This window comes from Nocardia violaceofusca NBRC 14427 (assembly GCF_963869435.1).
Classification (GTDB): Bacteria; Actinomycetota; Actinomycetes; order Mycobacteriales; family Mycobacteriaceae; genus Nocardia; species Nocardia aobensis.
Genome location: NZ_CAWMPM010000002.1, coordinates 1 through 56,379 on the forward strand (window position 1 = coordinate 1; position 56,379 = coordinate 56,379).

Below are 56,379 nucleotides of genomic sequence, written 5' to 3' on the forward strand. Positions count from 1 at the left end.
CGCCGCCGATCAGGCGGCGCAGGACCGCGCCGCCGAACTCGGCGCGGGCAAGCGGCCGCACACCCAGCTGGACAACGCACCGCCGCCGCGCCGGTCGATGTCGACCCCCAGCCGGCCCAGCGGCAGCCGCTCCGAACTGATCGAGACGGTCGTCGACCGCGCGATGTCGCAACTCGGCGTCACCTACGCCTGGGGCGGCGGCGACGAGGACGGGCCCACCAAGGGCATCCACGACGGCGGCGTGGCCGATTCCTACGGCGACTACAACAAGGTGGGCTTCGACTGCTCGGGCCTGATGATCTACGCCTTCGCCGGTGTCGGCATCTCCCTGCCGCACTACAGCGGCTACCAGTACACGATGGGCACCCGGGTCAAGGTCGCCCAGCGCGAGCGTGGCGACATGCTGTTCTGGGGGGCCAACGGCAGCGAGCACGTCGCGCTGTACCTGGGCGACGGCAAGATGATCGAGGCGCCCGAATCCGGTGACGTCGTGAAGATTTCGCCGGTGCGCGAGGGCGGCATCATGCCGTACGCGATTCGCCTGATCACCTGACGCACCTCCGAATGATCTTGGCTACCATGCGAATCGGCACATATCGTGCCGGTCCGTTCGGCACGAGCCGAGAGTTCGGCAGTAGTTGGGGTATTGATGAGGCAGATCCTGTTCTCGGCGGCGATCGCACTCGCGGTCTCGATCACCGTGACGCCGTTGCTGATCAGGTTGTTCGCACGCCGGAATCTCGGCCAGCAGATCCGCGTCGAGGGACCGCAGAGTCACCAGGCCAAACGGGGCACGCCCACCATGGGCGGCATCGCCATCGTGGCGGGGTTGTGGGCCGGTTATCTGGGTTCGCACCTGATCGGCCTGCGCTACGACGCCGACGGGCCGTCGGCGTCCGGGCTGCTGGTGCTCGGCCTGGCCACCGCGCTGGGCTTCGTCGGCTTCCTCGACGACTTCATCAAGATCCGCAAGCATCGCAATCTGGGTCTGACCGCGACGGGCAAGTACATCGGGCAGATCGGCTCGGCCGTGATCTTCGGAATCCTGGCGCTGCGCTTTCCCGGCAGCACCGGGCTGACCCCGGCCAGCCGGCAGGTGTCGTATGTGCGGGACTGGCCCACGGTGGCCTTCCCGCTGGTGGTCTTCCTGCTGGCGGTCTGCTTCGTGGTGGTCGCCTGGTCCAACGCCGTGAACATCACCGACGGGCTGGACGGCCTGGCCGCGGGATCGATGGGTTTCGCGCTGGGCGCCTACGTCATCGTCACCTTCTGGCAGTACACCAATTCCTGTGCCGCCCACGCGCTTCCGGGCTGCTACAGCGTGCGTGACCCGCTCGACCTGGCCGTGGTGTGCGCGGCCGGTGGCGCCGCCTGCATCGGATTCCTGTGGTGGAATGCCAATCCGGCCAAGATCTTCATGGGCGATACCGGGTCGCTGGCCCTGGGCGGGCTGCTGGCCGGAATCTCGATCACCACCCGCACCGAATTGCTGATGGTGGTCGTGGGCGCGTTGTTCTTCGCCGAAATTCTGTCCGTGGCGTTGCAGATCGCGGTTTTCCGCACCACCCGCAACCGGTTGTTCAAGATGGCGCCGTTCCACCACCATTTCGAACTCGGCGGCTGGCCCGAAACCACGGTGATCATCCGATTCTGGCTGCTCGCGGGCATCGCGGCCGCGGTGGGGCTGGCGCTGTTCTACGCCGAATATCTGGCCGCGGTGGGCTGATCCCGCCGCGGCCACCCGCCGCGACACGGCAATTCGGAATCAGCGCATTCCGGACACCGTCGAGTGCCTTCCGATCCGCCCGGAAGGCCTGGCCCGCGACATTGTGCGAGCCCAGTTGCGGCAATCTTGCTCGATACCTGGAATAGTTGGGGCGGCACGCATGGAGACCGAAGCGAAAGCGGGGAGTTTGGTGACTTCGACGGACGATGTGAGCGCTGGGAGTGCGGTGAAGCAGGCGGAGGCCGCCTCGGGCACTTTGGAGCGTGACGTCGCGACCCTGGAGAAGGCGATCTACGAAGTCAAACGGGTCATCGTCGGTCAGGACCGGTTGGTCGAGCGGCTGCTCGTCGGCGTTCTGGCTCGCGGGCACGTGCTGCTCGAGGGTGTGCCCGGTATCGCCAAGACGCTGGCGGTGGAGACCTTCGCGAAGGTGGTCGGCGGCAGCTTCTCGCGCGTGCAGTTCACCCCCGACCTGGTGCCCACCGACCTGATCGGTACCCGCATCTACCGGCAGGGCCGCGAGGAATTCGATACCGAACTCGGCCCGGTCGTCGCCAACTTCGTCCTCGCCGACGAGATCAACCGCGCGCCCGCGAAGGTGCAGTCGGCACTGCTCGAGGTCATGGCCGAGCGGCACGTGTCGATCGGCGGCAAGACCTACCCGATGCCCGATCCGTTCCTGGTCATGGCGACCCAGAACCCGATCGAGAGCGAGGGCGTGTACCCGCTGCCCGAGGCGCAGCGCGACCGCTTCCTGTTCAAGGTCGTCGTCGACTATCCGACGGTCGAGGAGGAGCGCGAGATCATCTACCGGATGGGTGTGACCCCGCCGGAGCCCAAGCGGATCCTCGAGCCGGCCGAACTGATCCGGCTGCAGAAACTGGCCGCCAACACCTTCGTCCACCACGCGCTGGTCGACTACGTCGTGCGCGTCATCGCCGCGACCCGCAAGCCGGCCGAATTCGGGCTGGACGACGTCGCGGGATGGATCGCCTACGGCGCCTCGCCGCGTGCCAGCCTCGGCATCATCGCCGCCGCCCGCGCGGTCGCGCTGATCCGCGGCCGCGATTACGTGGTGCCGCAGGACGTCGTCGAGGTCGTTCCGGATGTGCTGCGCCATCGTCTCGTGCTGTCCTACGACGCCCTCGCCGACGAGGTCAGCCCCGACGACGTGATCCGCCGGGTGCTGCAGACGGTCGGCCTGCCGCAGGTCGCCACCCAGGCCAACGCACCCGCCCAGGGCGGTCCCGCGCCGATGCCGGCTCCGGGTCCGCAGGCTGCCGCGCCGCAGCCCATCGCCCCGCATCCGGCCGGTCAGCCGCAGAACGGTCAGGGCGCCGGGCAGCCGCAGCGCCAGTGAGCGGGGCATCGGATTCGGTTGCGCCAGTGACGAACTCAGCTCACGTCCCCGCTCATCCCGACAGCGCCCCGCCGTCGTTCCGGTCCGGAGATCTGCGCGATCCGCGATTGTCGGCCGCGCTGAAAACTCTGGAGCTGACGGTGCGCCGCCGCCTCGACGGCGTGCTGCACGGCGATCATCTCGGCCTGATCCCCGGCCCCGGGTCCGAACCCGGGGACGCGCGGATGTATCAGCCGGGTGACGATGTGCGCCAGATGGATTGGTCGGTCACCGCCCGCACCACCCATCCGCACGTGCGGCAGATGATCGCCGACCGGGAGCTCGAGACCTGGCTGGTGGTCGACCTGTCGGCCAGTCTGGACTTCGGCACCGCGCTGTGCCAGAAGCGTGATCTGGTGGTCGCGGCGGCTGCCGCGGTGACGCATCTGACCAGCGGCGGCGGCAACCGGGTCGGCGCGGTCGTCGCCAACGGCGAACGGCTGTACCGGATTCCGGCCCGCACCGGCCGGGTGCACGCCCAGTCGCTGCTGCGCAGCATCGCGACCACCCCCCATGCGAGCGACGGCGTGCGCGGCGATCTGCGCGGCGCCATCGAATCGCTGCGCCGGCCGCAACGCAAACGCGGTCTGGCCGTTGTCATTTCGGACTTCCTCGGCGAGATCGACTGGCAGCGTTCGCTGCGCGCGATCTCAGGCCGTCACGATCTGCTCGGTGTGGAGATCCTCGATCCGCTGGATCTGGATCTGCCCGATGTCGGTGACGTGGTGCTCCACGATCCCGAAACCGGCCGCACCCGCGAATTCACCGTCACTCCCACCCTGCGCGCCGATTTCGGCCGTGCTGCCCAGCAGCATCGCGAACAGGTCGAGGCGGCGTTGCGTAGTTGCGGCGCGCCCGTGATGACGCTGCGCACCGATCGTGACTGGATCGCCGACGTGGTCCGTTTCGTGTCCACTCGGCGCCACACCTTCGGCGCCCCGACCGGGCGGGTGCCCCGACAGTGAGTATTTCGCATTTCACGTCCGCGATCTGGCTGGCATTCCTCATCGTCGTCGCCGCGATCGCGCTGCTCTACGTGCTGGTCCAGCGGCGGCGCAAACGCCACATGCTGCGGTTCTCCAATATGGAGACCCTCGAAAGAGTGGCGCCCAAGCGTCCCAGCAACTGGCGGCACGCGCCGGTGGCGCTGATGCTGGTGGGCCTGGCTCTGCTGACGGTCGCCGCGGCGGGTCCGCAGGCGGCCGAGAAGGTGCCGCGCAACCGGGCCACGGTCATGCTGGTGATCGACGTGTCGTTGTCGATGGAGGCCACCGACGTGCCGCCGTCCCGGATCCAGGTCGCGAAGAAGGCCGCGACCGATTTCGTGGACGGTCTCACCCCGGGGATCAATTTGGGCTTGGTGACCTTCGCCGGTACCGCATCGGTGCAGGTCTCACCGACGACCAACCGGGAGGCGATGAAGGCGGCGATCAACAATATGAAGCTCGCCGAACGGACCGCCACCGGTGAGGGCATCTTCAGCGCCCTGCAGGCCATCGACACGCTCGCCTCGGTGCTGGGCGGGGCGCAGACGCCGCCCCCGGCACGCATCGTGCTGATGTCCGACGGCAAGCAGACCGTGCCCGACGACAAGGACGTCGACAACCCCCGCCACGGCTTCGTCGCCGCCCGGGTCGCCAAGCAGAAGAGCATCCCGGTGTCGACCATCTCCTTCGGCACCACCTGGGGTTCGGTCGAGATTCCGGATCAGGACGGCAAAGGGTCGCAGCGCGTCCGGGTTCCGGTCGACGACGACTCCTTGCGCGAGATCGCCAAGATCTCCGGCGGCGACTTCTACACCGCCTCCACGCTGGAAGAACTCAGCGCCGTCTACGACACCCTGGACAAGCAGATCGGCTACGAGATGCAGATGGGTGATGCCAGCCGGCCGTGGCTGCTCCTGGGTCTGCTGCTGACCGCTGCGGGTGTGGTGAGCGGTTTGGTCTATCGTCAACGCCTGCCATAACGGGTACCGCGCAACCCGGCCACGACAGTCGAACTCGAACAGATAGGTTGACATTCATGTCGAACTTCACTTCCCGATCGGTCCTGGTGACCGGTGGCAACCGCGGTATCGGTCTCGCGGTGGCCCAGCGGCTGGCCGCCGACGGGCACAAGGTTGCCGTCACCCATCGCGGATCGGGCGCGCCGGAAGGTCTTCTGGGCGTGAAATGCGATGTGACGGACGCGGATTCGATCGATGCGGCCTTCAGTGAGATCGAGGCCAAGCACGGTCCGGTCGAGGTACTGGTGGCCAACGCCGGCATCGTCGACAACACCCTGCTCATGCGGATGAGCGAGGAGCAGTTCACCCGCGTCATCGACGCCAACCTCACCGGCGCGTGGCGCTGCGCCAAGCGCGCCAACCGGGCGATGCTGCGGGCCCGCTTCGGCCGCATCATCTTCCTCGGCTCGGTTGTGGGGCAGATGGGTGGCCCCGGCCAGGTGAACTACGCGGCGGCCAAGGCCGGTCTGGTCGGCATGGCCCGCGCGATCACCCGCGAGATCGGCTCACGCAACATCACCGCCAACGTGGTGGCGCCCGGCTTCATCGACACCGATATGACCCGGGAAGAGATGACCGCGGACATGCGCGAGATGGCGCTGAAGGTCATTCCCGCGGCCCGCATCGGCCAGCCGGAAGAGGTCGCCGCGGCGATCAGCTTCCTGGCCTCCGACGACGCGTCCTACATCACCGGTGCGATCCTGCCGGTCGACGGCGGCATGGGCATGGGCCACTGAGCAACCGGCTACCGAGCCCCCGCCGACTTCCCATCCGAGTTTCCCGAGGAGAATTCACCACCCATGAGCGGAATCCTGGACGGTAAAACCGTCCTGATCACCGGCATCATCACCGATTCGTCGATCGCCTTCCATGCCGCCAAGGTGGCGCAGGAGCAGGGCGCGAAGGTGATCATCACCGGTATCCCCGAGCGGCTGCGCCTGATCGACCGCATCGCCAAGCGCCTGCCGCAGGAAATCGCACCCGCGATCGGCCTCGACGTCACCAACGAGGACGACCTCGCCGGTCTCGCCGACAAGGTGCGCGAGCTCGCGCCCGAGGGCATCGACGGCGTGCTGCACTCCATCGCCTTCGCCCCGCGCACCCTGATGGGCCCCGACGCGCTGCCGTTCCTCGACGGCCCGGGCGCCGACGCCGCCAAGGCCTTCGAGATCTCCGCGTGGAGCTACGCCTCGCTGGCGCGCGCGGTGCTGCCCGCGATGAACGAGGGCGGCTCGATCGTGGGCATGGACTTCGATCCGCGCACCGCGATGCCCTTCTACAACTGGATGGGTGTGGCCAAGGCCGCCCTGGAGTCGGTGAACCGCTATGTGGCGCGAGAGGTGGGCGAGGCCAAGCGTGTTCGTTCCAACCTGGTCGCCGCGGGCCCGATTAAGACCCTCGCCGCGAAGGCGATCGCGGGCACGGCCACCGACGACGCCAAGCAGCTGAACATGCTCAACACCTACTGGGACGGCGCCTCGCCGATCGGCTGGGACGTCGACGACCCGACCGTGGTCGCCAAGTCGATCGTCACCCTGCTGTCGGACTGGCTGCCCGGCACCACCGGTTCGATCATCTACGTCGACGGCGGCGCCAGCCACAACACCTGGTTCCCCGAGAACTGGTCGGCCAACTGAGAGCCCGGAGGTAATCAGCCGTGACCGGGACCGTCGACGCACTGCTCCTGCTGTCCTTCGGCGGTCCCGAACGCCCCGAGGACGTGATGCCGTTCCTGGAGAACGTCACCCGGGGCCGGGGCGTGCCGCGCGAACGCCTCGACGAGGTGGCCCAGCACTATTTCCACTTCGGTGGCGTCTCGCCGATCAATGCGCTCAACCGCGACCTGATCGCCGCGATCGAGGCCGAATTCGCCGCGCGTGCAGTGGATCTGCCGGTGTACTTCGGTAATCGCAACTGGCATCCGATGATCGAGGAAACGGTCGCCACCATGCGCGCCGACGGCATCGGCCACGCCCTGGTGTTCCCGACCTCGGCGTGGGGCGGATATTCGGGGTGCCGCCAGTACGACGAGGACATCGAGCGTGCCCGCGCCGCGGTCGAGGGTGCGCCGGAACTGACCAAACTGCGGCAGTACTTCGATCATCCGCTGCTGATCGACTCCTTCGCCGACGCGATACGCGCGGCGGTGCGCGAACTTCCGGCCGACTCGCGCGACCGCGCCCGGCTGGTGTTCACCGCCCATTCGATTCCGGTCGCCGCCGACGTCGCGGCCGGACCGCCCGCCGACGGCGGTCACCTCTACAGCCGCCAGGTCGCCGATGCCGCCCGATTGTGTGCCGCGGCAACTGGTTTCGACGATTTCGACGTGGTGTGGCAGTCGCGTTCGGGACCGCCGCAGGTGCCGTGGCTGGATCCCGATATCGTCGACCATCTGGAAGCGTTGTCCGGCAAGGGCGTCGAGGCCGTCGTGGTCTGCCCGGTCGGCTTCGTCTCCGACCACCTCGAGGTCGTCTGGGACCTGGACAACGAGGCCGCCGAGAAGGCCGCCGAACTGGGTATGGCCTTCGCCCGCGCCGCCACTCCCGGCCCGGATCCGCGCTTCGCCCGGATGGTCGCCGAACTGGTCGGCGAGCATCTCGACGGGGACGAACCCCGGCGCTCGGGCACGGTTCCCGGATACGGCTGCACCCGCAACGGGGCGATCTGCGCACCCGGATGCTGTGAACCGGTGCGCCGCCGAAAGTAACCGCCGCCGAGCGGGTATGCCCCCGGGTATGAACGGTAGGGTGTGCGCGGGCCGGAGTCCCGCGGTGTCGTGCTCGGTGGCGAGGACCCCTGTGCGAAAGGTGACGGTGGGGCGATGACGCGATTCTTCCTCTTCGGTCTGCTCACGGTGGCGGTGGTCGTCCTGGGCGTCATCGCGGCGATCGGTTCGTGGGCCTGGTGGATCCTCGCCGTCGGCGCGGGATTGCTCGTTCTCGTCGGCGCCTACGATCTGGTGCAGCGCCGGCATTCGATCCTGCGCAACTATCCGTTGCTGGGGCATATGCGCTATCTGCTGGAAAGTATCCGGCCCGAACTGCAGCAGTATTTCATCGAGCGGAATTTCGACGGCCGCCCCTTCGACCGCGACGTGCGGACGATGATCTACGAGCGCGCCAAGGGAATTCACGGCGAACTGTCCTACGGAACCGAGCGCGATATCGAAGCCGTCGGCTACGAATTCCTCGTCCATTCGGTGGCCGCGCTCCCGGAACCCGAGCGGCCGCCGCGCGTGCTGGTCGGCGGCCCGGACTGCCGGCAGCCCTATGCCATGTCGCTGCTGAACGTCTCGGCGATGAGTTTCGGCGCGCTGTCGGGGAATGCGCTGCGCGCGTTGAACATCGGCGCCGCCCGCGGCGGTTTCGCGCACGACACCGGGGAGGGCGGGCTGACGCCGTTCCATCTGGAGGGCGGCGCGGATCTGGTGTGGGAGATCGGTTCGGCCTACTTCGGCACCCGCACCCGCGACGGTCGTTTCGATCCGGAACAGTTCGCCGAGAAGGCCGGCTACGACCAGGTGAAGGCGATCTCGGTGAAGTTGAGTCAGGGCGCGAAACCCGGACTCGGCGGAGTTCTGCCGGCCGCGAAGGTGAGCGAGGAGATCGCCCGCTATCGCGGGGTGCCCGCACACGAGAAATGCGTCAGCCCGCCGTCGCATTCGGAATTCCACACCCCGCGCGAATTGATCCGCTTTCTCGTCCGGCTGCGCGAGTTGTCCGGCGGCAAGCCCGTCGGGTTCAAATTGTGCGTCGGGTCCCGCACGGACGTCCTGGCGATCTGCAAGGCGATGATCGCCGAGGGGACCGCACCCGATTTCATCGTCGTCGACGGTGCCGAGGGCGGTACGGCGGCCGCACCGCTGGAATACGAGGACCACGTGGGCCTCCCGCTGACCGACGGGCTGATGACGGTGCACAACGCACTCGTCGGAACGGGCCTGCGGGATCGGATCCGATTGGGAGCCAGCGGAAAGGTGGCCACCGGCACCGATATCGTCAAGCGCATGGTGCAGGGCGCGGACTTCACCAATGCCGCCCGGGCGATGATGATGGCGGTCGGATGCATCCAGTCCCAGCGCTGTCACACCAATCAGTGCCCGGTCGGCGTCGCGACGCAGGATCCGCGGCGTGCCCGCGCCCTCGACGTCGCCGACAAGGCCGAGCGGGTGCAGCGGTATCAGGAGGCCACGGTGCGCCAGGCGATGCAGATGATGGCCTCGATGGGCGTGCACGACCCCGCCGAACTCGATACCCACATGCTGCGGAAGAAGGTGGCGGCCAACGAGATCCGGTCGTACGCCGAACTCTACGAATGGCTCGCGCCCGGGGAGTTGCTCGTTCATCCGCCGGCGAGCTGGCGCGCCGACTGGGAGGCCGCCGATCCGGATTCGTTCCGCCCGGTCGCGCCCGCCCAGCCGGTCCGGGTGCGATGACTCCGAACGCGGTGATCTGATCAGAAGTCGAGTGCGGGCACCCGCGCGTACACACCGGGGAATCCGGGTTCGGCCGCACCCTTACCCCAGGAGGTGATGCCGGCGACCTTGCCGTCCACCAATAGCGGTCCGCCGCTGTCGAATTCAGCGGTGTCGGCGGCGGAGGAGCCCGCGCACACCGCCTCGGCCGGATCGAATTCGGCGGCGTAGGCGACCGCGCAGGCCGCATCGGGCACCAGCGGTACCGTCGCCGCCCGCAGCACGGTGTTGGACTGGTCGTCCTCGGAGGTGGCGCCCCAGCCGACCACCGTCGCCGTATCCCCGTGTGGCGCCCCCACAGCCACGGTCGGCAGGGCGACCGGTGCGCTCAGGACCAGCACGGCGACCGCGTGGTGATAGCTCAGATCGGTGCCGAACAGCGACACCCGGAAATCCGGGTCGATGCGGACGTCGGCGATTCCGATGGTGACGCCGCCGTGCCCGGCGACATCGGTGCGGCCGAAGGTCACCGTCGTTCCCGGCAGTGTGCGGGCCAAGGCCCCGCAATGGGCGGCCGTGAGTACCCGGTCGGGGGCGATCAGTGCGCCGGCGCAGAACTGCCCGCCCGGCCGCGTCGCGTAGACGGGCGAGCCGATGGCCGCCAGCCACGGATAGTCGGCGGCGTCGACCGGGGCACCGCCGACCACGGCGTGCGCCCCGGTCGGCGAAACCAGGGCGCAGGCGAACGCGGCGGCGACGGCGCCCGCCGCCCGGCGCGGAGAAATCTTCATGACGACCTCGATGTTGTATGACGTGCCCGCCGAAAGTTCTACCGTACGACTATGACGAGGTGGAGCGAATTCGCCGGTGCCGCCCCGCGTATCGCCGGGATCTTTGTGCGCCGCCACGTGGCGGCCGGCCATCTGTGCTTGCTGGCGACGACTCGCCGCGACGGTTATCCACGGATCAGCCCGCTGGAACCACGCCTGTTCGAGGGGCAGTTGTGGCTGGTGGGCATGCCGGGCACCCGTAAATTCGCGGATCTGCGCCGGGACCCGCGCTTCTGCCTGCACACCGCCACGGTCGACCCGCAGGTCGGCGACGGGGATGCCAAGCTGTGGGGCGTGGTGCGTGAGGTGGCCGATGCCGAGCTGCAGCGCAGGTGGGCCGAATCGCTGTACGCCGATACGGGTTTCGACCTGCGCGGACAGCGCCTGGATCCGTTCTTCGCCGCTGATATCACCGGCGCTTCGGCGGTCGAGGTGGGCGGCGGGCATATGGATGTGGTGATCTGGAAACCGGCCGAGGGGGAGACGGTGGTGCGCAAGCACTGAGCTCGTCGGGCCGGTCGCCGACGTTTCGCGCGGTAACTGGCTGCGATCAGCTAATTCACCGCTATTGTGCGGAGGTGGACATCGCGCTGGAGTGGGACCAGCATCCGGGAACGGGTTTGCGGCTGGCCGCCGAATTGGCGGGCCGCACCGGGTTGCCCCTGCTCGAAGATATCTCCGTCGCCGACGGCACCGCCGATCTGCTGGGCGTGATCGCGGCCCGCGGCGGCGGTGAGCTGCTGGGCTGGGCGGAGTTGCGCGATGCCGGCCTGGGGGAGGCGTGGGTGCAGGCGGTGTCCGCGCAGCGCCTCGTGCACTCGCTGTATCTGGGCCGTGCCGACGAGTCCGAACCGCAGGCGGACGAAACCGAGATGGTCTGCCGGCTGACCGCCGAGGCCGTGCGCCGGGCCACCGCCGCCGGATACCGGGTGTTGCGCTGGCAGGGCACCGATATCGGGCCGTCCGGCCGGGCCGCGGTCGAACTGGGTGCGCGGCGGGTCGACGAATACGCGCGGCTGTGGGAGCTGGACCTCACCCGGCCTCCCGTCCCGGACACCAGTGCGCCGCTGCGGCGGCTGGTGCACACCCTCGCCGAATCGGCCGACCCGCCGGGGCGGGTGCTGCTCACCACCGTGCTCTCGGCCCGGTCGGCGACGGAACCGATCACCACGATCACGACCTTCGCCGGGGGCGCCGAGGCCTACATCAGCGCCGAGGAGGGTTTCGCCCATCGCGAGGCCGACGCCGATCTGCTGACCGCCGCCTTCGGTGCGGTGGTAGCCGAACTGCGCGCCGTGATGCCCGACATCACCATGCTGCGGGTATTCGAATTCGACGACGAGGCGCTGCGCGCGGCACTGTCCCGGATCGGCATGCGAGTGTGCGGGCGCTACAACGACTACGAACTGAATCTGCCCGAGCCGCCTGCGGGCGAGGCCGCGACCTAGCGCGGACCGGCCGCCGCGTTCACCGCGGACAGGCGGGCGGCGCGCAGGGCGTTCCACAGCGGTCGCAGCAGCGTCTCCTGGGCCTGCACGGCGCTGGCCGAACTGGGGGAGGAGGGGGCCGTCTGCTGGGCCACGGTGAGGATCGCGGCCACATGGTCGGCCGAATCGAGGATGCGGCGGGCCCGCAGCGGCGCCGAGTCCGGATAGATGTGGCGCGAGCAGGCGGCCAGTTCGGCCTCGATCAACTCCCGCGGATCGTCGTCACCGCCGACCGCGGTGGTGTGTAACCGCATCAGCGCCTCCGCGGCCTCGCGTACCGCCTCCCGCATCGCGTACTCGGCCTCGCCGAGCGCCATATCCGGTGCGGGCACCGGAACCGGGGTGTGGAATACGGTCCACTGCAACGATTCCTCGTCGGTCCACTGCGGCACCAGCGCCACACCCTCGCCGCCGGGTACGCCGGCGATCACGCCCTCCTCGGCATCCATTGCCGCCGTGGCGAATTCGGTGCCCACCGGCAATCCGCGCGCATCGCCCGGCACCGGCAGTACCAGCCGCATCTGCGCACCCGGATCGGCCATAGCCTCGCGAATGACCTTGAGCAGGACCATGATTCCGGTGCCGGCCTCCAGCGGCTCGGCCGACGGCCACGGCAGTCCCGTCCGTCCGCCGGTCAGCGGGTCACCGGCGGCGACACTGTGCTGCGGCGACCAGGCGCGCAACGCGTCCAGCACGTCGTCGGGCGCGCTGCGGCCCGCCAGCCACGAGCCCGCCCACACCGTCAGCGTGGCACTGGGAGAACACATGGTTCGAGGATAGTGGTGCCGCGGCGATCCCGTGGGCACTGGTGCAGCTATCGTGCGCGCGGGGGTTGCCACGGCACCACCATCAATCCCGCGAAAAGGCTGCGGCGGCGGCCATTTCAAGGTCGAGATACGGTTTACCACTGACATCCTCGACGACCTGGTGCATGACTCCGCCGGTGAAGGGGAAGGGCGCGTGGTAGCGCGGGGATACCGACTGGCCGCCGTCGCGACCGACCCGGACACCCTCGCCGACGCCGGAGAACACGGTCGGCTGGGTCCGCATATCGTCGAGCGAACCCACCGGATTCTCGTCGATGTAGAGGACCGCCTCCCCGGTCGGGGTGAACTTGTCCGGCCGCGTGCCTTTCCGTTCGTAACGCATGCCCAGGATGTGGTCGCCCAGCGGTACCGGCCGGTCGGAGACCATCACCTGTTCCTCCTCGCCGAGGAAGTTGTAGACGTAGTACAGGTGGCAGTCCTGCAAGAACAGCGTGTGCCCGCCGAGTCGCCCGCCGTGGGCGAACAGCACGCCCTCGGCGTCGGGACTCGTGATCGTCGTCTCGGCGAGCAGCGCGAAGGATCGGCCGCGGATCTCCAAGGCGGCGCCCGGCCCCACCTCGGCGATGCCGGGATAGTAGACGGCGGTGTCGCGGGTCTTGGCATATGTCGGCCGGTCGCGCAGCATCACCGAGACGATGTCGAGGTCGTAGAGCGGCAGGCCGTTGTACTTCTCGGCCTCGGCGAACCACAGCGCCTGCAATTCCTCCAGCTTCTCGGGCCGATCGCCGGCCAGATCGTGCATCTGGCTGCGGTCTTCCTCGATGTGGAACAGCTCCCAGCGGTCGCTGTCGAAATGTCCCCAGCCCGACGGGCACGCCGCGTGCACGGTGTCGGCGAACCATCCCCGGTGCCAGATGCCGCGTGTGCCCAGCATCGAATAGAACTGCGTGTGCTTGCCGGTGTCGGCGTCCGGGTCGTCGAGCAGGGCCCGGAAGCTGACGCCTTCCAGTGGGCGCTGCGCCACGTTCTTCACCGTCTCCGGGGGCGTGATGCCTAGTAATTCGTAGATCGTCGGGGTGACATCGCAGACGTTGAGGTACTGGTGGCGAAGTTCGCCGCGGGCGGCGATCCCGGCCGGCCACGAGAGCAGACAGGCGTCGGCGATGCCGCCCTCGTGCGATGCGTAGCGTTTGTACAGCTTGTACGGGGTGTTGAACGCCATCGCCCACCCGATGCTGTAGTGGTTGTAGGTGGTCGGCGATCCCAGCTCGTCGAGTTTCGCCAGGCTGTCCTCGATCGTGTCGATATAGCCGTTGAAGAATTTCATCTCGTTGGCCGAGCCGTTCGGACCGCCCTCACCGCTGGCGCCGTTGTCGGAGAAGGTGACGATGATCGTATTGTCCAGCTGTCCGCTCTCCTCCAGATAATCGAGGAGCCGCCCGATCTGCGCATCGGTGTAGGACAGGAAACCGGCGAATACCTCCGCCTGGCGTCGGAACAGCCGTTTCTCGTCCTCGGACAGCGAATCCCACGCCCGCACCGTGTCCTGCAGCGGCCAGGGTTCACCGTTGCTTCCCGTGGCGTCCGCGTACGGGTTCATCGGAGACAGTTCGGTGTCCTCCGGGATCAGCCCCATGCGCTTCTGGTTCTCCAGCACGATCTCGCGGTATTTCTCATATCCCATATCGAATCGGCCGCGGTATTTGTCCGCCCATTCGCGCGGGACATGATGCGGCGCGTGACCGCATCCCGGGCACAGGTACATGAACCACGGTTTGTCCGGGGCGATGACCTTCGCGTCGCGGATGAACTCGATCGACTTGTCCGCCAGGTCTTTCGACAGGTGATATCCGTCCTCCGGCGAGTACGGCGGTGTGATCGGGTGGTTGTCGTAGACGAGGTTGGGATACCACTGGTCGGCTTCGCCGCCGAGGAATCCGTAGAACCGTTCGAATCCGCGCCCCAGCGGCCAATGACGTTTCGACGCCGCCAGATTGTTCTCCTCGAGCGGCGTCATATGCCATTTGCCGACGGCGTAGGTGTTCCATCCGCGTTCGGTGAGAACCTCCGAACACAGGGCGGTGTCGTCGGGAATCCGGCCGCTCATACTCGGGAAGCCGTCGGTGAACTCTTCGATGGTCGCCATTCCGACGGACGTCGGATTCCGTCCGGTGAGCAGGGAGGCGCGAGTCGGGGAACACAGCGCGGTCGTGTGGAACTGGGTGAATTGGATTCCGCGGTCGGCGATTCGCTGCATATTCGGCATCTCCACCAGCCCGCCGTAGCAGTCCCAGGTGGCGATTCCGATGTCGTCCCACACCAGATACAGCACATTGGGTGCGCCGCGCGGTGCGGTCGGTTCCGCGAACGGCTTCCAGTCGGCGACGGAATCACGGATATCGAGCGCGATATGTCCTTCGAATTTCTCGGCCACCATCCACCTCCGGACGGAGAGTCATCGGATCGTCGTCGATCCGGTCCGGGGCCGCCCCCGCACATGTCCATTCGTGGTCGTCGGGTGCGGCCTCGATGCCTGCTGAAAACTCTCGAGTTCGCACGAACCGCTGCTGGCACGAACCGCCGAGAGTCGATAGGGACTGCCGTGCGACGGCCACTCGTCCGGTTCGCGAACGGCATCCGGATACTGGCTGGTCACACCCTGTGCGCCCATAAATGGTACCGGGCGGAGGGGTTCGGAGGTGGGTTAGTGGAGAAAGAGGCGGTACACCGTCGGGCGCCCCGGTCAGGCGTGGTGGACGGTCCGGCCGCCGGTGGCCGGTTCCCCCGCCAGGCATCGAACGCGGCTATTGCCGGTAGGTGGACAAGAAGCGGCCGATGCGCTCGATGATGGATTCGAGTTCGTCGGCGTGCGGCAGGGTCGTGATCCGGAAATGGTCGGGTGTGGGCCAGTTGAAACCGGTGCCCTGCACGATATGCAGCTTTTCCTGCAGGAGAAGGTCAAGGACGAATTGCTCGTCGTCGCGAATGGCGTAGACGCGGGGATCGATGCGCGGGAACGCGTACAGGGCGCCCTTGGGTTTCACGCAGGTGATGCCCGGGATCGCGGTGAGCGCCTCCCACGCGCGGTCGCGCTGTTCGCGCAGGCGCCCGCCCGGCAGCGTCAGGTCGTAGATGCTCTGATGCCCGCCCAATGCGGCCTGAATCGCTTGCTGTCCCGGCACATTCGCGCACAGTCGCAGTCCCGCGAGCATGGTGAGACCCTCGAGGTAGCTCTCCGCGTGGCCGGTGGGACCGGAAACGACCAGCCAGCCGGAGCGCAGACCCGCGCACCGATAGGACTTGGACAATCCCGAAAAGGTCAGGCACAGCAGGTCGGGCGCCAGCGCGGCGATCGAGGTGTGGGTGAGTCCGTCGTAGTAGATCTTGTCGTAGATCTCGTCGGCGAAGACGACCAGGTTGTGACGGCGAGCGATGTCGAGGATCGGCCGCAGTACCTCGGGCGGGTAGACGGCGCCGGTGGGGTTGTTCGGGTTGATGAGCACGAGGGCGCGGGTGCGGTCGGTGATCTTGGCGGCGATATCGGCCGGGTCCGGATACCAGTCGGCGCCCTCGTCGCAGATGTAGTGCACCGCCCGGCCGCCGTTGAGGGTTGTCGCCGCCGTCCAGAGCGGGAAATCCGGTGCGGGAACGAGAACTTCGTCACCGGTCTCCAGGAGCGCGGTGAGTGCCATCATGATCAGTTCGGAGACGCCGTTACCGAGAAAGACGTCCTCGACGTCGATGTCGGTGACCCCGAGGGTCTGGTAGTACTGGACCACCGCGCGCCGTGCCGGCAACAGGCCTTTCGAGGATGAGTAGCCGCTCGAGACCGGCAGCGTCCGGACGATGTCCTGCAGGATCTCGGCGGGGGCCTCGAAGCCGAAGGGCAGTGGATTGCCGGTGTTGAGTTTGACGACGTGATGGCCCTCGGCTTCCAGTCGCGCGGCCTGTTCGGCGACCGGACCGCGGATCTCGTACGAGACCCCCATGAGTTTGCTGGACTGGTTGACCTGCATGAACATCCCCTTCCGGCGTGTAGGCCGCCTACTGTACTTGGTTATTCCAAGTTTGTGCTTGGATTTTCCAAGTGCTGGGATAGGGTGGGGATGTGCCACGCCGAACCTATGACCACTACTGTCCGGTCAGCCGCGCGCTCGAAGTCGTCGGCGACCGCTGGAATCTGCTGGTGGTTCGCGAATTGTGCTCGGGGCCACGGCGATACAGCGATCTGTTCGCCGACCTTCCGGGCATCAGCACCGATATACTGGCGGCCCGGCTGAAGGATCTGGAACGCGACGGCATCCTCACGCACCGCAGGGTGGGGTCGCGTTCGGCAGCCGCCGTCTACGAGCTCACACCCACCGGCGCGGCGCTTCGGCCTGTGCTGCAGGCACTCTCGGAATGGGGGGCGCCGCTACTGGGGCAGCGTCGCGCCACCGACGCGGTGCGCGCGCACTGGTTCGCGCTGCCGCTGGGCCGCGCGATCGCCGACGTCGTGCCCACGGGGACGGTGACCGTGCACATCGGCGACACGGCATTGCACTACGTCATCGGCGCGGCGGGAATCAGTCATCACGAGGGCCCCGCGCCTGCCGCCGACCACGAATTCCGGTTGGGGATGGCGGAGGCGACCGAGATCGCCACCGGCGCACGACATCTCGCCGATGTCGTGGGGGAGCCGGGGCGCGGGGGCCGCTCGTAAGGCCGGGTGACTACCTACCGATCGAGTTCGGCGGTGACGAGGACCTGAACGGCCTTCTTGTCGACCTTGCCGAGTCCCGTCAACGGCAGCGCATCGACCACGATGACGTGTTTCGGAGCTTGGACCGAACCCTTGCGGCGCTTGACATCCTGCTGGATGTCATCGATCGCCGCGGCCACCGCGTCGGGATCGGCGGCGGTGGCCGGATCGAAGACGACCGCGGCGGTCACGGCCTCACCCCAGCGCGGATCGGCGACACCGACGACGGCAACGCCCTGGACGCGGGCGTCGGCGGCGATGACATCCTCCACCTCCCGGGGAAAGACGTTGAAGCCGCCGGTGACGATCATGTCCTTGCTGCGCCCGACGATATGCCAGAAGCCGTCGGGATCCTCGCGCGCGAGATCTCCGGTGTGCAGCCAGCCGTCGCGGAAGGTCTCCGCGGTGACCTCCGGCAGGTTCAGGTAACCGCCGGCCAGCAGTGGCCCGGATACGCAGATCTCGCCGACCTCGCCCGGCGCCACCCGCTGTCCGTCCGTGCCGATCAACCCGGTGCGCAGCGCCGCCGACGGCCGGCCGCACGAGGTCAGCCGCGCCTCGTCGTGCTCGTCCTTGCCCAGATAGCTGATCACCATGGGCGCCTCGGACTGGCCGTAGTACTGGGCGAAGATGGGGCCGAACCGGGCGATCGCCTGCGTCAGGCGTTTCGGATCGATCGAGGAGGCGCCGTAGTAGATCGTTTCCAGCGACGACAGATCGCGCGAGTCGATATCGGGATGGTCGAGCAGCGCGTACAGCATCGACGGCACCAGCATGGTCGCGGAGATGCGGTGTTCCTCGATGGCGCGCAGCACCTCACCGGCGTCGAATCGCGGAAGTACCACGCATTGCCCGCCCTGCAGCACCACGGGCAGGAAGAACGCGGCGCCCGCATGCGACAGCGGTGTGCAGATCAGGAATCGCGGGCGCTGCGGCCATTCCCATTCCGAGAGCTGGATCTGGGTCATGGTCGCCATGGTGCCGGCGGTGCCGATGACGCCCTTGGGCTTTCCGGTGGTGCCGCCGGTGTAGCTGATCGAGACGACGAAATCCGGTGGGATATCGACCGCTTCGATCGGTTCCGGAGTGAATTCCGCTGCGGCGGAGATCAAGTCGACGCCGATATCGGCCAGTTCCTCCGGGACCGGGCCGAGGACGAGGATCCGCTTCAGCTCGGGCACCCGGTCGGCGAGTTCGCGCGCCCGCCGCACGAACGCCGGCTGCGGATCGATGACCAGATTCGTGATGCCGGCATCAGTCAGCACGTGCACGTGGTCGTCGAGGCCGCCCATCGGATGCAGTGCGGTGCGCCGATGTCCGGCGATCTGGCCGGCGCCGAGGATGAACAGCACCTCGGGGCGGTTGAGGGCGAGCAGTGCGCTCGGAGTGCCGAGCCCGACCTCGTGGGCGGCGAACGCGGCGATGTAGCGGCTGATGGCGTCGATGACGTCGGCGCCGGTGAGGACGGTGTCGCCGAGGGTCATGACCGGCTCGCGCCGATGACGTCGCAGCCCGGCGAGCAGGGCGTGTCCGTTGTGGGTCGGCAGCCGCAGCAGGGTCGCGGGATCGATTGTGCTGGTTCCTGTTTCGGGCATGTCTGTGCTCCTGGAGGGGAAGTCGTGCGGGGTCAGGAGGTCTTGTGCGGTACCGCGGTCACCAAGCCGCCGTCCACGACGAATTCCGAGCCCGTCGCGTACGAGGATTCGTCGCTCGCCAGGAACAGCACGAAGGTCGCCACCTCTTCGGGCTGGGCCGGACGGCCCAGCGGAATCGTCACGAGATCGTCGGGAATGGTGGCGGTCATGGGCGTGCGGATCAGCCCGGGATGCAGCGAATTCACGCGAATGTTGTGCTGCGCCAACTCCAATGCGGCCGACTTCGCCAGGCCGCGCACGCCCCATTTGGAGGCGACGTAGCCGTGGGCCCACGGCGCGCCCCGCAGTCCCTCGATGGAGGAGACGTTGACGATGGATCCGCCGCCGGCGGCGATCATCGGATCGACCGCGGCCTGCATGCCGAGAAACGTTCCGGTCAGGTTCACGTCGAGGATGCGGCGCCACTGTTCCAGTTCGAACTTGCGCAGCGAATTGCCGTTGACGATGCCCGCGTTGTTGACCAGCACGTCGAGTTTGCCGAATTCGCCGACCGCCGTGGACACCGCCGCCGCCCAGTCCTCGGGGGCGGTCACGTCGAGGTGCACGAAACGCGCGGCGTCACCGAGTTCGCCGGCCAGAGCCTTACCTTCGTCGTCGAGGATGTCACCGATCACGACCTTGGCGCCTTCGGCGACGAGCAGCCGCGCATGGGCCGCACCCATACCTCGCGAGCCCCCGCTGATGAGTGCAATTTTGCCGTCTACACGTCCCATGCCGGTGACGCTACCATGCAAACTGGAACATGTTCTAGACACTGTTCCAGAGCTCCGACCGCTGTTCGCGCGGGTGATCTGTTGTCGGTCGGCGAGAGGTCGTAGTACTGTCCAGACACTTGTCCGACTGCGGCTTGCCGGTCACCCGCCGATACGGCGGCGACGCCGACCGCCTGCGGTGCCGCGGCGACCCGAGGAGAAACGAATGCCCATCCGCGTCGTGCACATCGGCACCGGCAATGTCGGCCGGCTCGCACTGGCCGGTTTGATCGAGGACCCGCGCTTCGAACTGGTCGGCGTGTGCGTCTCGACGAAGGAGAAGGTCGGCAAGGACGCCGGCGAACTGGCCGGCCTGGACGTCAGCACCGGCATCCGCGCGACCGGTGACCTGGCGGAGTTGCTCGCCCTGCGCCCGGACTGCGCGGTCTACTGCGCGATGGGCGATACCCGGCTGCTGGAAGCGCTGGAGGACTGCCGCCGCATCCTGGCCGCCGGCGTCGATCTCGTCGGATCCGCCCCCGGACTCCTGCAATATCCGTGGAAGGTGTTGCCGGACAAGTTCTTCGCCACCATAGAGGCGGCCGCGCGCGAGAGTGATGCGAGCATCTTCATCACCGGCATCGATCCCGGCTTCGCCAACGATCTGATTCCGCTCGCCTTCGCCGGCACCTGCCGCAATATCGAACAGGTGCGGTGTTCGGAGATCGCCGACTACGCCACCTACGACGGTGCGACGGTCATGTTCGACGTGATGGGATTCGGCAAACCCCTCGACGAGGTGCCGATGCTGCTGCAGCCCGGGGTGCTCGGCATGGCCTGGGGCACGACGATCCGGCAACTCGAGGCGGGGCTGGGCATCACCGTCGATGAGATCACCGAAACCTACGAACGGGAACCGGCGCCGGAAAGCTTCGACATCGCGGCCGGGCATGTGCCCGAAGGGTCGGTCGCGGCACTGCGGTTCGAGATTCGCGGGATGGTGAAGGGCCGCCCGGTCATCGTCATCGAACACACCACCCGGTTGCGGGGCGACCTGCGCCCCGATTGGCCGCAGCCGGCCCAGCCGGGCGGGTCCTACCGGGTCGAGATCGTCGGCGAACCCTCCTATACCGTCGACATCTGTCCCACCAGCCGCCACGGCGACCACAATCACGCGGCGATCGTGGCCGCCGCGGGCCGGATCGTCAATGCCATCCCCGCGGTGGTCGGCGCCCCCGCCGGAATCCGCACCGCCCTCGACCTGCCACTGATCGCGGGAAGCGTTGTGGCGGAATGACTTCGGGACCGATACTCGTTACCGGTGCGTTCGGGCTGGTCGGCACCGCGCTGGTGCGCACCCTCGCCGCACGCGGGTCCCGCGTGGTCGCCACCGACCTCGACATCCCGGCCAACCGCCGCGCCGCGCGGGAGTTCACCGGTGCCGGCGTGGAGGTGCGGTGGGCGGATCTGACCGTGCCGCAACAGGTTCGCGAGCTGGTGCGATCGGTGCGCCCGAGCGCGATCGTCCATCTCGCCGCGATCATCCCGCCGGTCTGTTACCAGCGCCGCGGCCTCGCTCGCGCCGTCAACGTGGAGGCCACCGCCACGCTGCTCGACGCCGCGGCCGAGCTCACCGCGCCGCCGCGGTTCGTGCTCGCGTCGAGTATCGCGGTCTACGGCCCCCGCAATCCGCATCGGCCCGGCGGACCGCTCACGCCGGGCACCCCGGTGCGGCCGACGGATCTGTACGGCGCGCACAAGGCGGAGGCCGAACAGCTGGTGCGGGCGTCGCGACTGGAGTGGGTGATCCTGCGGCTCGGCGGCGTACTCACCGTCGAGCCGATGCTCGGCCTGGACGCGGACATGCTCACCTTCGAGGCGGCGCTGCCGGCCGACGGGCGAATCAATACGGTCGACGTGCGCGATGTGGCCGCCGCGTTCACGGCCGCGACCGTCACGCCGTCCGTCCGTGAGGTCTTCCTCATCGGCGGCGACGCGTCACATCGGCTGCGTCAGAACGATATCGGCGCCTCGATCGCCGCCGCCTCCGGATTGCCGGGGGCCATCCCGCGGGGACTGGACGGGGACCCGGACAGCGATGCGGACTGGTTCGCCACCGACTGGATGGATACCGGGCGCGCCCAGGAAGTGCTGCGCTTCCAGCATCACTCCTTCCCGGATATGCTCGCCGAAATCCGTTCCAGGACAGGAAGATGGCGGTTCATCGCCCGCCCGTTCGGTCCGGTGATGCGCTGGTATCTCAGGCGGTTGTCGCCGTACCGCGACGGCTCGCGGACATTCGCCGACCCGTGGGGCGCGATCCGCGCACGATTGGGCGATCCGGAACCGGATCGCTGATCACCGTGGCTGCGGACGCGCAACCTGTCCGGAGCCGGGGCGGACGTCATCGATAGATGATCCGCGTCGCGACATGTTCGACCGAGCAGGTGCCGCTGTGCAGTGAGTAGCCCATGCTCGCGGTCAGCACTGTCCCCAGGTAGACGGCCTCCAGTGCCTTCATGCGCTCCGGGTCGACGTCGGAGCCGGTCGCCGCGCGAATGCGCCGCCGGATTTCCGGTGCGATCAGGGTCCGGGTACTCGCGACGTCGAACGGGCTGTGCGGTGTTGTCGCCATAGCGTGTCGTTTCTTCCCCTCCGGTACGGAGGAAGTGGCTGAGATTCTCGGCGCCACGGAGGTGGACACCTGTCTGGACAATATTACACTTTGACAGGTACCGCAAAGTCCGACCGCCCCGCAGCCATGCGGCGGGGCCCGTCAATTCCGTGAGTGAACGATGACCGACGAAGAACAGGCAATCATCGATTTCGCCGTACTGTGGCTGCCCTACGGCGGGCCACCCGACGAGGAGATCCTCGTGCGTTTCGGCATGAGCGAGCGGCGTTTCCGCGCCCGGCTCGCCGACATCGTCGCCGATCGCGGCACGAGTGTGGATCGTGCGTGGCGACAGCGAGCGGCCGTGCTGCTGCGTACGTATCTCGGCGGCGAACCGCAACTCGACCTCTCCCGCACCCGCCCTCGGCCGTGGGACGGCGCGGACGGCCCGGCCGCCGGCAACCCCGCCGCGCGGAAGTAACTGTGCACGAATCGGTTTCGACCGCACTGGGGCTGCGTGATGGTGTGCGCAGCGGAAACCCGCTCGTCGTGGGGGATCTACGTGTCGTCGTCCAAGAGGGCGCGCAGCGCCGAGTCGGCGACCTGTCGCAACTCGTCGCGGCTGCGCCCGGCCGCGGCCTGGACGGCGATGCCGTCGGAGATGGTGTGGACGAGTGCGGCCAGGGCGGCGGGATTGTGATGGGAGGGCAGGTCACTGGCCTGCTCGAGCCGTCTGCGTAGGGCCGCCTCGCCCGCTTTGCGTACCGTGACGGCGTCCTGGTGTGCGGTGTGCGCGTCGGGCGCGCAGGCTTGAACGGTCTTGACGCACAAGCAACCACGGGGCGTGCTGTCGCCTGCTGTCAGGTCGACGGCTCCGTGGATCAGTCGCTCCACGACCTCGCGGCCGGTAGGCGCGTTGAGCGCGGCGGCCGCGTAGGCGCCGGGGCCGTCGAGGTAGCGTGCGAGGACCTTGCCGAACAGTTCCTCCTTGTTACCGAAGGCGGCATAGAGGCTGGGCTTGTTGATGCCCATCGCCGTGGTCAGGTCGGCCAGTGAGGTGGCTTCGAAGCCGTTGCGCCAGAACGCCTCTACTGCGCGGTCGAGTGCGGTGTCTGTGTCGAACGAGCGTGGGCGTCCGCCGGGCATGCGATCCTCCGGTGTCCTCTCCATATTCTTTACCTATCGGTACATTACCTCTTGCCTGTGGGCGTGGCAGCCTCTACTTTCTTACCGAAAGGTACATAACTAGAGGGTGGAATTCATGATCCGAGTCGGAGTTGTCGGGGCCAGCGGTTGGGCGGGTAACTCGCACCTGCCCGCGCTCACAGCGCTCGAGGAGTTCGAGGTGACCGCGGTCGCGACCACCAACCAGGTCAGCGCGGACCGGGCGGCGGCCGCTCATGGCGTACGGCTCGCCTTCGCCGACGCGGGCGAACTCGTCGCGCACCCCGAGGTCGACGTGGTCGTCGTCTCGGTGAAGGCATCCGCGCACGCTGCCGTGATCAGGGCAGCGCTCGCCGCCGGTAAGCACGTCGTGTCCGAGTGGCCGCTGGGCATCGACGCCGACGAAGCGGGCGAGCTGACCGAGGCCGCCACCGACGCCGGCGTCGTCCACGCGGTCGTCCTGCAGGGCCACCATTCCCCGAGCGCCCGCTTCGTCGCCGACCTGCTGGCCGCCGACCGGATCGGTGCGCTCGAATCGGTCGCCCTGGTGGCGGAGGGCGCGCCCTGGGGCGGCAGTCGAATATGGCCGAGCCTCGTGTTCGGGCTCGACCCTTCGGAGGGCACCGACATCCTCACCATCATGGCCGGTCACTTCCTGGCCACACTCGAATGTGTCGCGGGCCCACTGACCGAAGTCTCCGCACGGCTGCCCCGCACGCACGACCGCGTGCTCATCGCCGGGACGGAGCAGACGGTGCCCAACGCCACGCCCAGCCACGTGCTGCTGCACGGACTGCTGGCCGGCGGCGCCACCGCATCGGTCGCCGTGCACGGCGGCAACGGCCCCGCCCGGTACGGCTTCCGCCTCGAGTTCGTCGGCAGCGACGAAACATTGACCGCCACACCGACCCAGCCCGGGACATTCATCCACTGGGGCGACTGGGACATCCGGATCGGTGACGAGATCCTGCCTGTTCCCGACACCTATCGCACCGTCCCGGCCGGCATCCGGTCCGGCCCGCCGGCCAATGTCGCAGCGTTCTACCAGGAGGTCGCTCGGGCCATCACCGAAGCCAGACAACCACATCCCAGTTTCGAGACCGCCCTGCGGCACCACCGGCTCCTCACTGCCATCGAACAGTCGGCAGCCGATGGAATCGTCCGGCGCATCTCGTAGCCGGCAAGGAGTTTCAGGTGAACCCGTGTGCGGTCGGCCTTGGAACATCAAGCGGCGGTAGTGATCCTCAGCAGCACCACGCCGTGGGCGGGAATGTCGGGCGCGACGATGGGGCCGTCGGTCACCGTCGTCGTCGCGGCCCAGATGTCGTGCACGGTGTACGACCGTGCCTGTGCGAGACCGGCTTCGGGGGCGCTGGTCGCGAGGGTGAGTGGCTGGTCACCGGGGTTCAGCAGCGCCACGGCGACCGAACCGTCGGACAGGGGTTTGGTGAGAATCCGGTGATCGCGGGGGAGCAGCACCGCGGGGGCCACCCGGGGATCCTGGTCGATGGCGATGACACCGGCGTCGGTGAGCAGGGCGCGTGTGGGCTCGCTCATCGTGCGGACATCGTTTCCCGCGATGAGCGGTGCGGACAGCATCGCCCACAGCGACAGATGCGCCTGCTCCTCGGTCGGCGAGAGGGTGCGTGGATTGCGCAGCAGCGCCAGCGTTTCCGGGGAGATCCCCAACCGGCGGGCCAGATAGGCGCTCTCGTCGGCACTCAGTGCCGACCGCCGCACGGCGGTTCCGGGCAGGCCGTCCAGATGAGCGCCGAGGAATTGCGACATCGACTGTCCGACGACCAGCATGTCCGGGTCGGGCCAGTATCCGGGACGGCTGGACCGGGCGCGGAGCGCGGCGTCGGCCTCGTCGGCGACACCGCGGACCGACGTGGTGTCGAATCCGCCGATATCGGGTTCGGGAAAGGTGTTGCGCCACATCGGGATCAGATCGTCGGAGCTGCGGGCCGAATCGGCGACGCCCGACCAGTCGTACTCGACGCCGGCGCAGGCGTCGGCGGAGCTGTTCGGATTGATCATGTAGACGATGCCGCGACCGGTCGATCGCAGCGCGTCACGCATCCGGGCGAAGTCACGAACCTGCTCGTCGTGATTCGCGTCGGTCCGGCACCAGTCGTATTTGAGCAGGTCGACACCCCAGTCGGCGAATCGCCGCGCATCCTGCAGTTCGTGGCCGCGGCTCGCGGTCGCCGGGGTCTGTCCGCAGATCTCGTTGAAGGGACTGGAATACAGACCCAGGTACATGCCGTGTTCGTGGGCGTAGGCGGCCACCGCGGCGATGCCGTGCGGGAACCGGACCGGATCCGCGACGATATCGCCCGACGAATCCCGTTGCGGGGCAGTCCAGCCCGCGTCGAGGTCGACGTAGCGATAGCCGGCATCGCGCATCCCGTCCGACACCATCGCGTCGATCGTCTCGCGTACCGACTGCTCGGTCAGCGCTATTCCGGAATCCCAGGAATTCCACCCCATCGGGGCGGTCGCTCGCACGGCGGCCGGTTCGAACAGCGGCGGACGCACCGTGCTCCCGGTCGCCGCCGCGGCCACCGCGACGCCACCCGCCACGAGCACCGCGAGCCGGATCGCGCCGGCGCGTCTCACCCGAGATACTGCGCGTACCAGTCGGTGACGCGCTGCCAGGCGGCAGCGGCCGCGGTGGGCTGGTAGTTCGGGCCGGTGTCGTTGAAGAACGCGTGATTGGCATCGTCGGCGACGAAGATCTCGTGCGGCACGCCGGCTCGGTTCAACGCCGCCTCGGCCGCGGGGCGGGTGGCGTCGACGCGCTTGTCGAGCGCGCCGTACACGGCCAGGACCGCACTCGCCGTGGTGATCTCACCGCCCTCGGGGTACGGGCCGTAGAACGGCGTGGCCGCGACCAGCTCGCGGGTGCCGTGGGTGAGCAGCAGCCAGGTGAGACCGCCGCCGAAACAGAAACCCGTGGCGCCCAGCTTCTTTCCCGGCACCCGGCGCCCCAGTTCCGCCACACCGGACTGCAGATCGGCGAGGAAACGATCCTGCGGCGCCTTGCCCAGAGCCGCGGTGGCGGCGGCCGGGTCGGTGAAGGTGGCGGTACCGCCCTCCTCGGAGAGCAGATCCACCGCGAGCGCGGAATAGCCGATGCCGGCGAAACGTCCGGTGACGGAACGGATGTGATCGGTGAGACCCTTGTTCTCGTGGATCACCAGGACTCCGCCCCGGGGTTGCGCCGCGGCGGCCCACGCGGCCTGCAGGGTGCGGCCGTCGGGGCCGGGGAAGGTGATCGCGCTCGGCTGGACCGCGGTAGCGGTGCCCGGCGGTGGCGCGGAACTCGCCGGCGCGGTCGGTTTCGTGGTCCCCGCCGAGGTGCCGGACCGCTGCGCGCAGGCGGCCAGCAGGGCCACCGCGGCCGGGGTGCCGAGCCCGAGCAGGCTCAACCGTCGCAGCGCCTCACGGCGGCTGAGCAGGCCCTCGGCATGGTCGGTGCCGATCTCCTCTGCGATATAGCGCTGCAGCGGCGTCATACCGGCCAGCGTAACCACGGCACCTGTGAATCGGCGGACCTACGGCGAACCGGCGTCCTCACTCCGGTTCGGTGACGAAATCGATGAGCTGTTCCACCGCGCCCAGCAGCGGCGCTTCCAGATCGCGGAAGCTGTCGACGGCGTTGTAGACCCGCCGCCAGCCCTCCGACGGGGTGCCCCAGCCGAGACGGCGGCAGACCCCGGTCTTCCAGTCCTCGCCGCGCGGCACCTGCGGCCAGGCCTCGATGCCGACGGCCTGCGGTCGCACCGCCTGCCAGATATCGATGTAGGGATGACCGGTCACCAGGACGTGCGGGCCGAGTCCTGTGGTCAGATTCGTCTCCTTGGAGCCGGTGACCAGGTGGTCGACCAGCACTCCGACCCGGCGGCCGGGTTCCGGGCCGAAGTCGGTCAGGCGCGCGGCCAGATGGTCGAGGCCTTCCAGATGCTCCACGACGACGCCCTCCACACGCAGATCGTGTCCCCAGACGCGTTCCACCAGCGCCGCGTCGTGCACGCCCTCGACCCAGATCCGGCTGGCGCGCGCGACGCGGGCGCGCAGCCCCTCCACGCGGGTGGACCCCGACGCGGACCGGGTGGGTGCGGCCGGCGCGGTCGCCTTCGGCCGCACCAGCGTCACCGGCTGGCCGTCGATCAGGAACGCCGCCTCACGCAAGGCGAACAGTCGGACCCGGCCGCCGCGGTCCTCGAGTTTGACGAAGTCGCCGTCGTAGGTGCGCTCGAAACCGACCACGGCGCCGCAGAATCCGCTGGCGGCGTCCTCGGCGACGAGGTCGCGTTCGGCCACCACCTGCGGTACCGCGCGCTTGCGGGTTCGAGCGTGTCCGGAATAGATGTCACCGTAGTCGCGCGCACTCACCCGGCCGAAACTACCTGTTCCCCTTGCCGTTCGGCGGGAGGCGAGGCCCCGACCGGCGGTGCGGTCCGGCCGACGAAGGCTCGCACTCACCGGATCTGGACCGGTGACCGGCGTGTTTCCGCTCGACTCGTCCCGGTAAAGGCGCGGAAAAAAGGACAGGCACGGTACGGTTGACGCGTGGCCGCAATCGTATGGCTGGTCGCGGGAATTCTGCTCGCCGCAGCCGAGATGCTCACCGGTGACTTCACGCTGCTCATGTTGGGCGGCGCGGCGTTGATCACCGCGGGCGTTGCCGGGATCGCGCAGACGTCGGTGGTGATCGATGCCGTGGTGTTCGCGATCTCCGCCATCGGGCTGCTGTTCGTCGTTCGCCCGATGTTGTTGCGCCGCTTCGCAACTCCACCGCCCACGCCGACCAATGTCGATGCGTTGCCGGGGAAGACGGCGAAGGTGCTGGAGGCGGTGAACGAGAACAGCGGTCAGGTGAAGATCGGTGGCGAAGTGTGGAGCGCACGCCCGTTCGACCCGGCCGATGAATATGCCGAGGGTGAGACCGTCTACGTCATGAAGATCGACGGCGCGCACGCCGTCGTCTGGAAGGGGCCGTAATGGCTGTACTGATCGTCGCGATCGTCATCGTGGTGCTGGTCGCGGTGGTGGTCTTCAAGTCGATCGCGCTGGTACCGCAGGCCGAGGCCGCGGTGATCGAGCGGCTGGGCAGATATTCGCGCACCGTATCGGGCCAGTTGACATTCCTGGTCCCGTTCGCCGACCGGATCCGCGCGAAGGTCGACCTGCGCGAACGGGTCGTGTCGTTCCCGCCGCAGCCGGTGATCACCCAGGACAACCTCACCGTGCAGATCGACTCGGTGGTGTATTTCCAGGTCACCAGCCCGCAGGCCGCGGTGTACGAGATCAGCAACTACATCGCCGCGGTCGAGCAGCTGACCATCACCACCCTGCGCAACGTGGTCGGCGGCATGACCCTGGAGGAGACGCTGACCTCCCGCGACCAGATCAACTCGCAGCTGCGCGGCGTCCTCGACGAGGCGACCGGCCGCTGGGGACTGCGGGTGGCACGAGTGGAATTGAAGGCCATCGATCCGCCGCCGTCGATCCAGGAATCGATGGAGAAGCAGATGAAGGCCGACCGTGAGAAGCGCGCGATGATCCTCACCGCGGAAGGTAATCGCGAGGCGCAGATCAAGACGGCCGAGGGTGCCAAGCAGTCCCAGATCCTCGCGGCCGAGGGTTCCAAGCAGTCGGCCATCCTGTCCGCCGAAGGTGAGCGGCAGAGCCGGATCCTGCGCGCCCAGGGTGAACGCGCCGCCGCCTACCTGCAGGCTCAGGGCCAGGCGAAGGCGATCGAAAAGGTCTTCGCCGCCATCAAATCCGGCAAACCGACCCCGGAGCTGCTCGCCTACCAGTACATGCAGACGCTGCCGCTGGTGGCGAAGGGCGACGCCAACAAGGTGTGGATGGTGCCCAGCGACTTCGGCAAGGCCCTGGAAGGGTTCGCCCGCAACTTCGGCACCCAGGGCGAGGACGGCGTCTTCCGCTACGAGCCCAGCGACGACGGCGCCGCGGGCACACCCGACGACGACGCCGACGAAGTGGCCGACTGGTTCGACATCAAGACCGATCCTGCCGCCGAGCGGGCGGTGCGCGCGGCCGAGGCCGCGGCGGCGACACCGGTCGATTCGCCGCTGGTCGCGCCCAACCAGCCCCGGCATTTGCCGCCGCAGAGCGCTCCCATTCCGCCGTCGCCGCCGGCGCAGCAGCAGCAACCGGCGCCGCGCCCCGGCGATGCGGGCGGCCGGCCGTGGCAGCCGCCGGAGTATCCGGGACGTTGACGGGGTAACCGTATTTCAGCGATGATCCGATTGCCGGTCCGCGAATCACGCGGACCGGCATTCGAATGTCGGTGCAGGGCACGCGGACTCGGGGGTGGGCATGGCGACACGGCGGGCGGTGCTGCGTGCCGCGGCGTTGGCGCCGATGCTCACCGCATGCGCCCCCGGAGTGCTGTTCGGCCACCCCGCCTCGGTGCGAATCGCGGTGCCCTGGAGCGGATCCGAGCTCGCCGCGTTCCGCCGGGTGCTCGACGATGCGGGGCTGGGTGCCACGGTCGCGGTGTTACCGCTCGGCGACGACATCGATACGGCCCTGCAGGCGCGCGGCCGTTCCGCCCCCGATCTGGTGATGTTGCCCGAGGTCGGACGGATCGGTGAGCTGGCGGGCGGGGTGTTGCGCGCACTGCCGCCCACACTGTGGCACGACGCGGCGGGACCGCGCTATCCGGATCGGTGGCGCTCGCTGCTGTGGAAAGACGGTGCGCTCTACGGCATTCCGTTCAAGGCGGCCGACAAGTCGCTGGTGTGGTACGACCGCTACGCCTTCGGCGGCGACCGGCCGCGCGACGACCCGCGCGACTGGACCGTCACGCAGTGGCCGCAGCGTATCGCGGAGGCGACCGCCCGCCGTCCACTGGCGCTGGGTGGCGCCGACGGCTGGGTGCTGGCCGACCTGTTCGGCAACATTCTCTACGGCGAATCCGCCTGGGACTACGAGGATTTGGCCGCCGCCGGGGAGCCGGACCGTCCGCGAGAATGGGATCGCGACGCGGTGCGGGCGACCCTGTACCGGCTGGGCACCATGTGGGCGCCGCGTGGCACCTTCCCGGGCGGTATCGCCGCCACCCTGACCCGGCAATTTCCGGAATCGGTGCGCGAGGTGTTCGAACGGCGCACCGCGGCGATGGTGGTGGCCCCCGATTTCGCGGAACCGATCGTGCGTAGCTGCCTGCGCCGGGCCGGCCGGCCCGCGGACGCCGTGGGCGTCATGCCCTTTCCGGCGGTGGCGCCCGGGGGCCCGCGCCCGGCCATCGGCGGCGGCGACGTGATCGTCGCGACCGCCGCCGGGGCCCACGATGCGGTGCCGGTGCTCGGCGCACTGACCGCGCCGGGCGCCGTCTCGGCCTGGATCGGCGACTACGGCGGCTTCCTGGCACCGAGTCCGCGCACCGTCCCGGACCACGCGCCGATGCTGGATCCGGTTGCGGGTCAGTTGCATTCGTGGTCGGCGTTCGATTTCGCCGATCTCATCGGCGCCGCCGGGCGGCGCGACGGCCTGTGGCGAGTGCTGACCGACCTGCTCGTCACCGTCGGCGACGGCCACGCCGACCGACTCGACGCGGCGGTCGATCACGCGGTGCGCGCACTCGACGAGTTCGAACGGAGAGCGCGATGACGGCCGGGCACATCCACGCGCACGGACTGGATCTGGAGCCGGCGCTCACACGCATCGCCGGTCCGGTGATCCCGGGACGCCACCCTCGGCAGTGGTCGATGTGGCCCGCGCAGCTGCCGGCGCTGGTGCTGATCCTGCTGCTGCTGGTCGGGCCGGCCGCCACCACGGTGTGGACCGCGATCCGCGCACAGTGGGCGATGGTCGGCTGGTGTGCGCTGCTGATGGTACTGGTCGCGGCGGGCACGCTGCTGTGGCGCCGCGACGACGCGGTGCGCGCGCTCACGGCGGCGGCGGTGCGGGGTCGCTGGACATTGCTGCGCCATCGATTGTGGCCGACCGTGTTTCGCCGCGAGGCGCCGGACGGCGCGCGCCTCGTCGCACGGATTCGGTGGCGTTCGCTGTGGTGGCCCGTCGTGGTGGTCGCGCTCGTGGTGACGATTCGGGGAATCGGCGTCGAACTGGGGCCCGGTGGGCGCGGCGCCTATGTCCGGACGCTCGTGTGGGTGCTGTGCGCGCTGGCCGTGCTGGTCCTGGCGTTGGAACTGGCCTGGCGTGGCCGCCGGGGCTGGTGGCCGTGGCCACCGCTGATCCTGCCGTTCGGCGTTTCCGCGTTCGTCGCCGGACTGGCCCTGCGCCTGCTGGCCGAGAATCCCGACTACCGGATGCCGGTGCCGGGCGTGGCCGGCCAGCGCGTGTGGCTGATGACCCTGTTGATCGCGGCCTTCGTCTGGTGCTGGCTGGGTGCGCTGTTCGCGCTGTTCCGCGCCGCGATCGCCGCCATCGAGGCCGATCCGGTGCGGCGCGGCTACCTCGAGGACGCGCGTGGCGCGGGCCGGACCCGGGCCCGGCTGTTCGAATTGGTACGCCCGGTCTTCCTGATCCTCGGCCTCGTCGTCGCCGTCGCCGCGGCGCGGATCTTCGACATCATTCTGATCGCGGTGCCGGGATCGCTGCAGTATTCGCTGGACTCGGCGACCGTGCACTGGTGGCGGCTGGTCTCGGATCCCGATGCCGATCCCGGTGTGGCCGCGGCCTATTCGCTGCCGCTGGCGGTGCTGATCGGCTCGGCGGCGTGGATTCTGCAGACCGACGTGCGCCGCCACCGCGTCGGCTGGATGCGCCGTCCGAGCGCCGATCCGGTGCGCACGCGACGCACCGCGCGCGGCGTCCTTCGCCTCGTGGCGGTCTCGTCGCTGTCGCTGGGGCCGTTGCTGGCGTTGGTGGTGTTCAGCTGGGTGGGCGCCGACGGGCCCGCCCTCGCCGGCGCCGGATCGGTGTGGCAGCACCGAGAGTTGTTGCATGCCATGGCCAATACGGGCTGGGTGGCGGTGTGGGCCACCGTTCTCGTCATCGGTGCGGCGTTCCCGGTCGCCCATCAGCTCGCCGCGCTGCCCGCCGATGCGCTGCGTTCGCGGATCGCGGTGGTGGTGCTGGTGGTGTTCACCGTGCTGCCCGCGCAGCTCTACGTCGGGCCGATCCGGCGCGTCATCGAGCGGATGGGATTGACCGGGACGTCGTTCTCCTCGCTGATCGTGGTGCACGCCGCGATCGGATTGCCCATCGCGATCCTGATTCTGCGCGGAGCGCTGCTCGCGCCCTCGGACGGTCCGGCCGCCGACGCCCTGCACAGTCTGGCCAAACCGTGGGCCGTGCTGGGCCGCGTGGTGTCGACCGCGTGGCCCGCCGTCGGCGCGGTCGCGGTGCTCGAACTGATTCAGGTGTGGAACGACTTCTTCATCGGATTGATGGTCAGCGGCGCCGATGTCAGTCCGTGGTCGCTGCTGCTGTGGGGCGACGCGCGGCAATTCCAGGAGAACGCCGCCCATCTCGCGGCCGGGGCGCTGCTGTCGACGGTCCCACCGGTACTGCTGTTGCTGATGACCTGGCGCCGCTTCCTGGTTCCGGGATTGACGGGCGGGATCGTGCGATGAGCGGCCACTCGCACCGGCCCGAGCACGACATCGCGTCGCAGCTCATCGCCACCCCGAAATCCTCTGTCTGGCAAGGGTTTCTGGGTGCCGCGTGGGTGATGTCGTCGTCGCTGCTGCTCGAGGTGGTGGCGAAACTGCTGGAGGGTTCGGTCGGGCAGAGCCGGGTGCTGAACTCGCTGGCGGGGGTGCTGCGCTGGGTGGCGGTCGCGGTGGTGGCGGCCGCCGCGCTGTATGTGCTGTGGCGCAAGACGATGGATATGCGCGAGGGCGCGCGTGTCCGGCGGGAACTGGATCTCACCGCGGACCTGGTGCAGCCGCCACCCGTGGTCGAGCGGACCGTCGCAGCGCTGCCCGCGCTCGCGCCGGCCCGGACGCAGCCGCTGGACGCGACCGATGCGGTCGTCGCCGCCGTCCTGCGGGCACTGCCGTTCACCGACTACGAGGCCGCCGCGCTCTACGACACGGTGACCGCGATGCTCGACTCCGCGACGGTCCTGCCGGGGGAGCGGGCGGTGGTTCAGCGTTCGACCGGCGAGGTTCTGATCCGGCTCGCCGCCCACGGCGTGATCGTCCACGACGGACACGATCGATTCGCCGTCGCGAAGACCACGACATCGCCGGATCGCGCCGTCGTCCGCCGCACACCGCAGTGGCGGGCCGCGTGGCCCGCGCTGATCCGGCACTACTCCGACCGGGCGACGCGCTGGGCGGTGGCCCTGGATTCGGATCGGCTCGGCGCCGGCGCGCATCGGTGGTTCACGGGCACCGCGGACCGGCTGGCCGAGCTGGTGCGCGCATGCGCCGACTGCGATCACGGCGTCGAACTCGACATTGCGGCCCTGGCTCGGATCGCCGACGCGCTCGACCTCTGGTACGCGCGGATCGGGGCCCCTTCCGATGGCCCCGCGGCGCGGGCGATGCTGGCGTTGAGCGGCCCGGCGCATCCGCAGATCCGTGAACTGGCATCGATCCGCTGCGATCTCGCGCTCGATACCGCGACACGCCGGGGATGGCCGCGTCCGCTCCGGAAGCGGCGCCGCAACCGTCCACGCCGGAGTACGGGCCTGGACGCCCGGCGCGCGCATGCCGAGGCGATGCGCGATTTCGACCGCTTGCCGGGTGGCGAGTACCCACTGCCCGACATCGTGGCCGGTTTCGAGCGTGCGTGGTGGCTGCTGCCACGGCGCGATATCGCCGCCGAGGTCTGTGCGCTGAACGACCTGGCCATCGCACATATGCACGAAGGCCGCCTGGATGCCGCCCGCGACCGTCTCGAGCTGGCCGAAACCCTGACCCGCGGCGGGCGCAACCCGTCCGGCCGGGCGCACACGTTCGAAACGCTGGGGCTGCTGTGGTGGATGCGCGGGGAGCCCCGGCGTGCGATGCGCTGGTGGCTGCTGGCGCTGACCGTCTACCGCGATCTCGGGCACGAACTGGGAATCTGCCGGTGCCTGCAGCATCTGGGCAGTGCGGTGGCGGTCGTGCCCGAATACGGCGGTCTGCTGCTCGCGGGGCCGCTGAGCACGGGCGAGATCCTGCGTCAGGCCTCGGGCTGGCTGGCCTATGCCGAGCGGCGCCGTCCCGGCGGGGTGGGCCGGACTCCCGCCCTGGCATCTCGTTACGGTCGGCGTGTCGCGCATGCACTGGAGAATGCCCAGCTCACGTCGCTGGAGACGGTGGACCGGTGGCCCGTCACCGTGTCCGAGCGTTAGCCCTCTGACCGGCACCTTTGGGTGTCCGTAGGTGATTCGGGTGGGTGAAATGACCGATTTCGGGCGTTGTCATGCGACGGGGATCACTATATCTCAGTGATCTCGACCACATAACGTTTATATAACTACAGTTATGTAACGCGCGTTTATCGCACCATGCGCTGCGTAAACGTGAATATCCTCCACGATGGGTTGAGACAGTTCGGTTGTTATCGCAACGTGATGTATCGAGATTTCTCCGTTACGGTCGTTTGCAGCTCGGAATTCCGGGCTGACGCTCGAATCGCTGAACACCGGCAACCCTGTCCCGCGGTTCGAGTTCGACCCCGACATACCTGGGGACAGGGACCCGTAATCGTCACCATCGGGCCGGCTGGGCGCAGGCAGGGAAAACCACATGTCTCGTAACCGTAAGTTCAGCACTCGCGCACTCGGCTTCGCCGCCGTCGCCGGCGCCATCGTCGCCGTCCCCTTCGGCCTGACCGCTACCGCGTCTGCCGACGGCGGCCACGACTGGGATGCGGTGGCGCAGTGCGAGGCCAGCGGCAACTGGGGCGCCGACACCGGAAACGGTTTCTACGGCGGCCTGCAGTTCACCCAGAGCACTTGGAACGCCAACGGCGGCAGTGGCAACCCGGCCAACGCCAGCCGCTCCGAGCAGATCCGCGTCGCGGAGAACGTGCTCGCCAGCCAGGGCCCCGGCGCCTGGCCGGTGTGTGGCGCCAACCTGTAAGGTTCGCCTCCGCCCGCGGTTCGTCCGCATACACAGCGTGCAGACAGGCCCCTCCCGGATCTACCCGGAAGGGGCCTGTCGCGTTGTATCCGCCGGTCAGGCGCTGATCGCGGCTCCGGCCGCGAACCGGCTCTCCACCGGCGCGAGTCCGTAGTGCCCGCGCAGGGTGTCGGCGGTGTATTCGGTGCGGAACAGGCCCCGTTCCTGCAGGATCGGCACCACCCGGTCGACGAAATCGGTGAGTCCGCCGGGCAGATACGGCGGCATGATGTTGAATCCGTCCGCCGCGCCCGCCTCGAACCAGGTCTGCAGTTCGTCGGCGATCTGCTCCGGCGTGCCGGCGAAGCTGCGATGTCCGCGCCCGCCGCCGAGTTTGCCGATCAGCTGGCGCACGGTCAGCTGCTCCTGCGTGGCCAGCTCCTTGACCAGCGTGAACCGGGACTTGTTGCCCTCGATCTCGCTTTCCACCGGCAGCGGCGGCAGCGGCGCGTCCAGCGGATGGTCGGTCAGATCGATGCCCAGCTGCGTGGACAGCTGGCGCAACGCGTAGTCGGGGGAGATGAGATCGGTGAACTCCTGCTCCAGTGCCAGGGCTTCGGCGGGTGTATCGGCGATGTAGGGCACCAGACCGGGAAGCACCTTCAGCTCGTCGGCACCGCGGCCGTACTTCGGCAGCCGTGATTTCAGATCGCGATAGAAGCGCTGCCCCTCCTCCAGGGTGCGCTGCGCGGTGAACACCGCCTCGGCGTAGCGGGCGGCGAATTCCTTTCCGCTCTCGGAGGATCCGGCCTGCACCAGCAGTGGCCGGCCCTGCGGTCCGCGCGGGGAGTTCAACGGGCCGCGCACCCGGAACCGGTCGCTGTCGTAGTCGATGGTGTACACCTTGTCCGGGTCGGCGAAGACACCGGCCTCGGGGTCGAGCACGATGGCCGAGGACTCCCAGCTGTCCCACAACTGCAAAGCGACATCGACGAATTCGGTGGCGCGCTCATATCGCCGAGCATGTTCGGGAATGGCGTCGTAGCCGAAATTGTAGGCCTCGTCGACGCTGCCGGACGTGACGATGTTCCATCCGGCACGACCGCCGCTGATGTGGTCGAGCGAGGCGAATTTGCGGGCCAGATTGAACGGTTCGTTATAGGTCGTCGAGGCCGTCGCGATGAGACCGATATGTTCGGTCGCCGCGGCGATGGCCGACAGCAATGTCACCGGTTCGAACACCGCGAGCGTATTGCGCTGAATGCGCGGGCCCACCGCCAGACCGTCGGCGAAGAAGACCGAATCCAGTTTGCCGCGCTCGGCGATGCGGCCCAATTCCTGGAAATGCTTCACGTCGAGCACGCGCCGTTCCTCGGTGCGCGGATGGCGCCAGGCCGCCTCGTGATGACCGACGCCCATCAGAAAGGCGTTGAGATGAAAGGTTTTCGGTGATGGCGACATCGAGCGTCGTCGTCCCTTCGGTGTAGTGCTTCAGCGATCGGTTTGCGGGCGCCAGCGGGTGAGGCGGCGTTCGATCGCGACGAGTACGGCGTTGTAGACCAGGCCGACGATCGCGATGGCGACGATCCCGACATACATGTCGGGGATCTGGAAATTCTGCTGTGCGGCGGTGATGAGATAGCCGAGTCCCGCTCGCGCACCGGACATCTCGGTGGCGATCAGGACCAGGATCGAGGCCGAGGCCGCCATCCGGATGCCGGTGAAGATGGTCGGGACCGCGGCGGGCAGGATGACCTTCTGGAACAGCCGCAGCGGCGAGAAGCCCAGTGACACAGCCGATTTGATCAACAGCGGGTCGACCGATCGAACACCGCTGATGGTGTTCAGCAGGATCGGGAAGAAGCCCGCGTAGACCACGATCGCGACCTTGGAGGTCTCGCCGATGCCGAGGATCAGGATGAACACCGGCAGCAGCGCCAGCGCCGCGGTGTTGCGGAACAGCTCGAGCAGGGGGTTCACGAAGTCGGCCACCGGCTTGTACCACGCGATGGCGACGCCGGCCGGAACGGCGCACGCCACCGCGATCGCGAAGCCGACCAGGGATCGGCCCAGACTGGCGGAGGTGTTGTCCCAGAGCTGGCCGTTGCGGATCAGCTCATCTCCGCGCTGCACGACGGTGGAGAACGGCGGCAGAAAGATCTGATCGACCAGGCCGAAGCGGGGCGCGAGCTCCCAGAAGGCCAGGAACAGGCCGATGACCAGGACGGGCTTGAACAGCCGCCAGCCCCAGCGACCGGCCAGGGCGGCCAGCTGCCGCCCTGTGCCGGCGGTGGAGCGAGCGGGAGCCTCGGCCGCACTCACAGTCGAGACGGAGGATTTCTTCGACACCAGCACGGGTTCGGCGGTGGCGGGCAATGTGGTGGACATGGTGTTACCTCCTGTCGGTGGCCGCGAGGTCGGCCTGCTCGAGACCCTGTGCGCGGGCCACCTCGTCGTGCAGCAGCGACCAGATCCGATGCCGGACTTCGCTGAAGTGTTCGCTGGAGCGGATGTCGGCGTCCGGGTCGGTGTCGCGGTCGAGATCGATATCGACCACCGCCTTGACCCGTCCCGGCCGCGAGGTGAGCACGGCCACCCGCTGTCCCAGATAGACGGCTTCGTTGATGTCGTGGGTGATGAACAGGATGGTCTTGCCGGTGGTGCGCCAGATGCGCAGCAGCTCGTCCTGCAGCGATTCGCGGGTCTGGGCGTCGAGCGCGGCGAACGGCTCGTCCATCAGCAGCACCTCGGGATCGAAGGCGAGGCTGCGCGCGATGGCCACACGCTGTTTCATGCCGCCGGACAACTCGTGCGGGTAACGGTCGCCGAAGCCGGTCAGGCCGACCAGCTCCAGGTACTCGTCGGCGATCCGGCGGCGCTCGCGCCGGCGGATGCGCTTGGCCTCCAAGCCGAATTCGATATTGCCGCGCGCGGTGCGCCACGGCAGCAGCGCGTACTGCTGGAAAACGATCCCCCGGTCGAGTCCGGGGCCGGTGACCGGCCGGCCGTCGAGCAGGATCTGGCCGTGGGTCGGCCGGGTCAGCCCGCCCAGCAGGTCCAGCAGGGTCGACTTACCCGAACCGCTGGGCCCGACCAGCACGAGGAATTCACCGTCGCGCACGTCCACGGTGATGTTCTCCAGGGCGGTGAACGGAGTTCCGGCGCCGCGCGCGGGAAACTCCTTGCGTACCCCGTCGAGCGCGAGTTTGATTGCCGTGACGCTCATTTGGCGGCCACCACCTCTCCGGTCGGCCCGCTCTCGGCGGGATACTTGCCGTTGGCGTAGGGGTTGAACTTGTTGGTGTAGAGATCCTTGGCCGCGAACTTCCCGGCCGGCAGCTCACCGTTGCGGACCAGCCAGTCGATCCAGATCTGCAGCTCTCGCTCCTGGATCACCGCGCCGGGCACCGGAATGCCGGACGACTTGTAGGAGTCGAGCAGTTTGGTGTTCTCGTTGCGGCCGCGCTTGTGGATGATGTCGGCCAGTCGCGCCACCGCCTGATCGTGCGGAGTGATCTGCAGCCAGCGGGTCGCGCGGGCCGTGCCCTGGACGAAGTCGGCCACCGCGTCCTGATGATCGGCGATGTAGTCGTTGCGGAAAACGTAGGTGCCGTAGTCGAATTCGCCGAACAGGCCCTTGTCGGTGTAGAGCGGGTGGATGGCGCCGTGCGCGAGCGCGATGTCCTGCAGCGGGCCTCCCAGCGCCGCCACGTCGATCTGCCCCTTGCGCAGCGCGTCCTCGGTATTGACCGGGGGAAGGACCACGAGCTGCACCTGTTTGATCTCGTCGTCGGTCAGACCCTGATCGTGCAACCACTGCCGGGTGATGAATTCGTGATGGGCGCCGAGAGTGTTGACGCCGACCTTCTTCCCGATCAGGTCCTTGGCGGTCTTGATGCCCGAATCGTCGCGGACGTAGTAGCCGGTGAAACTCTGCCCGTCGGCGCCGTAGGAGCTGAGCACCGAGGTGACCGGTGCGCCGCCGGCGATGAGCTTGACGACCGCGCCGTTGAACGCGCTGCCGAATTCGATCTGCTTGGTGGTGGCGGCCTGAATATTGGCCGGGCCGCTGGTGGTGTCGCCCTCCCACTTCAGCTCGATCTTGGAGAAGTAGCCGAGGTCGGCGGCCAGTTCGTAGGGCGTGACGGAGCCGGCCTGGCCCTGGTAGCGAAGGATGGTCTTACCGTCGGCGGTGGTACCGGCGCCGGAACTCGAGCAGCCCGCGGCGAGCGCGGCGAGTACGGGCAGGGCGAGGACGGCGGCGAGGGCGCGCACCACCCGGGGTCGTCTGAACGACATGATCGGTTCTTTCACTGGATGCGTCTGCGGCCACGCGCACATCGGGGGCGGCGACCGGTAGATCGGCGAAACGAATTGCCTGGCGGGACTTTCGGCGACGGCAATGGCGCCCGGGCTCAGGCGCGACAGATCCCGTGCGGGACGCGCATGAGATCCACCGTACGGCGGCGCGTCAAGAGTCGGGAGACGTTCATCGGATGCCTTCTCGGAAAGTGCTCGGACCGGCGATGCGGATCACAGCAACCTGCGTTGATCACATGGTGCGGCTGTCCGTGCTGGTGAGCAACGGTGTTTTCACAGTGTGGAAATCAGCGTGAGGATAATTCCGCAGCCGAAATGCGGGGCGCGCGAAGGGCTTACGAGGATGTGTCCGCGGCGTCGGGTTCGGCGTGCAGCAGCGGGCCGATCCGGTTCGCGATATGGCGCATCGGGGGCAGAATCGAGCGCATCAGGTCGGCGTCGAGGCGTGCGGACCGGGCCTGCACACAGAGCGCGCCGCGTACCTGCCGGCCACGGCCGACGATCGGCACCGCGACCGAACGGATCGGATCGTCGCTGTCGATCACCTCGACCGCGAATCCGGCGCGGCGCACCCGGTCGAGATCGGCCGACGCCGGCGGATCGGATTCGTGGCGGCCGGCGTAGGTCTCGATCAGGCGGTCGCCGGGGGAGAACGCCAGCAGCGCGTGCCCGGCGGCGCTGGATCGCAACGGGCGCCGTGGCCGTGGAATCTGGTTGGGGCAGAACGAGACCGGGGGCCGCGCCTGGAAGACGGTCAGCGCGTCGCGCGAGTCGGGCACGCTGAGACTGACCGAGATGCGGATATTCGCCGCCAGCGCGTAGAGGTGCGGCGCTGCCGAATCGAGGCCGAGTCGCGTCAGCGCCGGCCGCGCCAGCGACGCGAGCCCGTGCCCGATGCGGTAGCGGTCGTTGGCATGGTCCTGTTCCAGCAGTCGCCCGCGGACGAGGGCCTGCAGCAGTCGGTGCGTGGTGCTGACGGGCAGACCCGTCTGCTGTGCCAGTTCGCTGACCGACAGCTCGGGGTCGTCGCCGTCGAAGCAGTTCAGGACCGCGATCGCACGATCGACGGCGCGAGCGCCCGAACGCGGTTCATCGGTGGCGGCCATACATCCTCCTGCCGGGACCGAAAGTGATACAGGCACTCTGGTCCGGACGGGGACGCGACACAATGATTGTGCGCAGCGAGAGCCGATCACTGTTCGGGCCGCCCTATTACGGCCGTCGATACTCCCGGCCGCCCATCATTACCGAGCGAGGACGAGCTTTATCTCGTTCCGGTACCGGCGACGATGCGCGCCGCGCAGGAATTCTGTTCCCACGCGGCGGGTGTGATCATCGTCAGCTTTCCAATTCGCGGGACAGACCGGCGGTGATCATGCTGAGAACCTGCCCGGCGACCGCGAGGTCGGCCGCCGGGACCGAACCGTAGACGCGGCCGAGCACCGCGCTCGTACGGGAGCGGATGTCCGCGACGAGGCGAGCACCCGACTCGGTGACCATGAGTTCACCGTCCGGCGCCTCGCGCATCAGATCACGCTCGGTGAGCCGCGTCGCGGCGGTCGCGACAACGGTGGGCGCCCAGGTCGTCTTCGCCGCGAGAGTGGCGATATGCCGCTCCCGGTCGACGGTGCCGCCTGCTGCCGCGGCCTGGCTGAGAGTGATCCACTGCGCCTCGTCGACGCCGGTACCGGCGAGGACTCGATGCAGAAGCGCGTTGTGATGCTTTTCGGCCTGGCCGATGACCGACGGATCGAGGGTGACGGGGGACATGGCGGACTCCTGACTACGAGACGATGCGCCAATTCTGACACTGAGTTCCATACGAGCGCAAGTATCATTCGATTCTCAATTTCTTACGTGCCTGGGAACCGGGTTCGGATAGCATCTCGGGCATGCCCGATCCCGTATCCGACCGCACGCTGCCGCTGCGCGAGCGCAAACGGCTGCGTACCCGCCGCGCACTGGCCGACGCCGCCCTGCGGCTGTTCACCGAACGCGGATTCGACGCGACGACACTCGACGAACTCGTGGACGAGGCCGAGGTGTCGCGCAGCACCTTCTTCCGCACCTATCCGGCCAAGGAGGCGGCCGCCATCGAGGCGGAGGCCGAATTGTGGTCCGCATATCTCGCGGCGCTGGCGGAGCGTCCGCTGACCGGAGTGGTGCTGGACGGGATGCGAGAGACGCTGACCGCGGCCGTCGCCGATCTGGAACCGGAGTGGGATCGCCGATATGTCGCGACGCGCCGGCTCATCCGCACCACACCGGCGCTACTGGCCTACGTCGAGTACCACCGCCACGGCGTGAAGGCCGATGCGGTCACGATCCTCGCCGACCGCCTGGAACTGCCCGCGGACGATCTGCGACTGCACATCCTGGCCGAACTGGTGACCTCGGCGTGGAGCGTGGCCGGTCGGGAATGGGTCCGCGCCGACGGCCGCGGCGGCCGGGACGCGCTGACCGACAGAGTGCGCGAGGCCTTCGAGGCGGTTCCGGCCGGTCTGGCACTGCGCGCGCGCTGAGCGGCCGCGGCGGTGTCGGGGTCAGTGCGGCGCCGGCTCCTCGGCCGCCTCGGTGGCGACGGCCGCGAATTGCTCTGCGCCCCAGCGGGCGTCGACGATCAGCCCGATCACGCCGATGGTGATGCACGCCCCCGACAGCACCAGCAGACCCGGGTTCGTCCGGCCGGTCAGCGCGTCGCCGAGGACGACGACGCCGATGGTGCCGGGAATGATGCCCACGAAGGTGGCCAGCAGATAGGGCATCATCCGCACCGAGGACAGTCCGGCGCAGTAATTGATCACCGAGAACGGCACCGGTGCGATCAATCGCAGCGAGCCGACCGCGAGCCAGCCGCGCCGGGCCAGCCGCCGATCCACCGCCCGCACCGCCGGATGGGTCAACCGCGCGGCGACCTGATCCCGATCCAGCGCCCGGACCAGCAGCAGAGCCAGCACGGCGCTGACCGTCGTCGCGGCGACCGCGAGGGTGATGCCGAGAATCGGCCCGAACAACAGTCCGGCGCTCAGTGTGAACACGGTGCGCGGAAACGGCGCCACCGTCACGAGCGCGTGGACGAGAAAGAACAGCAGCGGAAAGACCGGGCCGACCGAATCGGCCCAGTCCCGAATCTGTTGCGGGGCCGGATGCGGGGCCAGCAGGGCGACCGCGACCAGGGCGGTTGCGAGGATCACCAGCATCACGACCCGTCGATTGCGCAGTAGTCGCAACGCCACATCCGTCGTCCTCGGCACCGCGACAGGTTACCGGTCGGTATGGCGAGGCTGTGCGAAGAGTATGCGAACACCGGGCTAGCATCGAATGAAGGTTGATGAATGATCGTTAACCGAACTGGTCGTCGACCTGCCGATATCGCACGCCCGTCGCACTGTGAAGGGGTCACACAGGCGGTTGCGAAGGCGCTGCGAAGAGTTGGGTCCCAGCGTAGGTATCCGGTACGAGTGAAGTATCGGAGTCGAGTGGAAGAGGTACAGCAGCGATGCCGATTGGTTCAGATCCGGGTGCGGACACCGTGCCCGGATACGCCGCATGGCGCAAGGGCGTGGCCGGAGTACTGGCCAAATCCCGCAAGGTCGAGGCATCCGAACTCGGTGACGAGCCGGAGCGCCTGCTCGAGGTCACCAATTACGACGGAGTGACCGTCGCGCCGCTGTACACCCGTCGCGACGAACTGCCCGAACAACCGCTGCCGGGACAGTTCCCGTTCGTGCGCGGTAACGAGGGCACCCGGGACGTGCACCGCGGCTGGCATGTCAGCGCCCGCATCGGCGGAACGGATCCGGCCGCCGTCAACGAGGAGATCCTCGCCGCCCTGGAGAACGGCGTCAGCTCCGTCTGGCTCGGCGTGGGCGAGAACGGCGTCCCGGTGGCGGGACTGGCGGACACGCTGCGCGGTCTGCTGTTCGAGCTGGCTCCGCTGAGCCTGCGGGCGGGTGCGGACACTCCGGCCGCCGCCGCCCAGGTGCTGGCCCTGCTCGACGGCTACGAGGTGGCCGACCGCTCCGATATCCACGTCTTCCTCGGCGCGGCGCCGCTCACCAGCCGCTTCGCCGGACTGGCCGACACCGACCTCGACGCCGCGGTCGAGCTGGCACGCACCGCCGCCGGCCGCACCGAGACCGTCCGTGCGATCACGGTGTCCGGCACGGTCTTCCACAACGCCGGCGCCTCCGACGCCCAGGAGATCGGCGCGGCCGTCGCCGCGGGCCTGGACTACCTGCGCGCACTCACCGACGCCGGCCTCGATATCGCCGACGCGCTGGATCAGGTGAGTTTCCAGCTGGCGGCGACCGACGATCAGTTCGAGACCATCGCGAAATTCCGTGCCGCCCGGCGACTGTGGGCGCGGGTGGCGCACGAGGCGGGAGCGCCGGACTTCGGCAACGCGCCGCAGCACGCCGTCACCTCGGAGGCGATGCTGAGCCAGCGCGATCCGTGGGTGAACATGCTGCGCACCACCCTGGCCGCTTTCGGTGCCGGCGTGGGCGGCGCGGACCTGGTCACCGTACTGCCGTTCGACGCGGCCCTGCCGGCCGGGGAACTCGGTGTGTCGCAAGCGTTCTCGGAACGCATGGCACGCAACACCCAGCTGCTGCTGCTCGAGGAGTCGCATCTCGGACATGTGCAGGACCCGGGCGCGGGTTCCTGGCATGTGGAGAGTCTCACCGCCGATGTGGCCGGTGCGGCGTGGGCGTTCATGCAGGAACTCGAACGCGCCGGCGGATACCTCGCCGCCCTGGAGTCCGGCCTGCTGGCCGAGCGCATCGCCGACACCCGGACCCGCCGCGAATCCGATATCGCCCACCGCCGCACCGCGGTCACCGGTGTCAACGAATTCCCGAACCTCGCCGAGGAACCGCTGTCCGAGGCCGCGCGTGCGACGAATGCGGTGGCGCGTTACGGCGCGGCCTTCGAGGCGCTGCGCAATCGTTCGGATGCCTACCTCGCCGCCCACGGCCGCCGCCCGCGTGCGCTGCTGGTGCCGCTGGGCCCGGTCGCCGAGCACAACGTGCGCGTGACCTTCACCGCGAATGTGCTTGCCTCGGGCGGCATCGAAACGGTGAACCCGGGAGCGCTGGAGACGTCCGCGATCGGCTCGGCCGCAACGGAATCCGGAGCGACGATGGCGGTGCTGTGCGGCAGCGACGCGCGCTACGGCACCGAGGCCGCGTCCGCCGTGCAGCAGTTGCGCGCCGCCGGCGTGACGACGGTACTGCTGGCCGGACCGGAGAAGGCGGTGGCCGAGGTGAGCGGCACACAGCGGCCGGACGGATTCCTCACGGCCCGCATGGACGCGGTGGCGACCCTGTCCGGCCTGCTGGAGAAGCTGGGAGCGTAATGACTACTCGAGATGTGAACCACGTGATCGGCAGCTTCGCCGAGGTACCGCTGGGTGAACCGGCGGTCGGGCGCAGCGGTGGCGGCGACGTCGAGGCGTTCGTCGCCGAATCGGCCGCCGCCAACGGCTATGCGCCCGAACAACTGGTCTGGGCGACGCCCGAAGGTATCGACGTCGCGCCGGTGTACACCAAGGCAGACCGCGATGCCGTTGTCGCCGAAGGCTATCCGCTCGACAGCGTGCCCGGCGTGGCGCCGTTCGTGCGCGGCCCGTACCCGACCATGTACGTGAATCAGCCGTGGACCATCCGCCAGTACGCGGGTTTCTCCACCGCCGCCGATTCCAACGCCTTCTACCGCCGCAACCTGGCCGCGGGCCAGAAGGGTCTGTCGGTCGCCTTCGACCTGGCCACCCACCGCGGCTACGACTCCGATCACCCGCGCGTCACCGGTGACGTCGGTATGGCCGGTGTCGCCATCGACTCCATCCTGGACATGCGGGAACTGTTCGATCAGATTCCGCTGGACCAGGTGTCGGTGTCGATGACCATGAACGGCGCGGTGCTGCCGATCCTGGCGCTCTACGTCGTCGCCGCCGAGGAACAGGGCGTCAAGCCCGAACAGCTGGCCGGAACCATTCAGAACGACATTCTGAAGGAGTTCATGGTCCGCAACACCTACATCTATCCGCCCAAGCCCTCGATGCGGATCATCTCCGACATCTTCGCCTACACCTCCGCGAAGATGCCGAAGTTCAACTCGATCTCCATCTCCGGCTACCACATCCAGGAAGCCGGAGCCACCGCCGATCTGGAGCTGGCCTACACCCTGGCCGACGGTGTCGAATACATCCGCGCCGGCCTGGACGCGGGGATGGAGATCGATCAGTTCGCGCCGCGGCTGTCGTTCTTCTGGGCCATCGGCATGAACTTCTTCATGGAGGTCGCCAAGCTGCGCGCGGGCCGGCTGCTGTGGAGCGAGCTGGTGTCGAAGTTCGAGCCCAAGAGCCAGAAGTCGCTGTCGCTGCGCACCCACTCGCAGACCTCGGGCTGGTCGCTGACCGCGCAGGACGTGTTCAACAACGTCGCGCGCACCTGTGTCGAGGCGATGGCCGCGACCCAGGGCCACACCCAGTCGCTGCACACCAACGCCCTCGACGAGGCGCTGGCGCTGCCCACCGACTTCTCCGCGCGCATCGCCCGCAACACCCAGCTGCTGCTGCAGCAGGAGTCGGGGACCACGCGCCCGATCGACCCGTGGGGCGGCTCCTACTATGTGGAGTGGCTGACCCACCAGCTCGCCGAGCGGGCCCGGGCCCACATCGCCGAAGTCGAGGCGCACGGCGGTATGGCGCAGGCGATTTCGGAGGGCATCCCGAAGCTGCGCATCGAGGAGGCCGCGGCCCGCACCCAGGCACGCATCGACACCGGCGCGCAGCCGGTGATCGGCGTCAACAAGTATCAGGTGACCGAGGACCAGGAGATCGAGGTCCTCAAGGTCGAGAACTCGCGCGTGCGCGCCGAGCAGAACGAGAAATTGCGCCGCCTGCGCGCCGAGCGCGACAGCGCCGAGGTCGAGCGGGCGCTGGCCGAATTGACCAGGGCCGCAGGATCTTCCGAAGGCGGGATGGGCAACAACCTGCTCGCCCTGGCCATCGACGCCGCCCGCGCCAAGGCCACCGTCGGCGAGATCTCCGACGCGCTGGAGAAGGTGTACGGTCGCCACCAGGCCGAGATCCGCACACTGTCGGGCGTCTACCGAGAGGAGGCCGGCAAGGTGACCAACATCAGCAGGGCCATCGAGCTGGTCGAGGAATTCGCCGAGGCCGAGGGCCGCCGCCCCCGCATCCTCGTCGCCAAGATGGGCCAGGACGGGCACGACCGCGGTCAGAAGGTGATCGCGACCGCCTTCGCCGACCTCGGCATGGACGTCGATGTGGGCCCGCTGTTCCAGACCCCGGAAGAGGTGGCCCAGCAGGCGGCCGACAACGACGTGCACATCGTCGGTGTCTCCTCGCTGGCGGCCGGTCACCTCACGCTGGTGCCCGCTCTACGGCAGGCACTGGCCGATGTCGGACGCCCCGACATCATGGTCATCGTCGGCGGTGTGATTCCGCCCGGTGATTTCGACGAGCTGTATGCCGCCGGCGCCGCGGCGATCTTCCCGCCGGGCACCGTGATCGCCGACGCCGCGATCGGGCTACTGCAGAAGCTGGCGGCCGAACTCGGCCACGAGATCGGCGGACAAGCCGAGGCGGAATGAGCGACGCCGACCGGACTCCGGCGGGCGATGCGCCCGCCGGGGCCGGGCTGCCCGCCAACGCGGAGTTGCCCGGAACCCAGGCCCTGTCCACCGCCCGCGGCCTGCCCCCGGCGCTGCGCGTGGACGGACCGCAGTCGCAGGGCGGCGGGCGACGCCGGACCATCGATGTGGCGGAACTGGCAGGTGCGATCCGCGACAATCAGCGCGCCGCGCTCGCCCGCGCGATCACCCTGGTCGAATCCACCCGCGCCGATCACCGCGAGGCGGCGCAGCGCCTGCTGCTCGAGCTGACGGCCGAAGGTGGCGCCGTCGAATCCAATCGCGTCGGTATCACCGGCGTTCCGGGCGTGGGCAAGTCGACGTTCATCGACGCGCTCGGAATGTATCTGATCGGCCAGGGACATCGGGTCGCGGTGCTGGCGGTGGATCCGTCCTCGACCCGCACCGGTGGATCGATTCTGGGCGACAAGACCCGCATGGCGCGGCTGTCGGTCGAGCGCGAGGCGTTCATCCGCCCGTCGCCGACCGCGGGCACACTGGGCGGTGTCGCCAAGGCGACCCGGGAAACCATCGTGCTGCTCGAGGCCGCCGGTTACGACGTGATCCTGGTGGAGACGGTGGGTGTGGGCCAGTCCGAGGTGACCGTCGCCAATATGGTCGACGTGTTCTGCTTCCTCACCCTGGCCCGCACCGGAGATCAGTTGCAGGGCATCAAGAAGGGTGTGCTGGAGCTGGCCGACCTGGTCGCGGTCAACAAGGCCGACGGCCGCCACGAGGTGGAGGCGCGGGCGGCCGCGCGCGAACTGCAGGGCGCGATGCGGCTGATCCATCCGCGCGAATCCCTATGGCGCCCACCGGTTCTCACCATGAGCGGGCTGAACGGCACCGGTCTGGACACCTTCTGGGATACGGTTCTCGAACACCGGCGGGCGCTCACCGAGGCGGGGGAGTTCGCGGAGAAGCGCCGCCGCCAGCAGGTCGACTGGACCTGGACCATGGTGCACGATCAGCTGCTGCGCCGGCTGGCAGACAGTCCCGGCGTGAAAGCGATTCGCGCGCAGGTGGAAAAGCAGATCCGCGACGGCTCGCTGACCCCGGCCCTGGCGGCCGAGGAACTGCTGCGCGCCTTCGACGAGAAATAGCGGCCGTCCGGGCGACGAGTATTCGTCCCCGGACAGCTCACCTCACCCGGAACAGCCGCGCCGCGTTGCCGTAGCAGACCGCGCGCAACCAGTCCGCACCCAGATCGAGCCGTTCGAGCGCTTCCAGCGCATGAACGTAGGAGTACGGGATGTTCGGGAAGTCGCTGCCGAACAGAATGCGCTCACCCAGGTCCGCCAAGCGGGCGTACTCGGTGCGCGGGAACGGGTTTCGTTCCTCGATGAAATCGGTGAACGACATCGTGGTGTCGAGGTGCACGTTGTCGTAGCGCTCGGCGAGGTCGAGAAACGGCGAGTATTCCGGGACACCCATGTGGGCGACGATCAGGGTCAGTCGCGGAAACCGGTGCAGCAGTGCCGCGATCGGCTCCGGGCCGGTGAAAGTCCCCGGCGCCGGGCCCGAACCGCAATGGATCAGCACCGGAATCCCGGCCTCGGACAGCAGCCCCCACACCTCGGTCAGCAACGGATCGCCCGGATGGTAGTCGCCGACCTGGATATGCGATTTGAAGATCCGCGCTCCGGATTCGACCGCCGCGTTCACATAACTTCCGGCGCCGTGTTCGGGATAGAACGTGGCGGTGTGCAAGCAGTCCGGGGTGCGGGCCGCGAAGTCGGCGGCCCATTCGTTCAGCCACGCCGCCATATCGGGCTTGTGTGGATACACCAGCGAGGTGAACGCCCGCACCCCGAAGCCGCGCAGCGTATCCAGGCGCTCCTGCTCGTCGTCGCGATAGGCGATCGGCCACGGTCGCCCGATCAGCGGGCCCGCGGAATCGAAATACGCCCACACCTTGCGCAGCACCCGGTCCGGCATGAAATGGGTGTGCACGTCGATGATTCCGGGCAGCTCCGCCCGGCTCACAAATCGCGCGACCGCTGCCCGGTCCCCGTCGTCGACCGTCACCGAACCTCCTGTGCCACCGGCGGATACAGCGTCGCCGCGAAATCGCCGATCCGCGCGATCATGCGGTCGAAGAAGGCGGCCGGATCGGTGCCGACCGCGATATCGGCGTTGGGCGCGCGACCCCACATCCCGGCCCAATCGGCGACCGTGCTGCCGCGGGTGAGGGTGCCGGCCAGCTCGACATCCACGGTGGCGGGGCGCAGCACCGCCAGGGTCGGTTCGAGCGCGACCGCCGCGGCGAACGGGTCGTGCATATGTGCCAGGTACCCCTGGTCGTAGTGCTGGTGGAACTCGAAGTAGAACCGGACCGCGTCGATCAGGAATCGCACGATCGGATTGGTGGCCTCGGACCGGAGGCCGGGCGGATCGCCGGGTGCCGGCATCGCGGCGCCGGCGCAGTGTGCCCGTTCGGCGATCCGTCGCAGATGTTCCGGGAACATCTCGATCGATTCGGTGATGTCGAGCGCGCAGACGATCGGTCGCCGATCCTGCGGCGTGGAGGAGAACGCGTCGAAGACCACTTTGGCGGCCTCCGGGTCGACATGCACATTCCACTCGTTGGTGGGGGTGGTGTTACCGGGATGCCGGAACGCGCCACCCATGATCACGAGCCGCCGAAGTAGGTGCGGCAGTTGGGGTTCCAGCTCCAGCGCCAGGGCCAGATTCGTCAACGGCCCGGTGCACAGGCCCAGGACCGCGCCGGGATGCGCCCGGACGGTGTCGACCCACAGCTGCGCCGCCGAACGATCCGACAGCGGGCGCGGCGAAGGCGGTAATTCGGCGTAGCCGATCCCGTGCGGGCCGTGGGTGTCCTCGGTGGTTTGCAGCGCGATCGCCAGTGGCTGCGCCGCCCCCAGCGCCACCTCGATGGCCGGCGCCCGGCACAGATCCAGCAGAGCCAGATTGTTCGCCGCGACCTGCGCGGTGGGCACATTGCCGCCGGTCGAGGCGATTCCGGCGATCTCCAGCTGCGGATCCGCCAGCAGATACAGCAGTGCCAGCGCATCGTCGATTCCGGTGTCTACGTCCACCATGATCGTCTGCCGCACGGTGCGAGAGTAACGGCCCGTCGCCGGCTCGCCCCGTCCGGCCTGTCGGCGCGCGAAACGATGCGGTCGAGGGTAGTTTCGACATGTCATTTTCTCGTGTTGTGGTCCGTGCGGTTTCTCGCAGCGGCCTGGGGGTGTTTCGCCGGTGAGATTCGCGGACCGTTTCAACGATGTCATCTCGCAGTGGGAGCAGGTGCACGGTACCCGGATGACCAATCGCGCGTTGGCTTTTCGCGTGACTCAGGCCGGGCATCCGGTATCGGCGACCTATCTGTCCCAGCTGCGCTCGGGCAACCGGGACAACCCGTCGCAAGCTCTGGTCGAAACCGTGGCCAGGGTGCTGGCGGTGGAATCGACCCGGTTCAACGACGGCGGGCCGGGTGATCCGGCCCCCGGGGACGATCTGGTGTCGGCGGCGGTGGACGATCCGGCGTTGCGGCGGCTGCTCACCACCGCGGCCGGACTGTCCGCCTCCTCGATCGAGCTGCTGTCGGATGTGGCGGCCAAGCTGCGGCTCGCCGAGGGATTGGCGCCGGGCACGACGGCCCAGCTCTAACCCGCTGCTACCGGCCGCTCACGGCGGTGGAGGCCGCGTACGTGGGAAGTTCGTACTCGTCGGTCTTGCCGAAGAAGAGCTTCATCATCACCGGCCGCATCGGCTTCGACATCATGATCCGGTTGGCGGTCCGGCGCAGTGATGTGCCGAAGTCGCTGGGGGACAGCATCATCTCGATACCGCCGCCGGGAAGTTCCTTCGCCTTGTCGAGGAAAGGCGTGACCTTCTCCTCGTAACGGCGCAGCGCCGCCGGCACATCGCCGGGATCGGCCGCGAGCTCACCGGCGAGGATGTAGGCGCCGACGAGCGCCATGGCGGTGCCCATGCCGGTCATCGGGGAGCCGCAGTATCCGGCGTCGCCGACCAGGGTCACGCGACCGGCCGCCAGGGTGGGCATGTCGATGCGCGCGAGTTCGTCGAAGTAGAAGTCGTCGGCTTCGGTCATGGCCGCCAGGATCGTCGGTGCGTGCCAGTGCGGCTGGGAGCCGATCTTCTCGTGGATCAGCCGCTGCTGAGCGGCGGTATCGCGGCGCAATGCCGGGTCGGGCTCGCCGAGCAGGGTGAGAATCGCCTTCGCGGTGGCGGGATCACGGTCGGGCCGCACACCGACCGCGGCGGACGGAACCAGCTGCATGGCGAACCAGCCGGGCGTGACCCCCTCCGGGGTGGGCATCGTGAAGAACGAGGCGTAGCCACCGAGGAACGTGCTGAACTGCTCCTCCGGGCCGAAGGCCAGTCGCCGGGTCGCCGAATGCACGCCGTCGGCGCCGACGACGAGATCGAAGCGCCCACTGCGTCCCGAGGCGAACTCGACCGCCACGCCGGTGTCGTCCTGGGTCAGCGATTCGATCCAGTCGCCGTAGCGGTAGTCCAGCTCGCCGCCGGCTGCGGCGACCGCGTCGAGCAGGACCTGGTTCAGGTCGCCCCGGGTGATCTCGATTTCGGCCACCGGGCCCTTGCCCTCGAAGTGTTCCATCGACATGTTCGCGTAGTTGCGGCCCTTGTGGTCGATGTAGGAGATGCCGAGTTCTTCGAGCTGGTACTCGGCGATGCCCGGCATCAGGCCCATGCGCTCGGCCACTTCGCGGCTGGGGCCACGCAGATCGACCGCCTGTCCGCCCGGGCGGGCAGCGGTGGCACGCTCGACGACGGTGACCGCGACGCCGGCTCGAAGCAGTTGCAGCGCAACGGCATTGCCGGCGATGCCGCCGCCGGAGACCAGGATGTGCAGGGGGCGGGAGACGGTGTTCATGGTGGCGGTTCCTATCGGTTGGTCCGAATGTCTTAGACAAATGTGCCATATGGCTGGCACGTTTGTCTAGTACAAATGTCTAATACGTTGTAACCTGGGCTTATGGGTAATCGAGAGGATCTGTTGGCGGGGGCGAGGAAGGCGATTCTGGAGCGCGGTCTCGCCAAGGTGACCGCGCGCGATATCGCCGGTGCCGCCGGGGTCAGCCTGGCCGCCATCGGCTATCACTTCGGTACGAAGGATCGATTGGTCGCCGAGGCCATCGCGGAGGTGACCGGTGACGAGATCGGCCGGGGGATGGAAGAGGCCATCCGCGACGCGGGGGAGGGGCGCACTCTGGCGCAATCGCTGGAGGCCACCTGGAACGGCATGATGGACGTCATCCAGAACCATCCGGACGAGCTGATTCTCAGCTTCGAGAACGGAGTGCGGGTGGCGCGCTCGCCGGAATCCCAGGAGTACTTCTCCCATGCCACCGAGGAGGTCTACGCGGGGCTCGTCGAGCCGCTGCGTGAGGTGCATCCCGAGTTGTCGGCCGGCGATGCCCGCGCGGTCGCCAAACTGTATTTCGCGCTGTTCCAGGGTATTGCGCTGCAGTGGCTGATCGCTCCCGCCGGTGATCAGCTGACCGGTGACGACGTCGTCCGTGCGGTACGAGCGATGAGCCGGGAGTAGCGGGCGCGGCTGCTATTCGGCGACCGCGTGATGCGATCGGTAACGCCGGCGCCTGCCCAGCCGGACGAAGCCGATCCACGACACCACCACCAGCGCCACGACCAGGACGCGCACCAGATCCAAGGCGCTGCTCGGATAGAGAACCCCGGTGATGTAGTGGGCGATGAAGCCGGTCGACGGCAAGCCGGCTTCGCCACCGCGTTCCCTGGCCCACGTCTCCAGATAGGTCAAGGGGCAGTCGACGCCGACGAGGACCGTGCTGAAACCCCAGGCCACCGCGGCGATATGGGTCCAGATCGTCCACCGCCACCGCCACGCGACGAACCCGCCGACGACGAGGTAGGCGATGAACAGGAAATGCACACCCGCGGTGGCATCTGCCAGCAGCCGGTACATCACGTAATCCAGACTAAAGCGATCGTCGACCACGCGCGCGGAATTTTCGTCGTCGGCCACGGTGTACCCCGCGTGAACGTCTTTGCCTCCCATCGCCTTCCGATCGCGGGCGGCGTTCGACGTCTTGAAGATACTGGTACGCACATATGCGCATTCAACAATCTGTTGGCGGGCATGGTTGGCGCCGGCGATTAGGAGGGGAGGGGCACCATCCGGCAGCCGGAACAGAGAAAACAATGCGCGATGTCCGCGACGGGGAGTAGTTCAGCGGCCCGCTGGAGAGGAGACGGCGGTGATACCTGTTGTCGCACTGAGAGATTCAATTGCCTTGGGAGATCGGAAGCCATATCGGGCATGGCTGGCAATATTCAATATTGATACGCAGATATGCGCATCTAGACATGTGTCACCTTTCCGCGATGTAATCAATCAACCCAAAAGCGCCCGTTCAAAAAAAGCCGCGACGCGGCTGGCCCGTCACCAGTTGGACGGCTCGTAGTCTTTGAGGAAGCAGCCGAACAGGTCGACGCCGTCTTCACCGCGCACGATCGGGTCGTAGACGCGGGCGGCGCCGTCGACGAGGTCGAGGGGAGCGTGGAAGCCCTCCTCGGCGAGGCGGACCTTGGTGTAGTGCGGGCGCTCGTCGGTGATCCAGCCGGTGTCGACGGCGGTCATGAGGATGCGGTCGGTCTCGAACATCTCGCCGGCGCTGGTGCGGGTGAGCATGTTGAGCGCGGCCTTGGCCATATTGGTGTGCGGGTGGCCGGGACCCTTGTACCCGCGGCTGAAGACACCTTCCATGGCGGAGACGTTGACGACGTATTTGCGGCGGGCCGGTGATGCGGCGAGCGCGGGCCGCAGCCGGGAGATAAGCAGAAACGGCGCGGTCGAGTTGCAGAGCTGCACTTCGAGCAGTTCGGTGGCGTCGACCTCGGCGACGGTCTGTACCCAGCTGTTGGTGTGGGCGAGATCGGGTACCAGCCCACCGGCATCGATCGCGACGCCGCGCGCGATGCGTTCGGGGGTGGCGGATCCCGCGACCAGGGCGAGATCGGTGACCTCGGCGGCGGACAGGGTGGTCGGTACCGGCGCGGAGTGCAGGGAGGCGGTCAGTGCGTTCGGGTGGGCCTGGGTGGTGTGGCCGAAGGTGATGGTGTCGGGCAGCTCACCGGCGGGGAGCGGCGCGGATTCGGCCTCGACGAGCGCGGCGTAGGCGCCGGCCGAGCGCCGGACGGTCTGGGCCGCGTTGTTGATGATGATGTCCAGTGGCCCCTGGGCGGCGACGTCGTCGGCAAGGGCGACGACCTGGGCCGGATCGCGCAGGTCGATGCCGACGATGCGCAACCGGTGCAGCCATTCGGCACTGTCGGGCTGCGCGGTGAAGCGGCGGATCGCGTCGTTGGGGAAGCGGGTGGTGACGGTGGTGTGGGCGCCGTCGCGCAGCAGCCGCAGGGCGATGTACATGCCGATCTTGGCGCGGCCGCCGGTGAGCAGCGCGCGGCGGCCGGACAGATCGGTGCGGGCGTCGCGTTTGGCGTGATTGCGGGCGGCGCAGTCGGGGCACAGCTGGTGGTAGAAGCGGTCGACGCGGGTGTAGCGCTGTTTGCAGATGTAGCAGGGCCGTGCGCGCAGCAGGGTGCCCGCGGCGTCGCCGTCGACGGAGGTGGACAGCGGGATACCGGCCGTCTCGTCGTCGATGCGGTGGGGGGAGCCGGTGGCGGTCGCGGCGACCACCGCCCGGTCGGCTTCGGCGACGGCGGCGCGGGCCTGATCGCGGCGGCGGCGCTTCAGTTTCTTGAACATGTGCCCGACCGCCCGCTGCACCGCGACGGAGTCGGGGTGCTTGTCGTCGAGCTGTGCGGCCTGGTCGAGGACGCGCAGGCAGATCGCCAGTTCCTCGGCATCGATGGTGTCCGGCAGGGACGTGGTGGGCGCGGTCGTCGTGGTGTGCTCAGCCATCGTGCTGCCGGATGATCCTTCGTCTGCGGGGTGTGTGTGCCGCCGCCTATTGTCGCATCGCGGCTAGTGGAAGCTGCCGGGGCTCCTCAGCGCGGGGTGTAGTGGATGGGCCGGTGGTCGGTGTGCTGGTCGTCGATGAAGTTGGCGATGGCTTCCACGACCAGCAGCGGCTCGGTCAGCGGCAGCCAGGGGTCGGCCGGCAGTTCGCGCAGCCAGAGGCGGTCGACGTCGCGGCGGATGTGGGTCCGCAGGCTGGGCAGGGCGGCGGTGTCGGCGCGGTCGAGGATGAGCTGGACCGGTACGGCGGTGTGTTGCGGGCGCGGGTGGCGCAGGTGGTGGACGAGGTTGGCGGAGACGATCCGGGCGCCGGCGAGCAGGTCGGTGGGCCAGGTGCCGGCCTGGGGGAGGACGCGGGCGCGCAGGCGGGGCCAGTGCAGGAGGCGGCGGCCGAGGACCAGCCAGCTCAGGCGCGGCAGCCGCCACCAGGGGCTGCGGGGGCAGCGGAGGTCACGCAGCGCGAGGGCCAGATGGTCGAGGTGGGGTGCCGACAGGGCGGTGGCGGAGGCGATGCGGGTGTTGGCGCGCGGGTCGCCGAGGGCGTACCAGAGCTGGATCGCGCCCCAGCCGTGGCCGGCGAGGTGGACGGGTGTGCGGGGGCTGACGGCGTCGAGGACGGCGAACAGGTCGTCGGCGAGGTGGGGCAGGCGGTAGCGGTGGGTGCGGGTGGGTGCGCTGGAGCGGCCGTGTCCGCGGACGTCGTAGGTGACCACGTGGAAGCTGTCGGCGAGTCCGGCGGCGACGCGGTTCCAGATGCGGTGGGTGTCGGTGATGCCGGGAATGAGGACGATCGTGTCGGCCTCCGGATGGCCGTATTCGTAGACGGCGAGGTCGCCGCCGGGGGCGGTGACGGTGCGGTGGCGGGCGGGGGTGCGGGCTGGGTTCATCGGTCTACCTCGTGAGCGCGGGACGGAGCCGCTCGTACTGCC

52 protein-coding genes are annotated in these 56,379 nt (G+C 68.5%); 28 read left to right on the top strand and 24 right to left on the bottom strand.

Annotated elements, in window-relative coordinates; all coding sequences use genetic code 11:
- From AC5592_RS02030 to AC5592_RS02070, 9 genes are all read left to right on the top strand, one after another.
- Nucleotides 1-553: NlpC/P60 family protein (locus tag AC5592_RS02030; protein ID WP_198163738.1), on the top strand; the 553-nt coding region annotated here is incomplete at its 5' end.
- A 96-nt stretch (nt 554-649) separates the two neighbouring features.
- Nucleotides 650-1,726 (top strand): phospho-N-acetylmuramoyl-pentapeptide-transferase, encoded by a 1,077-nt coding sequence (gene mraY, locus AC5592_RS02035; protein WP_036502335.1) that lies wholly within the window; start codon nt 650-652, stop codon nt 1,724-1,726.
- Nucleotides 1,727-1,916: 190 nt separating this feature from the next.
- Nucleotides 1,917-3,086 (top strand): chaperone MoxR1, encoded by a 1,170-nt coding sequence (moxR1, locus tag AC5592_RS02040; protein WP_051024680.1) that lies wholly within the window; start codon nt 1,917-1,919, stop codon nt 3,084-3,086.
- Between the two features lie 26 nt (nt 3,087-3,112).
- Nucleotides 3,113-4,090: a DUF58 domain-containing protein gene (locus tag AC5592_RS02045; protein ID WP_036502331.1), complete on the top strand. Its 978-nt coding sequence runs from the start codon at nt 3,113-3,115 to the stop codon at nt 4,088-4,090.
- The gene (locus tag AC5592_RS02050) at nt 4,087-5,091 is read left to right on the top strand and encodes a VWA domain-containing protein (RefSeq protein ID WP_036502329.1); all 1,005 of its coding nucleotides are present in this window, start codon (nt 4,087-4,089) and stop codon (nt 5,089-5,091) included. Before AC5592_RS02045 ends, AC5592_RS02050 begins: the two co-directional genes overlap by 4 nt.
- A 56-nt stretch (nt 5,092-5,147) precedes the next feature.
- A complete protein-coding gene (gene fabG1, locus AC5592_RS02055) occupies nt 5,148-5,867 on the top strand; it encodes a 3-oxoacyl-ACP reductase FabG1 (protein ID WP_063063205.1) in 720 nt (239 codons plus the stop codon).
- A 63-nt stretch (nt 5,868-5,930) separates the two neighbouring features.
- Nucleotides 5,931-6,767 (top strand): NADH-dependent enoyl-ACP reductase InhA, encoded by an 837-nt coding sequence (gene inhA, locus AC5592_RS02060; protein WP_036502325.1) that lies wholly within the window; start codon nt 5,931-5,933, stop codon nt 6,765-6,767.
- 20 nt (nt 6,768-6,787) lie between these two features.
- On the top strand, nt 6,788-7,837 hold the full coding sequence (locus tag AC5592_RS02065) for a ferrochelatase (RefSeq protein WP_063063206.1): 1,050 nt from the start codon (nt 6,788-6,790) through the stop codon (nt 7,835-7,837).
- A 114-nt stretch (nt 7,838-7,951) separates the two neighbouring features.
- Nucleotides 7,952-9,565, top strand: a complete 1,614-nt coding sequence (locus AC5592_RS02070) for an FMN-binding glutamate synthase family protein (protein WP_063063207.1) — start codon at nt 7,952-7,954, stop codon at nt 9,563-9,565.
- 20 nt (nt 9,566-9,585) lie between these two features.
- Here the strand turns inward: AC5592_RS02070 and AC5592_RS02075 are convergent, their stop codons facing one another.
- Nucleotides 9,586-10,335, bottom strand: coding sequence for a S1 family peptidase (locus AC5592_RS02075; protein WP_063063208.1), 750 nt, complete (start codon nt 10,333-10,335; stop codon nt 9,586-9,588).
- Between the two features lie 51 nt (nt 10,336-10,386).
- On the opposite strand from AC5592_RS02075, the gene AC5592_RS02080 reads away from it, so the two are divergent.
- Both AC5592_RS02080 and AC5592_RS02085 read left to right on the top strand, forming a co-directional pair.
- Nucleotides 10,387-10,878, top strand: a complete 492-nt coding sequence (locus AC5592_RS02080) for a pyridoxamine 5'-phosphate oxidase family protein (protein ID WP_063063209.1) — start codon at nt 10,387-10,389, stop codon at nt 10,876-10,878.
- Nucleotides 10,879-10,952: 74 nt separating this feature from the next.
- The gene (locus AC5592_RS02085; RefSeq protein ID WP_063063210.1) at nt 10,953-11,822 is read left to right on the top strand and encodes a hypothetical protein; all 870 of its coding nucleotides are present in this window, start codon (nt 10,953-10,955) and stop codon (nt 11,820-11,822) included.
- Here AC5592_RS02085 and AC5592_RS02090 read toward each other — a convergent pair.
- The 3 genes from AC5592_RS02090 to AC5592_RS02100 all read right to left on the bottom strand — a co-directional run bounded on the left by AC5592_RS02090 (nt 11,819) and on the right by AC5592_RS02100 (nt 16,650).
- Nucleotides 11,819-12,628: an Rv1486c family protein gene (locus AC5592_RS02090; RefSeq protein WP_036502313.1), complete on the bottom strand. Its 810-nt coding sequence runs from the start codon at nt 12,626-12,628 to the stop codon at nt 11,819-11,821. The two genes, AC5592_RS02085 and AC5592_RS02090, sit on opposite strands and share 4 nt — an antisense overlap.
- A gap of 82 nt (nt 12,629-12,710) precedes the next feature.
- Nucleotides 12,711-15,065 (bottom strand): arylsulfatase, encoded by a 2,355-nt coding sequence (locus tag AC5592_RS02095; RefSeq protein ID WP_063063211.1) that lies wholly within the window; start codon nt 15,063-15,065, stop codon nt 12,711-12,713.
- Between the two features lie 367 nt (nt 15,066-15,432).
- Entirely contained in the window at nt 15,433-16,650 is a 1,218-nt protein-coding gene (locus AC5592_RS02100; RefSeq protein ID WP_371507065.1) for a pyridoxal phosphate-dependent aminotransferase, read from the bottom strand.
- Between the two features lie 86 nt (nt 16,651-16,736).
- On the opposite strand from AC5592_RS02100, the gene AC5592_RS02105 reads away from it, so the two are divergent.
- Nucleotides 16,737-17,330: a winged helix-turn-helix transcriptional regulator gene (locus AC5592_RS02105; protein WP_036502286.1), complete on the top strand. Its 594-nt coding sequence runs from the start codon at nt 16,737-16,739 to the stop codon at nt 17,328-17,330.
- 14 nt (nt 17,331-17,344) lie between these two features.
- Here the strand turns inward: AC5592_RS02105 and fadD8 are convergent, their stop codons facing one another.
- Nucleotides 17,345-18,964, bottom strand: coding sequence for a fatty-acid--CoA ligase FadD8 (gene fadD8, locus AC5592_RS02110; RefSeq protein WP_051024679.1), 1,620 nt, complete (start codon nt 18,962-18,964; stop codon nt 17,345-17,347).
- Between the two features lie 32 nt (nt 18,965-18,996).
- A complete protein-coding gene (locus AC5592_RS02115; protein ID WP_063063212.1) occupies nt 18,997-19,737 on the bottom strand; it encodes a glucose 1-dehydrogenase in 741 nt (246 codons plus the stop codon).
- A gap of 205 nt (nt 19,738-19,942) precedes the next feature.
- On the opposite strand from AC5592_RS02115, the gene AC5592_RS02120 reads away from it, so the two are divergent.
- Complete coding sequence (locus AC5592_RS02120; protein ID WP_036502283.1) at nt 19,943-21,013, top strand: NAD(P)H-dependent amine dehydrogenase family protein; 1,071 nt, start codon at nt 19,943-19,945, stop codon at nt 21,011-21,013.
- A complete protein-coding gene (locus tag AC5592_RS02125) occupies nt 21,010-22,074 on the top strand; it encodes an NAD-dependent epimerase/dehydratase family protein (protein WP_063063213.1) in 1,065 nt (354 codons plus the stop codon). Before AC5592_RS02120 ends, AC5592_RS02125 begins: the two co-directional genes overlap by 4 nt.
- A 46-nt stretch (nt 22,075-22,120) precedes the next feature.
- On the opposite strand, the gene AC5592_RS02130 is transcribed toward AC5592_RS02125, so the two are convergent.
- Nucleotides 22,121-22,351: a hypothetical protein gene (locus AC5592_RS02130; RefSeq protein WP_063014844.1), complete on the bottom strand. Its 231-nt coding sequence runs from the start codon at nt 22,349-22,351 to the stop codon at nt 22,121-22,123.
- Nucleotides 22,352-22,511: 160 nt separating this feature from the next.
- Between AC5592_RS02130 and AC5592_RS02135 the strand changes: the two genes are divergently transcribed.
- Nucleotides 22,512-22,811 (top strand): hypothetical protein, encoded by a 300-nt coding sequence (locus AC5592_RS02135; RefSeq protein WP_036502275.1) that lies wholly within the window; start codon nt 22,512-22,514, stop codon nt 22,809-22,811.
- Between the two features lie 77 nt (nt 22,812-22,888).
- On the opposite strand, the gene AC5592_RS02140 is transcribed toward AC5592_RS02135, so the two are convergent.
- Nucleotides 22,889-23,500, bottom strand: a complete 612-nt coding sequence (locus AC5592_RS02140) for a TetR/AcrR family transcriptional regulator (RefSeq protein ID WP_232329157.1) — start codon at nt 23,498-23,500, stop codon at nt 22,889-22,891.
- Nucleotides 23,501-23,591: 91 nt separating this feature from the next.
- Here AC5592_RS02140 and AC5592_RS02145 point away from each other — a divergent pair, with 91 nt between their 5' ends.
- Nucleotides 23,592-24,671: a Gfo/Idh/MocA family protein gene (locus AC5592_RS02145; RefSeq protein ID WP_084506275.1), complete on the top strand. Its 1,080-nt coding sequence runs from the start codon at nt 23,592-23,594 to the stop codon at nt 24,669-24,671.
- Between the two features lie 47 nt (nt 24,672-24,718).
- On the opposite strand, the gene AC5592_RS02150 is transcribed toward AC5592_RS02145, so the two are convergent.
- From AC5592_RS02150 to AC5592_RS02160, 3 genes are read right to left on the bottom strand one after another with little or no spacing between them, the layout of a single operon-like run.
- The gene (locus AC5592_RS02150) at nt 24,719-26,116 is read right to left on the bottom strand and encodes a glycoside hydrolase family 27 protein (RefSeq protein ID WP_063063214.1); all 1,398 of its coding nucleotides are present in this window, start codon (nt 26,114-26,116) and stop codon (nt 24,719-24,721) included.
- Nucleotides 26,113-27,015, bottom strand: a complete 903-nt coding sequence (locus AC5592_RS02155) for a dienelactone hydrolase family protein (protein WP_063063215.1) — start codon at nt 27,013-27,015, stop codon at nt 26,113-26,115. The genes AC5592_RS02150 and AC5592_RS02155 overlap by 4 nt, the downstream gene beginning before the upstream one ends.
- Nucleotides 27,016-27,073: 58 nt before the next feature.
- On the bottom strand, nt 27,074-27,895 hold the full coding sequence (locus AC5592_RS02160) for a DUF3097 domain-containing protein (protein WP_036502269.1): 822 nt from the start codon (nt 27,893-27,895) through the stop codon (nt 27,074-27,076).
- Nucleotides 27,896-28,072: 177 nt separating this feature from the next.
- Here AC5592_RS02160 and AC5592_RS02165 point away from each other — a divergent pair, with 177 nt between their 5' ends.
- From AC5592_RS02165 to AC5592_RS02190, 6 genes are all read left to right on the top strand, one after another.
- Entirely contained in the window at nt 28,073-28,504 is a 432-nt protein-coding gene (locus tag AC5592_RS02165; protein WP_036502267.1) for an NfeD family protein, read from the top strand.
- Entirely contained in the window at nt 28,504-29,748 is a 1,245-nt protein-coding gene (locus tag AC5592_RS02170) for an SPFH domain-containing protein (protein ID WP_039778790.1), read from the top strand. The genes AC5592_RS02165 and AC5592_RS02170 overlap by 1 nt, the downstream gene beginning before the upstream one ends.
- A 100-nt stretch (nt 29,749-29,848) precedes the next feature.
- The gene (locus tag AC5592_RS02175; protein ID WP_063063216.1) at nt 29,849-31,144 is read left to right on the top strand and encodes an ABC transporter substrate-binding protein; all 1,296 of its coding nucleotides are present in this window, start codon (nt 29,849-29,851) and stop codon (nt 31,142-31,144) included.
- The gene (locus AC5592_RS02180; RefSeq protein ID WP_063063217.1) at nt 31,141-33,075 is read left to right on the top strand and encodes a hypothetical protein; all 1,935 of its coding nucleotides are present in this window, start codon (nt 31,141-31,143) and stop codon (nt 33,073-33,075) included. The genes AC5592_RS02175 and AC5592_RS02180 overlap by 4 nt, the downstream gene beginning before the upstream one ends.
- Nucleotides 33,072-34,787: a hypothetical protein gene (locus AC5592_RS02185; protein WP_063063218.1), complete on the top strand. Its 1,716-nt coding sequence runs from the start codon at nt 33,072-33,074 to the stop codon at nt 34,785-34,787. Before AC5592_RS02180 ends, AC5592_RS02185 begins: the two co-directional genes overlap by 4 nt.
- 397 nt (nt 34,788-35,184) lie before the next feature.
- A complete protein-coding gene (locus AC5592_RS02190) occupies nt 35,185-35,520 on the top strand; it encodes a transglycosylase family protein (RefSeq protein ID WP_036501092.1) in 336 nt (111 codons plus the stop codon).
- A gap of 96 nt (nt 35,521-35,616) precedes the next feature.
- Here the strand turns inward: AC5592_RS02190 and AC5592_RS02195 are convergent, their stop codons facing one another.
- From AC5592_RS02195 to AC5592_RS02220, 6 genes are all read right to left on the bottom strand, one after another.
- Nucleotides 35,617-36,960, bottom strand: coding sequence for an LLM class flavin-dependent oxidoreductase (locus AC5592_RS02195; protein ID WP_063063219.1), 1,344 nt, complete (start codon nt 36,958-36,960; stop codon nt 35,617-35,619).
- A gap of 30 nt (nt 36,961-36,990) precedes the next feature.
- Nucleotides 36,991-37,887 carry an ABC transporter permease gene (locus AC5592_RS02200; protein WP_036501096.1) on the bottom strand — a complete coding sequence of 299 codons (897 nt, stop codon included), beginning with the start codon at nt 37,885-37,887 and terminating at the stop codon, nt 36,991-36,993.
- Between the two features lie 4 nt (nt 37,888-37,891).
- Nucleotides 37,892-38,725 (bottom strand): ABC transporter ATP-binding protein, encoded by an 834-nt coding sequence (locus AC5592_RS02205; RefSeq protein WP_063063220.1) that lies wholly within the window; start codon nt 38,723-38,725, stop codon nt 37,892-37,894.
- Nucleotides 38,722-39,798, bottom strand: coding sequence for an ABC transporter substrate-binding protein (locus tag AC5592_RS02210; protein WP_036501135.1), 1,077 nt, complete (start codon nt 39,796-39,798; stop codon nt 38,722-38,724). Before AC5592_RS02210 ends, AC5592_RS02205 begins: the two co-directional genes overlap by 4 nt.
- 356 nt (nt 39,799-40,154) lie before the next feature.
- Nucleotides 40,155-40,925 (bottom strand): IclR family transcriptional regulator, encoded by a 771-nt coding sequence (locus AC5592_RS02215; protein WP_036501100.1) that lies wholly within the window; start codon nt 40,923-40,925, stop codon nt 40,155-40,157.
- 232 nt (nt 40,926-41,157) lie between these two features.
- Nucleotides 41,158-41,589: a hypothetical protein gene (locus AC5592_RS02220; RefSeq protein WP_063063221.1), complete on the bottom strand. Its 432-nt coding sequence runs from the start codon at nt 41,587-41,589 to the stop codon at nt 41,158-41,160.
- A 122-nt stretch (nt 41,590-41,711) separates the two neighbouring features.
- On the opposite strand from AC5592_RS02220, the gene AC5592_RS02225 reads away from it, so the two are divergent.
- Entirely contained in the window at nt 41,712-42,341 is a 630-nt protein-coding gene (locus tag AC5592_RS02225; protein WP_063063222.1) for a TetR family transcriptional regulator, read from the top strand.
- A gap of 21 nt (nt 42,342-42,362) precedes the next feature.
- Here AC5592_RS02225 and AC5592_RS02230 read toward each other — a convergent pair whose 3' ends face one another.
- The gene (locus AC5592_RS02230) at nt 42,363-43,019 is read right to left on the bottom strand and encodes a TVP38/TMEM64 family protein (protein ID WP_063063239.1); all 657 of its coding nucleotides are present in this window, start codon (nt 43,017-43,019) and stop codon (nt 42,363-42,365) included.
- Between the two features lie 299 nt (nt 43,020-43,318).
- On the opposite strand from AC5592_RS02230, the gene AC5592_RS02235 reads away from it, so the two are divergent.
- From AC5592_RS02235 to meaB, 3 genes are read left to right on the top strand one after another with little or no spacing between them, the layout of a single operon-like run.
- Nucleotides 43,319-45,178, top strand: a complete 1,860-nt coding sequence (locus AC5592_RS02235) for a methylmalonyl-CoA mutase family protein (RefSeq protein WP_084506271.1) — start codon at nt 43,319-43,321, stop codon at nt 45,176-45,178.
- Nucleotides 45,178-47,439 carry a methylmalonyl-CoA mutase gene (scpA, locus tag AC5592_RS02240; RefSeq protein WP_063063223.1) on the top strand — a complete coding sequence of 754 codons (2,262 nt, stop codon included), beginning with the start codon at nt 45,178-45,180 and terminating at the stop codon, nt 47,437-47,439. Before AC5592_RS02235 ends, scpA begins: the two co-directional genes overlap by 1 nt.
- Complete coding sequence (gene meaB / locus AC5592_RS02245) at nt 47,436-48,581, top strand: methylmalonyl Co-A mutase-associated GTPase MeaB (protein WP_084506272.1); 1,146 nt, start codon at nt 47,436-47,438, stop codon at nt 48,579-48,581. Before scpA ends, meaB begins: the two co-directional genes overlap by 4 nt.
- A gap of 37 nt (nt 48,582-48,618) precedes the next feature.
- Here the strand turns inward: meaB and AC5592_RS02250 are convergent, their stop codons facing one another.
- Together AC5592_RS02250 and AC5592_RS02255 are read right to left on the bottom strand one after the other, a co-directional pair.
- Entirely contained in the window at nt 48,619-49,506 is an 888-nt protein-coding gene (locus AC5592_RS02250; RefSeq protein WP_063063224.1) for an amidohydrolase family protein, read from the bottom strand.
- Nucleotides 49,503-50,555, bottom strand: a complete 1,053-nt coding sequence (locus AC5592_RS02255; RefSeq protein WP_269750140.1) for a nucleoside hydrolase — start codon at nt 50,553-50,555, stop codon at nt 49,503-49,505. The genes AC5592_RS02250 and AC5592_RS02255 overlap by 4 nt, the downstream gene beginning before the upstream one ends.
- Nucleotides 50,556-50,700: 145 nt before the next feature.
- Here AC5592_RS02255 and AC5592_RS02260 point away from each other — a divergent pair, with 145 nt between their 5' ends.
- A complete protein-coding gene (locus AC5592_RS02260) occupies nt 50,701-51,111 on the top strand; it encodes a hypothetical protein (protein ID WP_051024569.1) in 411 nt (136 codons plus the stop codon).
- Nucleotides 51,112-51,118: 7 nt separating this feature from the next.
- Here AC5592_RS02260 and AC5592_RS02265 read toward each other — a convergent pair whose 3' ends face one another.
- Nucleotides 51,119-52,363 carry an FAD-dependent monooxygenase gene (locus tag AC5592_RS02265; protein WP_063063225.1) on the bottom strand — a complete coding sequence of 415 codons (1,245 nt, stop codon included), beginning with the start codon at nt 52,361-52,363 and terminating at the stop codon, nt 51,119-51,121.
- Between the two features lie 102 nt (nt 52,364-52,465).
- Between AC5592_RS02265 and AC5592_RS02270 the strand changes: the two genes are divergently transcribed.
- Nucleotides 52,466-53,038: a TetR/AcrR family transcriptional regulator gene (locus AC5592_RS02270; RefSeq protein WP_036501106.1), complete on the top strand. Its 573-nt coding sequence runs from the start codon at nt 52,466-52,468 to the stop codon at nt 53,036-53,038.
- 12 nt (nt 53,039-53,050) lie between these two features.
- Here AC5592_RS02270 and AC5592_RS02275 read toward each other — a convergent pair whose 3' ends face one another.
- From AC5592_RS02275 to AC5592_RS02285, 3 genes are all read right to left on the bottom strand, one after another.
- The gene (locus tag AC5592_RS02275; RefSeq protein WP_371507068.1) at nt 53,051-53,434 is read right to left on the bottom strand and encodes a DUF2784 domain-containing protein; all 384 of its coding nucleotides are present in this window, start codon (nt 53,432-53,434) and stop codon (nt 53,051-53,053) included.
- A gap of 477 nt (nt 53,435-53,911) precedes the next feature.
- The gene (locus AC5592_RS02280; protein WP_051024570.1) at nt 53,912-55,393 is read right to left on the bottom strand and encodes an SDR family NAD(P)-dependent oxidoreductase; all 1,482 of its coding nucleotides are present in this window, start codon (nt 55,391-55,393) and stop codon (nt 53,912-53,914) included.
- Nucleotides 55,394-55,479: 86 nt separating this feature from the next.
- A complete protein-coding gene (locus AC5592_RS02285) occupies nt 55,480-56,337 on the bottom strand; it encodes an alpha/beta fold hydrolase (RefSeq protein WP_051024571.1) in 858 nt (285 codons plus the stop codon).
- Between the last annotated feature and the right edge of the window lie 42 nt (nt 56,338-56,379).

Bases quoted from the DNA above. Each gene is read 5' to 3' on its own strand.
- mraY (WP_036502335.1), top strand. From the start codon at position 650: ATGAGGCAGATCCTGTTCTCGGCGGCGATCGCACTCGCGGTCTCGATC.
- fabG1 (WP_063063205.1), top strand. From the start codon at position 5,148: ATGTCGAACTTCACTTCCCGATCGGTCCTGGTGACCGGTGGCAACCGC.
- inhA (WP_036502325.1), top strand. From the start codon at position 5,931: ATGAGCGGAATCCTGGACGGTAAAACCGTCCTGATCACCGGCATCATC.
- AC5592_RS02070 (WP_063063207.1), top strand. From the start codon at position 7,952: ATGACGCGATTCTTCCTCTTCGGTCTGCTCACGGTGGCGGTGGTCGTC.
- AC5592_RS02075 (WP_063063208.1), bottom strand. From the start codon at position 10,335: ATGAAGATTTCTCCGCGCCGGGCGGCGGGCGCCGTCGCCGCCGCGTTC.
- AC5592_RS02080 (WP_063063209.1), top strand. From the start codon at position 10,387: ATGACGAGGTGGAGCGAATTCGCCGGTGCCGCCCCGCGTATCGCCGGG.
- AC5592_RS02090 (WP_036502313.1), bottom strand. From the start codon at position 12,628: ATGTGTTCTCCCAGTGCCACGCTGACGGTGTGGGCGGGCTCGTGGCTG.
- AC5592_RS02095 (WP_063063211.1), bottom strand. From the start codon at position 15,065: ATGGTGGCCGAGAAATTCGAAGGACATATCGCGCTCGATATCCGTGAT.
- AC5592_RS02100 (WP_371507065.1), bottom strand. From the start codon at position 16,650: ATGTTCATGCAGGTCAACCAGTCCAGCAAACTCATGGGGGTCTCGTAC.
- fadD8 (WP_051024679.1), bottom strand. From the start codon at position 18,964: ATGCCCGAAACAGGAACCAGCACAATCGATCCCGCGACCCTGCTGCGG.
- AC5592_RS02115 (WP_063063212.1), bottom strand. From the start codon at position 19,737: ATGGGACGTGTAGACGGCAAAATTGCACTCATCAGCGGGGGCTCGCGA.
- AC5592_RS02120 (WP_036502283.1), top strand. From the start codon at position 19,943: ATGCCCATCCGCGTCGTGCACATCGGCACCGGCAATGTCGGCCGGCTC.
- AC5592_RS02125 (WP_063063213.1), top strand. From the start codon at position 21,010: ATGACTTCGGGACCGATACTCGTTACCGGTGCGTTCGGGCTGGTCGGC.
- AC5592_RS02130 (WP_063014844.1), bottom strand. From the start codon at position 22,351: ATGGCGACAACACCGCACAGCCCGTTCGACGTCGCGAGTACCCGGACC.
- AC5592_RS02135 (WP_036502275.1), top strand. From the start codon at position 22,512: ATGACCGACGAAGAACAGGCAATCATCGATTTCGCCGTACTGTGGCTG.
- AC5592_RS02140 (WP_232329157.1), bottom strand. From the start codon at position 23,500: ATGGAGAGGACACCGGAGGATCGCATGCCCGGCGGACGCCCACGCTCG.
- AC5592_RS02145 (WP_084506275.1), top strand. From the start codon at position 23,592: ATGATCCGAGTCGGAGTTGTCGGGGCCAGCGGTTGGGCGGGTAACTCG.
- AC5592_RS02155 (WP_063063215.1), bottom strand. From the start codon at position 27,015: ATGACGCCGCTGCAGCGCTATATCGCAGAGGAGATCGGCACCGACCAT.
- AC5592_RS02170 (WP_039778790.1), top strand. From the start codon at position 28,504: ATGGCTGTACTGATCGTCGCGATCGTCATCGTGGTGCTGGTCGCGGTG.
- AC5592_RS02175 (WP_063063216.1), top strand. From the start codon at position 29,849: ATGGCGACACGGCGGGCGGTGCTGCGTGCCGCGGCGTTGGCGCCGATG.
- AC5592_RS02180 (WP_063063217.1), top strand. From the start codon at position 31,141: ATGACGGCCGGGCACATCCACGCGCACGGACTGGATCTGGAGCCGGCG.
- AC5592_RS02185 (WP_063063218.1), top strand. From the start codon at position 33,072: ATGAGCGGCCACTCGCACCGGCCCGAGCACGACATCGCGTCGCAGCTC.
- AC5592_RS02190 (WP_036501092.1), top strand. From the start codon at position 35,185: ATGTCTCGTAACCGTAAGTTCAGCACTCGCGCACTCGGCTTCGCCGCC.
- AC5592_RS02195 (WP_063063219.1), bottom strand. From the start codon at position 36,960: ATGTCGCCATCACCGAAAACCTTTCATCTCAACGCCTTTCTGATGGGC.
- AC5592_RS02200 (WP_036501096.1), bottom strand. From the start codon at position 37,887: ATGTCCACCACATTGCCCGCCACCGCCGAACCCGTGCTGGTGTCGAAG.
- AC5592_RS02205 (WP_063063220.1), bottom strand. From the start codon at position 38,725: ATGAGCGTCACGGCAATCAAACTCGCGCTCGACGGGGTACGCAAGGAG.
- AC5592_RS02210 (WP_036501135.1), bottom strand. From the start codon at position 39,798: ATGTCGTTCAGACGACCCCGGGTGGTGCGCGCCCTCGCCGCCGTCCTC.
- AC5592_RS02215 (WP_036501100.1), bottom strand. From the start codon at position 40,925: ATGGCCGCCACCGATGAACCGCGTTCGGGCGCTCGCGCCGTCGATCGT.
- AC5592_RS02220 (WP_063063221.1), bottom strand. From the start codon at position 41,589: ATGTCCCCCGTCACCCTCGATCCGTCGGTCATCGGCCAGGCCGAAAAG.
- AC5592_RS02225 (WP_063063222.1), top strand. From the start codon at position 41,712: ATGCCCGATCCCGTATCCGACCGCACGCTGCCGCTGCGCGAGCGCAAA.
- AC5592_RS02230 (WP_063063239.1), bottom strand. From the start codon at position 43,019: ATGCTGGTGATCCTCGCAACCGCCCTGGTCGCGGTCGCCCTGCTGGCC.
- AC5592_RS02235 (WP_084506271.1), top strand. From the start codon at position 43,319: ATGCCGATTGGTTCAGATCCGGGTGCGGACACCGTGCCCGGATACGCC.
- scpA (WP_063063223.1), top strand. From the start codon at position 45,178: ATGACTACTCGAGATGTGAACCACGTGATCGGCAGCTTCGCCGAGGTA.
- meaB (WP_084506272.1), top strand. From the start codon at position 47,436: ATGAGCGACGCCGACCGGACTCCGGCGGGCGATGCGCCCGCCGGGGCC.
- AC5592_RS02265 (WP_063063225.1), bottom strand. From the start codon at position 52,363: ATGAACACCGTCTCCCGCCCCCTGCACATCCTGGTCTCCGGCGGCGGC.
- AC5592_RS02270 (WP_036501106.1), top strand. From the start codon at position 52,466: ATGGGTAATCGAGAGGATCTGTTGGCGGGGGCGAGGAAGGCGATTCTG.
- AC5592_RS02275 (WP_371507068.1), bottom strand. From the start codon at position 53,434: ATGTACCGGCTGCTGGCAGATGCCACCGCGGGTGTGCATTTCCTGTTC.
- AC5592_RS02280 (WP_051024570.1), bottom strand. From the start codon at position 55,393: ATGGCTGAGCACACCACGACGACCGCGCCCACCACGTCCCTGCCGGAC.
- AC5592_RS02285 (WP_051024571.1), bottom strand. From the start codon at position 56,337: ATGAACCCAGCCCGCACCCCCGCCCGCCACCGCACCGTCACCGCCCCC.